This is a genomic window from Pseudomonas sp. BF-RE-25, from assembly GCF_019956105.1.
Classification (GTDB): Bacteria; Pseudomonadota; Gammaproteobacteria; order Pseudomonadales; family Pseudomonadaceae; genus Aquipseudomonas; species Aquipseudomonas migulae.
Window position 1 is genome coordinate 56936 of record NZ_JAHBDB010000008.1, and the last position, 57671, is coordinate 114606.

Below are 57671 nucleotides of genomic sequence, written 5' to 3' on the forward strand. Positions count from 1 at the left end.
TCAGATGCCCCTCGCGCCCACCGGCGCGGATGTCTTCCTCGAACCGCGCCCCGGCATGCAGCGAGCCGCGCGGACCATCGACCTTGAGCGACGACGGGTGCCATTCGGGCCAACGGGTCACGGTGCTGGCGTAGGCGAGCACGTCAATCGGGTTGCCGGCAATGTTGATCTGATGCTGCATGCTGGTCATGGGCGCTCTCGTCAGGTAGGTCGGCTCGGGCTCCCAATAGAGCGTGCCGAACAGGTAGTCCATCAGCGGAAAAACGATGTTGAAGTTGCGTTCCTGCATCAACTCGCGACGGTGATGCAGCTCGTGCAGACGGCGCATCTGGCGGATCCACGGCAAGCGTGTGACCGGGTTCTCGGGCGGCAGGTGCTCGCAGGCATGAAACACTTCATAAGTCAGGTAGCCAAGGACCAGGCAGCCACCGAAAAGCCCGGCGACGTTGGCATCGAACTGCTCAAGCAGCCACCAGACGGGCAGGGTAATGACGAGTGTGTGGACCACGATCAGCCATGCGGGAAACAGGATTACCCGCCAGTCACGGGCGCTGTCGTAGGTCATGTGCCCGGGCGCAAAGAAGCTGTGATGGTCACCGGCGTGACGGGCATAGAACATCCGCGCGAAACTCTTTTTGTGATGCCCCAGGTGGCGATGCACCATGTACACGCCAAAGTTGAAGAACAATAACGTCAGCGGCACCGCCAGCCATTCCAGCGGTTGCACCTGGTGCACGGTGCTCCAGAACAACCCGATGGCCAGCAAACCGAACAGCAGCACAAAGGCACCGTGCAACCAGGGGTTGTAGAGGGGATGAATGTCAGCGCGATAGCGGTTGCGAAAAGCCTCGGTGGTCTGCCTCACTGCGGTCACCTGTGGTTATTGTTGTCCCAGCAGATTAGACGATCCCGTCGTGCAAGGCGGGCCGAAGCTTGAGGACACAAACGCCATGATCCGGTGTAAAGCAGACTCAGGTCAGCGGGTTCCAGCGTTGCGACCAGTCTTCATCGGACTGGATGACTTGACGCAGCAGGTCGAAGGCCCGTTGCAGGGTCGCCGAGTCGCGGTCGCGGGAATAGACCAGATACGTCGGGTAGCTGAATTCCGGGGCCTTGGGCACCTGTTCCAGTACGCCGCTTTCCAGATAGCTCTGCACCACGCGGGTACGGAAATAGCCACTGCCGCCGTTTTCAAGGATGTATTGCAAGCCCAGCGGGCCGAGGTTGAAGCTCAGGGCAGCCTTGGCTTTTTCCGGTAGGGCCGCATCGTGCTGGCGACGGAAATCCGGGCCCCAGTCGATGTAGACATAGGGATCGGGTTTACCGGGAAACCGCACGAGGACCAGTTTTTCCTCCAGCACCTGTTCGACTTGCAGGCGCGGCCAATACTCCGGTTGGTAGACCAGCGCCGCGTCCAACACCCCCAGTTCCAGTTGGCGCAGCAGGTTTTCGCCGTCGCGGATCTCCATGCGCAGCGCGTGGCTGGGAATCTTCTCCCGCAGCTCGCCGGCCCAGCTGAGCATCAGCGGGTTGCACAGGCTGACTTCGCCACCGATATGCAATACGTCGTGGTAACCCTCAGGCAACGGCAAGTCCCGGCGCGCGGCGTCCCAGGTTTCGACCAGTTGATTGGCGTACACCACAAATGCTTCGCCGTTCGGGGTCAGACGGGCACCGGCGCGGTTGCGCACGAACAGTGTGCTGCCCAGTTGGCTTTCGAGTTTCTGCACGCGTGCGGTGATCGCGGTCTGGGTGACGTGGAGTTTTTCCGCAGCCGCGGCGAGGCTGCCGTGGCGGACGATTTCCAGAAAGGTGCGGGCGAGGTCGATGTCCATGGGGCGGCCGGTGCGGGAGGTGTGGGCATTGTAAACGGATACTGTGGGGCTCTCATTTTTTGATTGGGTGCATATCCGTTGTTGGGGTAACGGCGGCTATTGGTTTCGCCCTTACGGCGAGTCACTTTGGAAAAGCCCCAAAGTAACCAAAGGGCTCTTGCCCCTTTCGTTCGGTGCCTCGCCTAGGCTCGGCATGCCCTCGCTCCGGTCCTGCTCCGTGGGCCCGCCGCGATCGGCCATCCCTGGCCGTGCGCGGCTAACCCGGCATCCATGCCGGGTTGCCCACTGCGCAGAACCTCCACTCGGCCTCTCGAGGGGGCGCTCAGATCAAAAGCTGAAGGCGAGCTAACGCTCGGCCTGATGAGTGGTGAAAATCAAAAGCATACGCCGATCCCTGTAGGAGCCGGCTTGCCGGCGAAAAACGTCTAGGCGACGCGTTCATTCAGACAGCCCGCGTTATCGTTGACGTCCATCGCCAGCAAGCTGGCTCCTACAAGGGAAATGCATATGCATTTGGATAAATACGATCAACTGTAGGAGCCGGCTTGCTGGCGATAGCGGTGGGTCATCCAACATATTTATTGACTGAACGGACGCTATCGCCAGCAAGCCGGCTCCTACAGGGGGATGCGTACGAGCAAAGAACCAGGTCGGCTGGCAGGCCGCCTCGCTTTTGCTTTTGCTTTTGCTTGGCTTTTGATCTTGATCTGCCCCGTCGGAAGGCCGAGCGGAGGTTCTGCGCAGTGGGCAACCCGGCATGGATGCCGGGTTAGCCGCCCCCGGCCATGGATGGCCGATGGCGGCGGGCCCACGGAGCAGGACCGGAGCGAGGGCATGGCGAGCATTAGCGAGCCACCGTACGTCAGGGGCGCGAGCGTTTGGTTACTTGGCGCTCTTCCAAGTGACCCGCCGTAAGGGCGGAACCAATAGCCGCCGTCACCCCAGTAATGGATATGTACACCATCAAAAAACTCGTCGCCTGATACGCAGCCATCGCTGGCAAGCCAGCTCCTACAGGATCCAAAGTTAACCCTGTGAGAGCAACGTCAATCTCAGTCCAGGCATTCAAAACGCAAAACACGAACAACCAAACGCCCCCCAAAATCCCTGAAAATCACTCACCGGCGCCGAAGACAAACGCGCCCGCTCATGACTATGGGCATGCACAGCGCAAGCCCCGACACACTGATGAACCTGCGCCGTCATCGGCGCCAACGGTTTCCAATGGCCCGGCACGTTCACCACCGGTGACCATTCCGGCACCACCGGCACAGGCGGCGGCCCGAGTTTCTCGAACTCGGCGGTGCCATAGACAATCTTGCCGTCGACAATCGTCAGCACCGACTCGATCCACTTGACCGCTTCGTCCTCGATGTGGAAATAGTCCGCCGACAGCGCAATCAGGTCCGCCAGTTGCCCGACCTTGATCTGGCCTTTCTTGCCCTGCTCGGAAGAAAACCAGGCGCTGCCGTGGGTGAACAACTCCAGCGCCGTGTCGCGGCTCAAGCCTTGCGGATACAACTCCAGACCACCGACGGTGCGGCCGCTGACCAGCCAATACATCGAAGTCCAGGGGTTGTAGCTCGACACCCGCGTGGCGTCGGTGCCGGCACCGACCGGTACACCTTCGGCGAGCATGCGCGCGATAGGTGGTGTGTGTTCGGCAGCCTTGGCGCCGTAGCGATCGACGAAGTACTCGCCTTGAAAGGCCATGCGGTCCTGAATCGCAATGCCGCCGCCCAAGGCTTTGACGCGCTCGATGTTCTGTGGGGTGATGGTTTCGGCGTGGTCGAAAAACCATGGCAAACCGTCGAACGGGATGTCGCGATTGACCTTCTCGAACACATCGAGCATGCGGCTGATGGATTCGTTGTACGTGGCGTGCAGGCGGAATGGCCAACGCTGCTCCACCAGATGCCGGACCACTGGCTCCAGTTCCTGCTCCATGGTTTGCGGCAGGTCCGGGCGTGGTTCCAGGAAGTCTTCGAAATCCGCCGCCGAAAACACCAGCATTTCCCCGGCACCGTTGTGCCGCAGGAAATCGTCGCCCTGACCGTAATGCGACGTGCCGGTCCAGTTTTTGAAGTCAGTCAGCTCTTCCTTGGGTTTCTGCGTAAACAGGTTATAGGCGATCCGCACCGTCAGCTGTTGGTCTTTGGCCAGTTGCTGGATCACCTGATAGTCGTCCGGATAATTCTGATAACCACCGCCGGCGTCGATGGCGCTGGTGACGCCGAGGCGATTGAGCTCGCGCATGAACTGCCGGGTCGAGTTGACCTGGTACTCCAGCGGCAGTTTCGGGCCCTTGGCCAGGGTCGAATACAGAATCATCGCGTTAGGGCGCGCGATCAGCATGCCGGTCGGGTCGCCGTTGGCATCTCGCTGGATTTCACCGCCCGGCGGGTTCGGCGTGTCGCGGGTGTAGCCGACCACTTTCAACGCGGCGCGGTTGAGCAGGGCGCGGTCGTAGAGGTGCAGCACGAACACCGGCGTATCCGGCGCGGCTTTGTTCAGTTCATCAATCGTTGGCAGGCGCTTTTCGGCGAACTGGAATTCGTTCCAGCCTCCGACCACCCGTACCCATTGCGGCGTGGGTGTGCGGTCGGCCTGATCCTTGAGCATCCGCAAGGCATCGACCAAGGACGGCACGCCTTCCCAGCGCAATTCAAGGTTGTAATTCAAGCCGCCACGGATCAAGTGCAGGTGCGAGTCATTGAGGCCGGGAATCACCGTGCGACCGTGCAGATCAATAATTTGCGTGCCGGGACCTTGCAGGGCCATGGCCTGAGCGTCACTGCCGACCACCACGAAGCGTCCGTCCCTGATCGCGACGGCGCTGGCCTGGGGTTTCTTGCGATCGACGGTGTGCAGGCGTCCGTTGTACAGAATGAGGTCGGCCGGGGCATCTGGCATGGTTTTACTCCCTGCGATTAGCGGGCTGATCCAGGCGCCGACGGCACCTGCCGTAAGGCCTTGCAGTACACGTCGACGGTTGAAACCGTCGTGCTCGTCAGGTGGGCTCATGCAGTGTTCTCCGCTCGGTTCTTTCATAGAAGAAAAAGGGGATAGAACAGCCGATGTCTGACGCATGCGGCCAGAAGGAATATAGACCGCAAATTCACCGACAGCCGTTTTCCAAAGGTGAAAAACGACGAATCCCGCCACAAGGGGCGGGATTCGTATGCAGCCAGAGAGGCTCCCGAGCGCGGGAGCCGCCGTCTTAGCTTGGGAACAGCTCGGACAGTTTCATGGCCAGCATCATGTCGCCTTCAGCGCGCAGTTTGCCGCCCATGAACGCTTGCATGCCGTCGGTCGAACCGTCAACGATGCCTTCCAGGGTTTCGCCGTCCATCACCAGAGTGACCTGGGCGTCCGGGTTTTCGCCTTCTTGCAGTTCGCAGGTGCTGTTCTTGACGATCAGCGAGAAGTTCTTGGTGTCGTCGATGCGGAAACCGAAAACCAGGTCCAGGCCGGCAGCAGCGGCTGGGTTGAACTTGGCTTTCATTGCTTGTACGGCATCAGCTACGGAGGTCATGGTTCGATCCTTTCTTGGGTAATTAGAGCTGGGTGATTACAGCCAGGGTCACAATAGTCCGGACTCAGCGAAACGTGATGAGTTCCGGTGCTTTCAACAGTTGCAGGTGCGCATGACTGTTGAAAGAAGCCAGTGCCACCTCGCGACCACGGAATTTCAGTTGGTTGAGCGAGGTGTTGACGATTTGCCAGTTCAGTTCAAAGGCCTGCCTGGCGGGCATTTGCGTAATGAGGTGGAGCAGGGCAGTGATGGTGCCGCCGGAGGTGAACACGGCGATTTTCTGGGTGTTGTCGGCGCTTTCGAGAATGCGATGCAGGCCGGCCTGCACCCGCTCGACAAAGCCCAGCCAGCTTTCCAGGCCCGGCGTGTCATACGTACCGGCCAGCCAGCGCTCGATGATCAGCGCGAAAATACGTTGGAACTCGGCACGGTTTTGCGCGGCGTTGCGCAGGATGTCCAGCGCTTCGGGCTCATCGTCGAGCATGGCCGGCAACAGCGCGCGGATGACCGCGTCGGCGTCGAATTCGTTGAACGCGGAATCGATTTCCACGGTCGGCACCGGCAGGCCCACGGCCGCGAACTGTTCCAGCGCGCTGTTGGCCGTATGCTGCTGTCGGCGCAGGTCGCCCGACAGGCAGCGGTCGAAGCTGATACCCAGTTCGGCGAGGTGCCGGCCGAGGACTTCTGCCTGGCGAATACCGGTCGGCGACAGGACGTCATAGTCGTCTGCACCAAAGGAGGCCTGGCCATGTCGAATCAAATAGATAGTGCCCACGTCCGCGTCATCCCGGTACGTTGAAGGTTCGGCGAGGTTATGAGGATGGCGGTGAGCTGTCAATGAAAAAACATACGCTTGTTTGAAATGCCCGTTACAGGCCTGTTGCCAGAGGTTTCACGGCTGGTCGCCAAGCCGGCGCATGGGTATGCTGATGGTATCCCGCGCGTGTTTATGCAGCGCATTGTACTGAAGGAGTCACTGTGGAGTTTTTGTCCGAGTACGCCAGTTTTCTGGCCAAAACCGTGACATTGGTGATCGCCATTCTGGTGGTCCTGGCCAGTTTCGCGGCATTGCGCAGCAAAGGTCGACGCAAGTCGGCCGGCCAGTTGCAAGTCAGCAAACTCAATGATTTCTACAAAGGGCTGCGCGAGCGCCTGGAGCAGACCTTGCTCGACAAGGACCAGCTCAAGGCCTTGCGCAAGGTCGAGGCTAAATCCGAGAAAAAGCAAAAGAAGAAACCCGAAGCAAAACCTCGGGTGTTCGTGCTGGATTTCGACGGTGACATCAAGGCATCGGCCACTGAAAGCCTGCGTCACGAGATCACCGCGCTGCTGACCCTGGCCACGCCAAAGGACGAAGTGGTGCTGCGTCTGGAAAGCGGTGGCGGCATGGTTCACAGCTACGGCCTGGCATCCTCGCAACTGGCGCGCATCCGTGATGCGGGTGTGCCTTTGACCGTGTGTATCGACAAGGTCGCGGCCAGTGGCGGTTACATGATGGCGTGCATCGGCGAGAAGATCATCAGCGCGCCGTTCGCGATTCTCGGCTCGATCGGCGTGGTGGCGCAGTTGCCCAACGTCAATCGCTTGCTGAAAAAACACGACATCGACTTCGAAGTCCTGACCGCCGGCGAGTACAAACGCACCCTCACCGTGTTTGGCGAAAATACCGAGAAGGGCCGTGAGAAGTTCCAGGAAGACCTGGACATCACTCACCAGCTGTTCAAGAACTTCGTTTCCCGCTATCGCCCGCAATTGGCCATCGACGAAGTGGCAACCGGCGAAATCTGGCTCGGCATTGCGGCGCTGGACAAGCAACTGGTGGACGAGCTCAAGACCAGCGATGAATACCTCGCCGAGCGCGCGAAGAAATCGGAGCTTTATCACCTGCACTACGCCGAACGCAAAAGCTTGCAAGAGCGCATCGGCATGGCGGCCAGCGGCTCGGTCGATCGCGTATTGCTGAGCTGGTGGAGTCGGCTGACCCAGCAACGCTTCTGGTGATTTTTCAAAACACCGTCGCCTGAAAAATGAAACCGTGGATAGCCTCCACGGTTTTTTTTTGCCTCTCGCAAGGCCGCGCTTTCCGTGCGCATGCAGCGAAATTTCCTATCGTCACTGTCAATCGGTCCGGCTTTTTCGGCAGCCTGGGTTGGGTAGGGTGGTGTTCCTGAAATGATTGCAATGGAATGCACCATGAAAGAGCTCCCACATAACAACGCTGCCGGCCCGCATCCTGCGCCCTCTGCACGAATGCGAGACGAACTGAAAGCCGCGCTGGATATCGCGTTGCCCCAAACACCCGACCAGTTCGGCGAACACCTGATCAAGGAAAAATGGGGCCAGGGGATTGAGCCGCAGACAGCCTTGCTGGTTACGCTTGATTACAACTACAAGGGCCATCCAGCAGAAAACGGTATCGAGCAGGGGAAAATGACGAGTTCCCGTTCGCTGCTGCAAACGCTGCTGACCAACTACCAGACCGTGGGTGACGGGCGTTTCGCTGAAACGGCATTCGGTCTGTACACGCCACCCGACGTTGGCCCCATGGTCCGGATGGTCGAGCGCGTCGATGAGTTCGCCGATCACGGCAGTGGCAATCACCAGACGTATGAAGGCATCTATCGCCAAACCACACCGCAAGTTTACGGGCCTTCAACCCAGATCAACCTGAGACCTGCCGATTACAAGAAATGGGTCTGGGAACTGGAACTGAAGGACTTGTACGAAGCGTATCTCGGTCAAGCCTGGCCAGCCGATGACGTACTTGTTGCAGCCGAACCTTACGCGCTGAGGACGTCGGTCAAAGCGGCGTTCGTCATGGCCGCCTGGTTGCAGTTTCACGAACAACGCCTGTCGCCAAAAGGCCTGGAACTGGCGATGCAAGCGGCGGGTTTGCCAGCGGATCAGCCATGGGAAACACTCACCACCGGGCAACTGCAAGCACCGACTCACGCGCCTTCCTCGGTCAGGATCGGCCGGTTAAAGCTCTACCGTTATACCGCGACCGATATCTGGGCCTTTCGCGACACAGCAAGCCCCAGAGTGCTGTTGTACATTCCCGGCAACTCTTCTCCGCTGCACGAATTCGCCGATGCCGTTCAACTGCACCAATGGATTGTCGCTCAAGGCCGGGTGAGTGAGACCAGGCAGGCATTGGCCGCCCACTTTGCTGAAGATGACCGCGAAGACGGTACGTTTCATGCCGGTGTTCTGACGGCGCTGGATGGCATGGCGTTGTATCCGGCAAAACACTGGCTGACGAACAATGCCGGTTTTTTCAACAACGACGGCTACTGGGACCCGGACGAGTACATTGGCTACGACGATCCGGCATCTGACACCGATCCGTTTGCCCAGTGCGTGCTGACGATGAAGCAGGCCGCCCGGGCCAGCATCAAAAGCATCCGGGACGATGCCCAGGTCAATCGTGACAATTTAAGCGCGGTCGTTGAGCCGCTTGTGCAGTGGGTGAACCGGTTCGGGCCCTTGGCGTTGTTCGTTCCGGGAGGCGAGGGAATCTTGGCGCTGGCCGGGCTTATCGATGCGGGCTACGGCATTGATCAGGTGGTCAACGGCAAGACATCCAGCGAACGCTCAGAGGGCGTGACGCGCACGGTTTTTGGCTTGCTCAATGCCTTGCCGATCGTCGCGGAGGTGGCGACGAAAGGTGACGCAGCCATCGTCGATTCAGCAGAGGAAGGCGCAAGGCCCGTGCCGGAAGTGGCCGTTGCCCCAACGCCAGGCCCTTCGAACGTGGTGCCGGCGACCCGCGTCGAACTCATGCGCGCAATTGGCCCCTCTGTTGCGTCCTTCAGCGATGAAGTGCTGACGCAGATCGGCAAGGTCAGCACGATTGACGACGACATGCTGCGGTTGATCCAGACTGGCCGCTCGCCGACGCCCTTGTTGGCTGACACCATCAATCGCTTCAGGATCGATCAGGATCTAGGGCCGGCCGGGGACCCAGTGCTATTCGGCCAACGTTACGCTGAACTTCAACGTTCAGAGCTTGAATGGGTCCGGTTGTTCCAGGAGCAATACCCGGACCTGCCAACAAGCGCTATCGAGCAAATGCTCGACCGCTATGGCGTGGATATCCAAAGAGCGCCCGAGATGGCCGAGGCCAGGCAGGTTTTCGCACGTCTGGACAGCAAGGCACGGCAATACCAACAGCATGTGCGGCTCAATCGTGCCTATGAAGGCTTTTATCTGCGCTCGGTGGTGAACGCCGAGACGGACAGGCTGGCATTGCACTCCCTGAAAAACCTGCTCGGCTGGCCCCAGGACTTGCGGATCGAGGTCCTCGACGGTTCGTCCACTGGCCGGGTTCTTGACCGTTGCGGACCACTTGATACCCCGAACTTCCGATACCTCATCAAGGTGGGAAACCGTTACCTGCGGCAAGGCCGGCAAACGGATTTCTACGACGCGATCCTCGGCGTGCTGTCGGAGGAAGAGCGCTCAGTGTTGCATCTCACGTCGCTGGATCCAGCCAGCGAGTTGCGGCTCAGCCTCAGCGATCACGCATTGTCCCGAACCGAAACCCTGCTTGGCTTGCAAAGGCTCGACTCAGGGCTGACCTTCGAACGGCAGGGGTTGCGCGGTGGAGGCTACCCGACGACGCCGCAGGGTGACGCCATGAAACTGCAAGCGACCCGATTACAGATCAAGGACATTTACCCGGACTTCACCGACGCGGACGCGGATCAGGTCATACAGCGCGCGGGTGTATCCGTGCAGGCGCACATCGACGGGCTGAATCTGCAGTTGCACCAGCTCAACACCGATTTGATTGACTGGGTCGATCAAGCCGCGCTAGACATTGCCGACATCGAACTTCCCTTGCTGGCCATGGGCGACGAAGCCGCTGCGGGTATGAGCCATGCACAAATCGCCGTGCACAATGCGCATGTCCTGCAAACGGGCTTGAATGAGGAGCGAGCGATCAGGACTGAGCTTGCCGTAGAGCTTGTCGCTATCTGGCAAAAACGCGGGCCACCGCTAAATCGCCTGTACTCAGGCGAGCAACTGCGCGGTGTCAGGCTCGATCTTAACTTCGAGAATTATCACCGATTGCCTGCCCTGAATGTCCGGCTGGACGATGTGATCGAATTGTCGATGCAAGGCTTCCATCTGACCGAGGAGGGCAGTTTGAACGGCTTTCTCGAAAGCTTCCCGAATCTTGAAACGTTGAATCTGGAAAACGTCGACTTGCGTCATTTCTCCGAGGACGGCCACGAGGGGTGTGCCTTGCCGCCTTCCCTCTGCGGGTTGAGACACCTGTCCTCAATCAATCTGCGTGCCACCCAACTGGTATTCAGTGAGCGCGCCGCTTCACAACTGACCGATCTGACCAGTCTGCAAAGCCTCGACCTGAGCGACAACCCGTTGGGCGTACCGCCGATGGTGCTCGGCTTGAACAACCTGCGCCGGCTCAACCTGAGGAATACCGGAATAAGTCGATGCCCGGTCGGGATCAAGCATGAGCCGTACCTGACCTCCCTTGATTTGCGCGATAACCAGATCACGCGGGTTCCCCAGGCAGTGCTAAACCAGGCTATTGCAAGGGATCGGGTGCTGCTGTGGAACAATCCGTTGACCGACGAAGACACGTTGCGGCGGCTGATTACGCATCGAGAACAAACGGGGATCAACTTATGGTTGAGTGCGGCGGGGGCTGACTATGGGAATCCGGCGGCCTGGCTGAACGGGACTGAAGCAGGGCTGCGCGATGCCCGGCTGCAAATCTGGCAGCGACTGGCGCTCAAGCCAAGAGGAGGCCGGTTTTTAGGGACCATGAACACATTGACGCTCACCCCGGATTTCCAGGTCAATTATCTGGACCTTCAGGCACGGGTATGGCGGATGTTGACGGAAGCAGACGCTTCGGAAGAATTGTGGGGGCGGTTGGCGCGAGATGTATCGATGCCGGAGGGCGCTTTCGATAACCCTCTTGCGGTTTTCGCGGCACTGGAAAACCGTGCGCAGCTATACCGGGACTGGGTGGCCTTGGGGCAACCGATTCCGATCGAGCGATAGCAGATTGGTGGAGCTGATAAAGCCCTGACCCCATGGGGTCAGGGCTTTATGTGGTCAGCGGCGACGGAACAGCGGCAGCGGTTCGTCGGTGGCGGCCTGATAGGTCACCGAGAAGTCCTTGAGACCTTCCAGGGCTTCGTACGGGTCTTTATCGGCGCGCACTGCAAAGGCGTCGAAACCGCAGCGATGCATGTAGAACAACTGGTCGCGCAGCACATCGCCGATCGCCCGCAGTTCGCCTTTGAAACCGTAACGGTCACGCAGGAGGCGGGCGTTGGAGTAGTTGCGGCCATCGGTGAAGGCCGGGAAGTTCAAGGCGATGACCTGGAAACTCGCCACGTCCTCACCGATTTCTTCGGCTTCTTCATCGGCATCCAGCCACACGCCCAGGCCGCCGTCGCGGGCCAGGAGCATGCGGCTGTGTTCGCGCCACAGCTGCAACGGGACGATGTAGTCGTCGCAGTTGGTGATCTCGTCGATGTTGAAATCCTTGGGCAGCAAGTGCCAGGTTTCATCGACGACTTCGTTGTTCTTAATTATTCGCTGCATAGACGCGTTCCTTGAAGAGGTCGATGCCAATACGCTGATAGGTGTCGATGAAACGCTCGTCTTCGGTACGTTGTTCGATGTACACGTCGATCAGTTTCTCGATCACGTCTGGCATGGCGTCCTGGGCAAAGGACGGGCCGAGGATCTTGCCCAGGCTCGCATCACGGCTGGCGCTGCCGCCGAGGGATACCTGGTAGAACTCTTCGCCTTTCTTGTCCACCCCGAGAATACCGATGTGGCCGACGTGGTGGTGACCACAGGCGTTCATGCAACCGGAGATGTTCAGGTCCAGTTCACCGATGTCGAACAGGTAATCCAGGTCGTCGAAACGGCGCTGGATCGATTCGGCGATCGGGATCGACTTGGCGTTGGCCAACGAGCAGAAATCGCCGCCAGGGCAGCAGATGATGTCGGTCAGCAAACCGATGTTCGGCGTGGCGAAACCTTGCTCGCGCAATTCGCCCCACATGGCGAACAGTTGGGACTGTTCGACGTCGGCCAGAATGATGTTCTGCTCGTGGGACGTACGCAGTTGACCGAAGCTGTAGCGATCGGCCAGGTCGGCCACGGCGTCGAGCTGCTTGTCGGTGATGTCGCCCGGCGCAACGCCGGTCGGCTTCAGGGACAGGGTCACGGCAACATAGCCCGGCTTTTTGTGCGCCAAGGTGTTGCGGGTACGCCAGCGGGCGAAGCCCGGGTGTTGCTTGTCGAGTTCGGCCAGTTCGGCGGTCTGGTTGTCCAGCGCCTTGTAGTCCGGGTCGACGAAGTGTTTGGCGACGCGATGCACTTCGGCTTCGGTCAGCGTGGTCTGGCCACCGCGAAGGTGTTCCATTTCCGCGTCGACTTTCTGCGCGAAGACTTCAGGCGTCAGGGCCTTGACCAGAATCTTGATCCGCGCCTTGTACTTGTTGTCACGACGGCCATAGCGGTTGTACACGCGCAGGATGGCGTCGAGGTAGCTCAACAGGTCTTGCCACGGCAGGAATTCATTGATGAACGCCCCGACCACCGGCGTACGACCGAGGCCGCCACCGACCAGCACACGGAAACCCAGTTCGCCAGCGGCGTTGTGCACCGGCTCAAGGCCGATGTCGTGGACTTCGATGGCCGCACGGTCGGAAGTCGAACCGTTGATGGCGATCTTGAACTTGCGCGGCAGGTAAGCGAATTCCGGGTGGAACGTGGTCCACTGGCGGACGATCTCGCACCATGGGCGCGGATCGATCAACTCGTCGGCAGCGACACCGGCGAACTGGTCGGTGGTGACGTTGCGCAGGCAGTTGCCGCTGGTCTGGATTGCGTGCATCTGCACGGTCGCCAGCTCGGCAAGGATGTCCGGGATGTCTTCCAGCGCCGGCCAGTTGAACTGCACGTTCTGGCGGGTGCTGATGTGGGCGTAGCCCTTGTCATAGTCGCGGGCAATCTTCGCCATCATTCGCGTCTGGCGCGAAGTCAGCTGGCCGTAAGGCACCGCCACTCGCAACATCGGCGCGAAGCGTTGGATGTAAAGCCCGTTTTGCAGACGCAGAGGGCGGAATTCTTCTTCGCTCAGCTCGCCTGCCAGATAGCGTCGGGTCTGATCACGGAACTGCTTGACGCGGTCCTCGATGATCCGCTGATCGTACTCGTCGTATACGTACATATAAGTCCTGTTCTCAGGCTTGGGCCGGTCGGATCCAGTTGCGTTTTTCGCCTGGAAAGTCTCCGATACTGCCTCGGCAATTCTGCGCGCACGGCCGCGCACTCCCAACGGAGCCGGGGCAAGATACCAGTTTGGAGTTATGCGCAAAAGTGATGTTTGAGTATATGTAAAGAACCAAATCGACTAACGAGAATCGTTATTACTAAACCCGTATTTGTGGTGTGGGCAATCATCGTCTTAACTGTGGTCGAGTCTTTATGCAATCACCGATAAAACCGACAAGAGGCGATGCAATGAGCAACCCTACCAAAGCTTCAAAGCCTGACAGTACGGCCGATGCTTGGGCCATTCTGTTTCTGATCATTCTGGTCGTGGGGACAGCGGTATTCTGGGTCAGCCATCAATAACCGACCCCGTCCGGGCCCGGTCCCGACAATTGTCGGACAAAAACTGCAATAAACGCCGTTTTACGGGTGTTCGCTGGCTATAATGCGCGGCGAATTTCCGGGGGCTCGGACGATCAATGTCGAAGTTTTTCTACACCTTCCTGTTGCTGCTCGGCACGGTTTACGGCCCTGCTGCGCGTGCGGAATCGGTGTTGTTCCTGAATCCCGGGGAAACTGACGAAGCCTTCTGGGTCAGCTATTCGCAATTCATGCAAGCGGCCGCCACGGACCTGGGTATCGACCTGCGGATTCTCTATTCCCGACGCATGCCGGAACTCACGCTGGCGCAAGCGCGCCGTGCACTGCAAGGTCCCGATCGTCCGGACTATCTGATTTTCGCCAACGAACAGTACATTGCCCCGCAAGTGTTGCGCCTGGCGCAAGGCAGCGGCGTGAAACTGTTTATGGTCAACGCGTCGCTGACGGCCAACCAAATGAGCCTGCTGGGTGAACGCCCTGATCGACTGGGCAGCCTGGTGCCCAACGACGAGGAGGGCGGCTACCTGATGGCCAAGGAGCTGATTCGCCAGCACCCGCCCGTGGCGCCTGGTCAGGTGATCGAGTTGCTGGCGTTCTCCGGCCTGAAGATCACGCCGTCGGCGCAACTGCGTGAGCAAGGCATGATGCGAGCGCTGGCCGAGCACCCGCAAGTGCGTTTGCGGCAATTGGTTTACAGCGGTTGGACCCGTAATCGCGCTTATGAACAGGCAAAGTTGCTGTTCCGGCGCTACCCGAAAGTCTCGCTGGTGTGGTCAGCCAATGACGAAATGGCGTTTGGCGCCATGCAGGCGTACACGGAGGCGGGCGGTGTGCCCGGAAAGGACGCATTGTTCAGCGCGGTCAATACTTCGACGGCCGCGTTGCAGGCGAAGGTCGATGGAAAGTTGAGCGTATTGTTGGGCGGGCATTTCACTTTGGGCGGTTGGGCGCTGGTGCAGGTGCATGACCTTGATCGGGGCGTGGACATCAGCCGGTACGGCGGCCGTGACCGCCAGATCCCGCTGCTGCAACTGGTCGACAGGGCAACCGCCAGGCGAATGCTGGCCATGGGTGAATCGCCGGACTACGGCGTGAACTTCCGCCGAATGTCGGCCAAGGGCCGGCCTGTGTCCTATCGCTATCCGTTCAGCCTGCAAACCCTTATGCGCTAAACCCCGGCCAGCATGATCACCAGTTGCACGATGCCGTAGAGCGTCAACGCAAACACTGCCGTGAACAGAATCCCCAGAATCACGAAATGACTCGGCTTGCCGTGGGTGAAATCCCGCGCGCGGTTCTTTCCGCTTTGCACACCAAAAGCTGCCGCCATCACGCTGTGCAGCATTTGCCAGAAAGTAGGCGGCTTGTTGTCGACTGGATCGTCCATAAACCCCTCGTCACTAATATGTGAAAAGTAAGCATAGCCAATCCCGTGGCCCAAACCCGGAGTCGAACACAATTCTGTAGGAGCCGGCTTGCCGGCGATGAGGCCCTTTGGACTTGTGTTGAACTCAAGGCCGTCATCGCTGGCAAGCCAGCTCCTACAGGTGGGGTGTGTGTATCCTTGGGCTTAGTTGTCGTAACCCAGGTTCGGCGCCAACCAGCGTTCGGTCACGCTCAACTCCTGACCTTTACGCGAGGTGTAGCTCTGCACCTGATCCTTGTCGATCTTGCCCACTGCGAAGTACTGCGCCTGCGGGTGAGCGAAGTACCAGCCGCTGACCGCCGCCGCCGGGAACATCGCGTAGTGTTCGGTGAGGAACACGCCGCTGCGGCCGGCACGCATTTCGGCGGCTTCGGGGTCGAGCAGCGCAAACAGCGCGGCCTTCTCGGTGTGATCGGGGCACGCCGGGTAGCCCGGAGCAGGGCGGATGCCGGTGTATTGCTCTTTGATCAGCGCCTCGTTGTCCAGCGTCTCGTCCTTGGCATAACCCCAGTAATCCTTACGAACCTGCTGGTGCAGCCACTCGGCGCAGGCCTCGGCCAGACGGTCGGCCAGGGCCTTGACCATGATCGAGTTGTAGTCGTCGCCGGCGTCCTGATACGCCTTGGCCACTTCCTCGGCACCGATGCCGGCGGTGGTGATGAAACCGCCCACGTAGTCGGTGATTTCGCTGTCCTTCGGTGCAACGAAGTCGGCCAGGGAGAAGTTCGGCTTGCCGTCGGTCTTGATGATCTGCTGACGCAGGTGATGCAGCTTGGCCAATGGCTTGCCGTCATCGCCGTAGACTTCGATGTCGTCGTCACGCACCTGGTTGGCTGGCCAGAAGCCGAACACTGCGCGGGCGCTGATCAGTTTCTCGTCGATCAGTTTGGCGAGCATTTCCTGGGCATCGGCGTACAGCGCGGTGGCGGCTTCACCGACCACTTCATCCGTGAGGATGCGCGGGAACTTGCCGGCCAGGTCCCAGGAGATGAAGAACGGCGTCCAGTCGATGTATTCGGCCAGGACTTTCAGGTCGATGTTGTCCAGCACTTTGGAACCGGTGAAAGTTGGTTTGACCGGCGCGTAGGTGCTCCAGTCGAACTGCGGCTTCTTGGCGATGGCTGCCGGGTAGCTCAGGCGTTCGGTGCGGGCGCTGCGGTTGGCAGTGCGTTCGCGAACGTCGATGTATTCCAGACGGGTCTTCTCAACGAAACCGGCTTTCAATTCCTTGGACAGCAACTGCGTCGCCACGCCCACGGCGCGGGAGGCGTCGGTCACGTAGATCACCGCGTCGTTGCTGTACTTGGGCTCGATCTTCACCGCCGTGTGTGCCTTGGAGGTGGTCGCGCCGCCGATCATCAACGGCAGGTGGAAGTCCTGGCGCTGCATTTCGCGGGCCACGTGGACCATTTCATCCAGCGACGGCGTGATCAGGCCGGACAGGCCGATGATGTCGCACTTCTGCTCCTTGGCCACTTGCAGGATCTTCTCGGCCGGCACCATCACGCCGAGGTCGACGATGTCGTAGCCGTTGCAGCCGAGCACCACGCCGACGATGTTCTTGCCGATGTCGTGCACGTCGCCTTTCACCGTTGCCATCAGGATCTTGCCCTTGGCTTCCGGCTTGTCGCCTTTTTCCAGTTCGATGAACGGGATCAAGTGGGCCACGGCCTGCTTCATCACGCGAGCGGATTTCACCACCTGCGGCAGGAACATTTTACCGGCGCCGAACAGGTCGCCGACGATGTTCATGCCGGACATCAGCGGGCCTTCGATCACTTCGATCGGGCGGGCGAACGATTGGCGCGATTCTTCGGTGTCTTCGACGATGTGCGTGGTGATGCCTTTGACCAGTGCATGCTCCAGGCGCTTGTTGACCTCCCAGCCGCGCCATTCTTCGGTCTCGGCTTCCTTGACGCTGCCGTCGCCCTTGTACTTGTCGGCGATGGCGAGGAGGGCGTCGGTGCCTTCCGGGGTGCGGTTGAGGATCACGTCTTCGACGGCGTCGCGCAATTCTTGCGGAATCTGGTCGTAGATCTCCAGCTGGCCGGCGTTGACGATACCCATGGTCAGGCCGTTGCGGATCGCGTACAGCAGGAATACCGAGTGAATCGCCTCGCGCACCGGGTTGTTGCCGCGGAACGAGAACGACACGTTCGATACGCCGCCCGAGGTCAGCGCGTACGGCAGTTCGTCGCGGATGTAGGCGCAGGCGTTGATGAAGTCCACAGCGTAGTTGTTGTGTTCTTCGATACCGGTGGCCACGGCAAAGATGTTCGGGTCGAAGATGATGTCTTCCGGCGGGAAGCCGACTTCGTTGACCAGAATGTCGTAGGAGCGTTTGCAGATCTCTTTCTTGCGCGCTTCGGTGTCGGCCTGGCCGGCTTCGTCGAAGGCCATCACGACGACTGCAGCGCCGTAGCGTTTGCACAGCTTGGCGTGATGGATGAACTGCTCGACGCCTTCTTTCATGCTGATCGAGTTGACGATGCCCTTGCCCTGGATGCATTTCAGGCCGGCTTCGATCACTTCCCATTTCGAGGAGTCGATCATGATCGGTACGCGGGAGATGTCCGGTTCGCCGGCAATCAGATTGAGGAAGGTCACCATGGCCTTCTTCGAATCGAGCATCCCTTCGTCCATGTTGATGTCGATCACCTGGGCGCCGGCTTCGACCTGCTGCAGGGCGACTTCCAGGGCTTCGGTGTAGTTGTCTTCACGGATCAGGCGGGCGAATTTGGCCGAGCCGGTGATGTTGGTGCGCTCGCCGACGTTGACGAACAACGAGCTGCGATCGATGGTGAACGGCTCCAGGCCGGAGAGGCGGCAAGCCTTCGCAATGTCCGGGATTTCACGCGGTGCATAACCGGCCACGGCTTTGGCGATGGCTTCGATATGACCCGGCGTGGTGCCGCAGCAGCCGCCGACAATGTTGAGGAAGCCGCTTTGGGCGAATTCTTCGATGACCTTGGCGGTTTGCGACGGCAGTTCGTCGTACTCGCCGAATTCGTTCGGCAGGCCGGCGTTCGGGTGCGCCGAAACGTGGGTGCCGGCCTTGTTCGACAGCTCTTCCAGGTACGGGCGCAGTTCGCTGGCGCCGAGGGCGCAGTTCAGGCCGACCGAAATCGGTTTGGCGTGGGCCACGGAGTTCCAGAACGCTTCGGTAGTCTGGCCGGAAAGGGTACGGCCGGAGGCGTCGGTGATGGTGCCGGAAATCATGATCGGCAGCTCGATGCCCAACTCTTCGAACACCCCTTGTACGGCGAAGATCGCGGCTTTGGCGTTCAGGGTGTCGAAAATGGTTTCGATCAGGATCAGGTCGGCGCCGCCTTCGATCAGGCCTTTGGTGGCCTCGGTGTAGTTTTCCACCAGTTCATCGAAGGTCACGTTGCGATAGCCGGGGTTGTTCACGTCCGGGGACAGCGAGCAGGTGCGGCTGGTCGGGCCGAGCACGCCGGCGACGAAGCGCGGCTTGTCCGGGTTCTCGAGGGTCTTCGCATCGGCGATCTTGCGGGCCAGGCGAGCGCCTTCTACGTTCAGTTCGTAGGCCAGTTCTTCCATGCCGTAGTCGGCCATGGAAATCCGCGTGGCGTTGAAGGTGTTGGTTTCCAGGATGTCAGCGCCGGCATCCAGGTAGGCTTTTTCGATGCCACCGATCACGTCCGGGCGCGTCAGCACCAACAGGTCGTTGTTGCCTTTGACATCGCTTGGCCAGTCGGCAAAGCGTTTGCCACGGTAATCCTGTTCCTCGAGCTTGTAGCTCTGGATCATCGTGCCCATGCCGCCATCGAGAATCAGAATGCGCTCTTTGAGGGCGTGCTTGAGGGCTTGAAGGCGAACACTGCGATCGGACATTGGGACTACTCGGAAAGACCATGACGAAGGGGCGGAATCATAGCAAACCTGTGCGGTTTTAGAGCATGTCGGGGAATTGCATGAATATCGCTCATGTTGGTCGGCGCGCTGTCCCGGTAGAATCGCTGCGTTTTTTCAAGGATCGGGAACAGGGACATGTCGTATCGCGTCGTCATCAGCAGCGTACTGCTGTTTTTAAGCTGGGGCGCCGTGGCGCAGGGCCTGGCGCCTTCCGCTGGCATTTCCTACACCCGCGACATCCAACCGATCTTCACCGAAAAGTGCGTGGCCTGCCATGCCTGCAATGACGCCGCCTGTCAGCTCAACCTGGGCAGCGGCGAAGGCGCGGCGCGCGGTGCGTCGAAAGTCCCGGTTTACGACGGCGACCGCAGCCAGGCGGCCGCGCCGACCCGGTTGTTTTATGACGCCTTCGGCAAGCACGCCTGGCAGCAAAAAGGCTTCTACCCCGTACTTGACGCCCAGGGCAGCCAGGCCGCGTTGATGGCGCGGATGCTGGAACTGGGGCACAAAACGCCGCTGACGCCCAATGCCAAATTGCCGGAAGACATCGTCCTGGGCCTCAATCGTGAAAATATGTGCGCGATGCCGGCCGAGTTCGACGGTTACGCGGGCGCTCATCCGAAGGAAGGCATGCCGCTGGCGGTCACCGGCCTGACCGAACAGCAGTACCAGACGCTGCAACGCTGGCTGGCCTCGGGTGCGCCGATCGATGAACAAGGCCTGGTGCCTTCGGCGAAAGAAGCCTTGCAGGTGGTGCAGTGGGAAAACCTGCTCAACTCGCCGGGCGCCCGGCAGAGTCTGGTGGGGCGCTGGTTGTTCGAGCACTGGTTCCTTGCCCACATTTACTTCAAGGACGGTGAACCGGGGCATTTCTTCCAGTGGGTGCGTTCGCGCACGCCGACCGGCCAGCCGATTGACCTGATCAACACCCGCCGCCCGAATGACGATCCGGGCACGCAGGTGTATTACCGCTTGTGGCCGGTGCAGGGCGTGATCGTGCAGAAGACCCACATCACCTACCCGCTGAGCGCGGCGAAGATGGCGCGGGTCAAAAGCCTGTTCTACAACGGCAACTGGCAGGCCAATGCCTTGCCGGGCTACGGTCCGGAGCGCCGGGCCAATCCGTTTGCCACGTTCGAGGCGATTCCGGCGCAGGCGCGCTATCAGTTCATGCTCGATAACGCCGAATACTTCGTGCGCACGTTTATCCGCGGGCCGGTGTGCCGTGGGCAGATCGCCACGGATGTGATTCGCGATAACTTCTGGGCGCTGTTCCAGGCGCCGGAACACGATCTCTACATCATCGACCCGATCTACCGCGGCCAGGCCACGCCGTTGCTGGCCATGCCGGGGCAGAACGACGATGTCGGCAGCGTGCTGAGCCTGTGGCATGACTATCGCGACAAACGTAACGAGTATGAAGTGCTGCGCCGCGACAACTACGCAGACGCGCCCGCGCCGAGCTGGTCGACTTTGTGGGCCGGCAACGACAACGCGCTGCTGACTATCTTCCGGCATTTCGACAGCGCCTCGGTGAACAAGGGCCTGATCGGCGACGTGCCGCAAACGATGTGGCTGTTCGATTTCCCGTTGCTGGAGCGCACGTATTATCAGTTGGCGGTCAACTTCGACGTGTACGGCAACGTTTCCCATCAAGCGCAAACACGCCTGTATTTCGACCTGATCCGTAATGGCGCCGAGCAGAATTTCCTGCGCCTGATGCCCGCCGATTCACGCGACGACTATCTGGACGACTGGTACCAGAGCAGCGGCAAATTCAAGATGTGGCTGGATTACGAGGCCATCGACAACGACAAGCCGACGGCACTGAACCTCGACGAAAAAGACCCGAAACGCGACTTTTCCATGCAATTGCTGGCCCGTTACGGTGAGCTCAATGCCAAGCCCGATCCGATCAACCGCTGCGACGGGGCCTATTGCTCGCGGCCGAACATCGACCCGGATTTGCAGAGCGCCGAGCAGGCCTTGAGTCGCCTGACCTCACGGCCCGCCGCCGGGCTGAAGGTTATTGATCAACTGCCGGAAGCGACGATGCTGCGTATCGAAGCCGCGAGCGGCAAACGCGAGGTTTATAGCCTGTTGCGCAACCGCGCACACAGCAACGTCGCATTCCTGCTCGGTGAGTCGCTGCGTTATCAGCCGGGGCTCGACACGCTGACCATTTTCCCGGGTGTGCTCAGCACCTATCCGAACTTCATGTTCAACATTCCCGCCGATCAGGTGCCAGCCTTTGTCGAGGAGATGGAAAACGCCAAGGATGCCAATCGCTTCGAGAAAATCGTCGAACGCTGGGGGATTCGCCGCAGTCATCCGCAATTCTGGTTCTACTTCCATGACCTGAGCCGGTACGTCCACGAAACCGACCCGGTGGAAGAGGGCGTGCTGGACATGAACCGCTACGAGAATCTTTGAATCCCCCCTATCTAATGTAGGAGCGAAGCTTGCTCGCGAAGGTGTATCAGCTACATACCTGTCGCCTGACACACCTTCGCGAGCAAGCTTCGCTCCTACATTAGGCAGAGGTATTGTCGTAATCTTTCCCGACAAAAATACTAGGACTTTGTGCGGCGCGATGATTGGCGTAAACTGCGCCCAAGCCTGCGAGGAGTTTCCATGACCGCTATTACCATTACCGACGCCGCCCACGATTACCTGGCTGATCTGCTCTCCAAGCAGAACACCCCGGGCATCGGCATCCGCGTCTTCATCACCCAGCCTGGCACCCAGTACGCCGAAACCTGCATTGCTTATTGCAAGCCGGGCGAAGAAAAACCCGAAGACACCGCGCTGGGGCTGAAAAGCTTCACTGCTTACATCGACTCGTTCAGCGAAGCTTTCCTGGACGATGCGGTTGTCGACTACGCCACCGACCGCATGGGCGGCCAGCTGACCATCAAGGCGCCAAACGCCAAAGTCCCGATGGTCAACGCCGACAGCCCGATCAACGAGCGCATCAACTACTACCTGCAAACCGAGATCAACCCGGGGCTCGCGAGCCACGGCGGTCAGGTCAGCCTGATCGATGTGGTCGATGACGGCATCGCCGTTCTGAAGTTCGGCGGCGGTTGCCAGGGCTGCGGCCAGGCAGACGTCACCCTGCGTGAAGGCATCGAGCGCACCTTGCTCGAGCGCATTCCCGAGCTCAAGGGTGTTCGTGACGTGACTGACCACACGCAGAAAGAAAACGCCTACTACTAAGTAAGGTGTTCGCTGCGACATGAAAAACGGCGCCCCGTGAGCGCCGTTTTTTTATGGGTGAAATTCATTGGCCCTATCGCGAGCAGGCTCACTCCCACATTAGATCTGCGGCGGACACAAATCCCCTGTAGGAGTGAGCCTGCTCGCGATGGGACCTTATGGGCGATACAAATGCGCATGCCCGGCGCGATACAGCGACGACTCACTGAACTGATCGCTGCCCAACACCCGACCCACCAGAATCAACGCCGTGCGCCGAAACCCCTTCGCCTCAACCTTCCCGGCAATATCCGCAATCGTCCCCACCACCCAATCCTGATCCGGCCAGGTCGCCCGGTGAATCACCGCAATCGGACAATCCGCGCCGTAATGCGGCAGCAATTCAACCAGGATTTTCTCCAGGTGATTCACCCCCAAATGAATGGCCATGGTCGCCCCATGCTGCGCCAGGCTGCCCAGCTCTTCACCGGCAGGCATCGCGGTCTTGTCGGCGTAGCGGGTCAGGATCACGCTCTGTGACACGTCCGGCAGCGTCAGCTCCGCACCCAACAGCGCCGCACACGCCGCCGTCGCGGTAACACCGGGAATGATTTCAAACGCAATATCGAGTTCGCGCAGGTAACGAATCTGCTCGCCAATCGCGCCATACAGGCTCGGATCGCCGGAATGCACCCGCGCCACATCCTGGCCGTTGGCATGGGCGGTTTTGATCAGCTCGATGATCTGTTCCAGGTGCAGTTCGGCGCTGTTGACCACCTGTTCGGCGTTGTGGCCTTCCAGTACGGCGGCGGGCACCAGTGAGCCGGCGTAGATGATCACCGGGCAGCTGCGAATCAGCCGCTGGCCTTTGACGGTGATCAGTTCCGGGTCGCCGGGACCTGCGCCAATGAAATAGACGGTCATCGTCGTTTCCTGTCAGAAAAAGGGGCTGGGCAAGGCTTCAGATGAAGATTGCTCATGATCGAAGGCGAGGATTATCGGGGATTTTGCGCAGCGCAGGCCAATGCCAGGGTCGCCTGGGCATATTTTTGTCGGGAAATCAGCAGTTTTGCCGGCGCCTGGGTCAGTTGTTCGGCAAGGGCGAGGGCGGCGCTTTCTGCTACGCCGTAGCAGCCGGTGCGCTCAAAAGCGATGTCCGAATGGTGGCTGAGTCGCGGTTTGTAATCTTTCAGTTGTTCACTGCTGAAGTACGTCAGCGGCAATTCGAGTTGTGCGGCAAGCTCGATCAAGCCAGGTTCATCACGTTTCAGGTCGATGCTGGCCAACGCCGTAATCTGCTGAAGTCCGATTTGATGCGCCTGTAGTGCCAGATCGAGTAACGCCCGAAGCGTGCTGACGGGGCAGCCGCGCTGGCAGCCCAGGCCGACCACTAACGTCGGCGCTGTGCTGGTGTCGCTCATGCGTGGTATTGACCATCGCTTTTGCGGCGGAACAACCAGGCGCTGATCAGGCCCAGGGCCAGCCAGAATCCGAGGTTGGTCAGCTGCGAAGCGATTTTGAATTGCGTTTCCAGGGCTTGCGGCGCGAGCATCGAGTGCACTTCCGGTTGTGGTGCACCGATCACGTGAGGGACGGCGAGAATCGCCACGCCCAGGAGCTTCATCAGCCAGTGGCGGCTGAAAGCGATCAGCGCGATGCCGACGGCGGTGGACGCTGCAGTGCCGATCCACCAGATTTGCCGTTGTGCCAGGTCAGCCGCAGCCGTGCCCGGCAGTTCCGGCGGCAGGCCGAGGGTCGGTGCCAGTACAAACGTCGCGTAACCGGCCAGGCCCCAGAGCAGGCCCTGCGAGGTTTTGGTCGGCGAGCGCAGCGTGTAGAGCCCCGCGAGCATCAGGGCGAAACCGACAGCCACTACCAGGTTGCCGCCAGTTGTCGACAGCACGCGCTGCCAGCCGTCTTCCGGCTCCCAGGCTTCTGCATCGTGGGTGTGAGCGGCGGCACCGGCGGCGTGTTCATGTACTTCAACAGCGGCCGGTTCGGATTTTTCGTAAGTCTCGGCCTGCAGAATCAGCGGAGCGACCCAGAAGCTTTGCAGCAGGGTCAGCAACAGGGCGGCCAGCAGCCCTGTGAAACCTGCGGTTTGCGCAATACGCTTGATCATGTCGACAGGTCTCAATGGCACGGGAAGGCGGAGCTGTGACGGGTATCGTGCGCAGCGTTGTGCACCGCTTCGATGTGCGAGAAACCGGCGAAATACACCAGGCACGCGCCAAGGATCGACGCGCAGACGGCGGCGGTCAGGCGTTGAGCCAGGGTGGTCGTGGTGGTGCTGGCGGATGTGTGGCCGGTGCTGCTGATGATCGACATGGCGCTTCCCTCTGGTCTGTCAGCGGGTGAATAGAGCGCATGGAAGACCCCTGCGAATCGGGCTCGCAGAGATTCAAACAGCGCCCGCCCACCGCGGGTTTGTTATTCAGTGAACGTAATCGTCACTTTGTGTTGCGGGCCGGTCTCCGGGCTCACGAGGGGCTTTGGCGTCAGCCGAAACCTGCAAGCGTCACCTTCCCATGCCGAACTGCTGGCACAGTGGATCTGACGCTTCGCTCGCTTACCGTTGCGGGGGCAGCACCGGACTGACATGGCTTTGAGTAAAGCACATGAATCACCGGTTTCCCGTTTCACCCTGTGAAGGGCACCCGTAACAAGGTGTGTAGGAGAGCATGGGCGGGGGTTGGGCGTCAATTGGCAAGGGTTCTCAACTCGAAACCGAGTCGCCCCTTTCGCGGGCAAGCCTCGCTCCTACAGGGGATCGCATTTCTCTGTAGGAGCGAGGCTTGCCCGCGAAGGGGCCGGTACGGACGCCACAAGACATTGACCCGCCCCCACACCATGCGTAGCCTTGCGCATTCGAGGTTCTTCGGCGTTTGCCGGAGCTAAGAAGGGAACGCGGTCGATGCCGCGGCTGCCCCCGCAACTGTGAACGGTGATGTTCGCTGCCACGCCACTGCAAACCTGTCCAACGGGTTCGCGGGAAGGCGCAGCCAACGCCAGTCTCGCGACAGGCACACCGTCAGCCAGGAGACCTGCCTCGACACGAATTCTCACTACAACCGGGCGGGGTGATCCGGTGGCGAACTCTTCCGCGCGCCTGTCGCTGCGGTCGTCGTCCCGCATGCCCGCCACCTTGCCAAAGGGCATCCGATGAAAACACTGGCCAAACTCCCCGTCACCATCGTTACCGGCTTCCTCGGCTCGGGCAAAACCACCTTGCTGCGGCACATGCTCGATAACGCGCAGGGCCGCCGCATCGCGGTGATCGTCAACGAGTTCGGCGAGCTGGGCATCGACGGCGAAATCCTCAAGCAGTGCTCCATCGGTTGCACCGAAGAAGAAGCCAACGGCCGCGTCTACGAACTGGCCAACGGCTGCCTGTGCTGCACCGTCCAGGAAGAATTCTTCCCGGTGATGCGTGAACTGGTCGCCCGTCGCGGCGACCTCGATCACATCCTGATCGAAACTTCGGGCCTGGCCCTGCCAAAACCTTTGGTCCAGGCCTTCCAGTGGCCGGAAATCCGCAGCGCCTGCACCGTTGACGCGGTGATCACCGTGGTCGACAGCCCGGCCGTGGCGGCCGGCACGTTCGCCGCGTTCCCGGACCAAGTGGATGCCCAGCGCAAACTCGACCCGAACCTGGACCACGAATCGCCGCTGCACGAGCTGTTCGCCGACCAACTGGCCAGCGCCGACCTGGTGATTCTCAACAAGGCCGACCTGATCAGCGCCGAAGACCTGGCCCGCGTACGCCTGGAAGTCGCCGAAGAACTGCCGCCCGCCGTCAAAGTCATCGAAGCCAGCAGCGGTCGCCTGCCACTGGACGTGCTGATCGGTCTCGGCGCGGGCTCCGAAGAACACATCGACAGCCGTCATAGCCACCACGATCATCACCACGACGGTGATGACCATGACGACCACGATCACGACGCGTTCGACTCCATTTCCATCGAACTGCCACAAGCCGACGAAAGCCTGCTGATGGACGCGCTGACGCAATTGGTGGTCAAGCACGGCATCCTGCGGGTCAAGGGCTTCGCGGCGATCCCGAACAAGCCGATGCGCCTGTTGATCCAGGGCGTGGGCACGCGTTTCGACAAGCATTTCGACCGTCAGTGGGGCACCGACGAAGCACGCACCACGCGTCTGGTGCTGATCGGCCAGGCGCTCGACGCCGCGCAACTCGAAGCGCAACTGCGCGCCGCGCTCAGCGTTTAACCCATGCATCTGCTCAGGACCCAGCCCGGCGGTTTCGTCTCGGATGACAACATTGCCGACCTTGGACAAACCCCTGCCGAGCTGGTGATCCTGTGCAGCGGCGATTCCAGCCTTGCGCTGCTCGCCGAAGCCGCGCAACAGCTGCCGGACGATTACCCGAGCGTGCGTCTGGCCAACCCGATGCAGGTGCAGAACCACGCCTCGGTCGATTTGTATGTCGACGAAGTGCTGCGCCACGCCAAGGTGATTCTGATCTCGCTGCACGGCGGCATTGCGTATTGGCGTTACGGCGTCGAGCGGTTGGTCGAGCTCTCTCAGCGCGGCGTGCAGTTGATTCTGGTGCCCGGCGATGATCGCCCGGACCCGGAACTCAGCGACCTGAGCACGGTGGTTGCCGAAGACCGCGACCGGCTTTGGCATTACTTGCGTCAGGGCGGCATGGCCAACGCACTCGATCTGTTTCGCTGCCTGGCCACTCGCTGGCTGGAGCGCGATTACACGTGGGCCGAACCGCAAACCCTGCCACGCACAGCGATTTACCACCCACAAAAAAGTCCCGCCGCACTGCAGGATTGGCAAGCCGACTGGCGGGCCGATCAACCGGTGGCGGCGGTGCTGTTTTACCGCTCGCATTTGCAGGCGGCGAACACCGCGTTCATTGATGTTTTCTGCCAGCGTTTGCAAGCGGCGGGGTTGAATCCCTTGCCGATTGCCGTGGCCAGTCTCAAAGAGCCCGGCTGCCTTTCGGTGGTCGAGGACTGGCTGGATGACGTCGAAGCCTCGGTGATTCTCAACACCACTGGCTTCGCCCAATCCAGCCCCGAAGCGCCGCACTTGCGACCGTTTCGACGCAATATCCCGGTGATCCAGGCCATCTGCGCCCAGGACAACGAACCCGGTTGGCGTGCCAGCGAGCAAGGCCTTGGCCCGCGTGATCTGGCGATGCACATCGCGTTGCCGGAGCTGGACGGGCGGATCATCAGTCGCCCGATCAGCTTCAAGGACCTGGCGTGGCGTAGCGAGCGCAGTCAGTCCGACGTGGTGTGCTATCGACCACAACCGGAACGCATGGATTTTGTCGCCGAACTGGCGCGACGCTGGATCGATCTGGCGCGGGTGCCGAACAGCGAAAAACGCATCGCCCTGATCCTCGCCAACTACCCGACCCGCGACGGGCGCATCGGCAACGGCGTGGGCCTCGACACACCGGCCGCCGCACTGAATATTCTGCGTGCGCTGCATCAAGAAGGTTACCCGCTGCCGGCCGAACTGCCGGGCAGCGGCACCGAACTGATCCAGCAATTGCTCGGCGGCGTCAGCAACGATCTCGACACCCTCGATCAGCGCCCGTGCCAGCAAAGCCTCGCGCTGGATGATTACAACCTGATGTTCAACTCCTTGCCCGAGACTAATCGCCAGGCAGTGCTGGAACGTTGGGGTACCGCGCAAAACGATCCGATGTTCCGTGACGGGCGAATGATGATCGCCGGCCTGCGTTTCGGCCTGACCTTCGTCGGCATTCAACCGGCGCGCGGTTATCAGGTGGACCCGAGCGCGGTCTATCACGACCCGGACCTGGTGCCGCCCCACGGTTATCTGGCGTTCTATTTCTGGTTGCGCAACACCTACGGCGCCCACGGTGTGATCCACGTCGGCAAGCACGGCAACCTCGAATGGCTGCCGGGCAAAGGCGTCGGACTGTCCGAGCATTGCTGGCCGGACGCATTGCTCGGGCCGCTGCCGAACATCTATCCGTTCATCGTCAACGATCCGGGTGAGGGCGCCCAGGCCAAGCGCCGCACGCAAGCGGTGATCATCGATCACCTGATGCCGCCGCTGACCCGCGCCGAAACCTACGGCCCGCTGCGCAACCTCGAACTGCTCGCCGACGAGTATTACGAAGCGCAATTGCTTGACCCGCGCCGCGCCCGTGAATTGCAGCGCGACATTCTGCAATTGGTGCGCGACACGCACATCGACCGTGAGCTGCAACTGGACGAGAAGCTCGACAGCGACGCCGATGCAGCGATCTGGCTGCCGCGTCTGGACACGTATTTGTGCGATCTGAAGGAGTCGCAGATCCGCGATGGGTTGCACATCTTTGGTGAGTCGCCGAGCGGGCGTTTGCGCATCGACACGTTGTTGGCTTTGTTGCGGATTCCACGGGGCGATGGCCGTGGCGCGCAGTCAAGTTTGCTGCGGGCGTTGGCCAAGGCGTTTGGGTTGGGCTTTGATCCGCTGGATTGCGCGTTGGCTGAGCCTTGGGTTGGGCCACGACCTACTGAACTGCAATCGGTCAACGATGAAGTCTGGCGCACGGCAGGCGATACCCGCGAACGCCTGGAATTGTTCGCCGCGCAACTGATCTCGCAAGTTCTCGATACCTGTAGGAGCGAGCCTGCTCGCGATGGGGTGTCAGCCACATTGGTGTCGACTGACACACCATCGCGAGCAGGCTCGCTCCCACAGGGTCCGGGGTGGTCAGAGGTGCAGGCCATCCTCGACAACCTGCGCGAAGTGGTTGCGCCAAGGCTCGACGCCTGCGGCCCGGCGGAAATGCGCGGCCTGCTCGACGCTCTCAGCGGTCGTTTCGTCCCTGCCGGCCCCAGCGGCGCGCCGAGTCGCGGGCGGCTGGACGTGCTGCCGACCGGACGCAATTTCTATTCGGTGGACGTGCGCAACCTGCCGACCACCACCGCGTGGCGCATCGGTTTTCAATCGGCGAACCTGATTCTCGAGCGGCACTTGCAGGACCACGGCGATCACCTGCGTCAGCTCGGCCTCTCGGTCTGGGGCACTGCGACCATGCGCACCGGCGGCGACGACATCGCGCAAGCCATGGCGCTGATGGGCGTGCGCCCGGTCTGGGCAACGGGCAGTCAGCGGGTCGATGACTTCGAAATTCTACCGCTGAGCCTGCTCGACCGCCCACGCGTGGACGTGACCTTGCGCGTGTCCGGGTTCTTCCGTGATGCCTTTGCCAATCTGATCCGCCTGTTCGATGCGGCAGTGCAGGCAGTCGCTGCGCTGGATGAACCGGACGATCTCAATCCATTGGCGGCCAAGGTCCGCGCCGAACGCGAGGCGCTGCTGCAATCGGGCCTTGATGAAGAAGCGGCCAAACGACAGGCCGGTTGGCGCATCTTCGGCGCCAAACCCGGTGCTTACGGTGCTGGCGTGCAAGGGGCAATCGATGGTCGTTTGTGGCAGAGCCGCGAAGACCTGGCCGAGGTTTACCTGAACTGGGGCGGCTACGCTTACGGCGGTTCCGACGAAGGCACGGCGGCCCGCGAGCAGTTCGCCCAGCGCCTGAGCCAGGTTCAGGCCGTGCTGCAAAACCAGGACAACCGCGAGCATGATTTGCTCGACTCCAACGACTATTACCAGTTCCAGGGCGGTATGCTCGCGGCCGTGGAAAGCCTCAGAGGTGCTGCGGCGGCCAGTTACCATGGCGACCACAGCCAACCGGACTTGCCGAAAATCCGTACGTTGAAGGAAGAACTGAACCGGGTGATCCGCTCGCGGGCGGCCAATCCGAAGTGGATCGACGGCGTGAAGCGCCACGGCTACAAAGGTGCGTTTGAACTGGCGGCGACGGTCGATAACCTGTTCGCCTTCGACGCGACGACGCAGTTGATCGACGATCACCAATACGCGTTGCTGGCCGATGCCTATTTGCTGGACCCGGCGACCCGGGATTTTGTCCGCGAGCACAATCCCCATGCGTTGCGCGACATGACCGAACGGATGCTGGAAGCGCAGCAGCGGGGGATGTGGCAGGAACCCGGCGCCTATAAAGAAGCACTGGAAAACCTGCTGCTGGACATAGAAGAAGACACCTGACACACCGTAGATCCCCTGTAGGAGTGAGCCTGCTCGCGATAGCGTTGGGTCAGTCAATATTGATTTGCCTGACACACCGTTATCGCCGGCAAGCCGGTCTCGCTCCCACAGTTAGAAGCATTTCACCGACCATGACCGAGATTTGATAATGACCGACACCCCGCATTTCCCCTTATCCGCCGTGGTCGGCGCCGACGATCTCAAGCTCGCTTTGTACCTCACCGCCATAGACCCGAAAATCGGCGGCGTGCTGATCGAAGGTCCACGCGGCATGGCCAAGTCCACCCTGGCCCGAGGCCTCGCGGACCTGCTCGCCAGCGGTCAGTTCGTCACCTTGCCGCTGGGTGCCACTGAAGAACGCCTGGTCGGCACCCTCGACCTTGACGCCGCCCTGAGCGAAGGTCGTGCGCAGTTTTCGCCCGGCGTACTGGCCAAGGCTGACGGCGGCGTGCTCTACGTCGATGAAGTCAATCTGCTGCCCGATCACCTGGTGGACTTGCTGCTCGACGTCGCCGCCAGCGGCACCAACCTGATCGAGCGTGACGGCATTTCCCATCGGCATTCGGCAAAGTTCGTGTTGATCGGCACCATGAATCCGGAAGAGGGCGAGTTGCGTCCGCAACTGCTCGACCGCTTTGGCCTGAACGTCGCCCTCAGCGGTCATACCGCACCCGCCCAGCGTGGGCAGATCATCCGTCGGCGGCTGGATTTCGACAGCGATCCGCAACGCTTCTGCGCCGAGTGGGAAAGCCAGCAGCAGTCTTTGCGTGAGCGTTGCCAGACAGCGCGCAGCACACTGGCGAGCATCCCCCTGGACGATGAGGCGCTGGCACAGATTACCGAGCGCTGTTTCGCCGCCGGTGTCGATGGCCTGCGCGCCGATCTGGTCTGGTTGCGTGCCGCCCGTGCCCATGCGGCATGGCGGGGGGCTAGCGCCATTGCCGAGGAAGATATCGATGCCGTTGCCGAGTTCGCCTTGCGCCATCGTCGTCGCGAGCAGTCGCCACCGGCGCCGCAACAGGCCCGGCAACCCGCGCCGCAACCATCCAGCCCGAGCGAAGGCCAGGGTCAATGGGGCGAAATGCCGGCGCAGGCGCTGCCGGTCGGCGCTCGATGTGAAGTGCCGAGCTGGCCAAAAAAGCCCTAGGCATTCGCCCTCGATCTGACGCGGGGGCGAATGCCAGGCCCCGCGCCGGACGGCTGGACCACGGCAAACAGGGTAAGCGTCATGCCGCCCGCAACGGCTCGATCAATTGGCCCGGCACCTTGCTCAACGGCCGCCCGCGCCAACGCCAGGATGTGCTGTTTCAATTGCGCACCCGTTCGCCCCATGAGCTGTGGCTGGTGATCGTCGACGCCTCGGCCTCGACGCGCCGGCACCAGGCCTTGAGCGACGCCAAGGGGCTGTTGGCGCAGTTGTTCGACGACGCTTACCGTCAGCGTGCGCACCTGGCGTTGCTGACGGCCAGCGGCCATGCGCCGAAGTGGCAAGTGCAAGGATTGAAAGCTTCCAGCGGGTTGCGCCACTGGCTCGATGGCCTTGGCGCGGGCGGCGGTACGCCGTTGCTGGCGGCACTGGGCGAAGCGGGGCGATGGCTCGCGGTCCGGCAAAAACGCTTTCCGGCGGAGCAGCAACGGTTGTTGCTGGTGACCGATGGGCGGTTGAAGGAGTGGTCGGGGTTGCCAGCGCTGGCGTGTCCGGGGCTGCTGATCGACATCGAGCGTGGACCAATCCGGCTGGGGCGGGCGCGGCAGTTGGCAGCAGAGCTGCAAACGGATTATCGGCATATTGATGAGCTGGTTTCAGGCTGAGTTATTTGGGTGTTTACTCTGGCCCCATCGCGAGCAGGCTCGCTCCCACAGGGGGGCTATGTCGTTCGCAAATAATGTGTTCACTGTAGATCTAATGTGGGAGCGAGCCTGCTCGCGATGGCATCCATTTGGTTTTGGATAATCACGGCTTACCGGCATCCCTGCCCTATGCTCTGAAAGCAGCCATTCACAGGAGTGAAGCATGCGTGTTCTAGCCACAAACAGTCAGGACGATTTCCGCGTCAAAGCCTACGCCGGCACCAACGGCGTGCTGCTGGCCATGGACCTGGCCGAATCCCGCCGCAAGGGCCTGTTGGGTTTCGCCATCGAAAAACAGCAAGGCAGCAAGCCCTGGTTGTTCCTGTTCAATAGCCTGACGTTCCCCGGCAAGGCTCATACGTTCCCGCAGTTTCACGCCACCCCGAGCAACCTCGCGCCGTTGCAGAAATTTCGCTGGGCCGATTACGCGGTCAATCCGGGGATGACGATCCATTACCGAATCCACCTCGCCTATGGCAGCGCAGATGCACCGCAGCTGGGCGAATTTCTCGAAGTGACCGTCACGTCCGACAACGGCCTGCCGCACAATCAGAGTGTGATTTTCAACCGCGCGGTGGCTGCCAGCCAGGCATTCCAGCGCAAGTTTCCCGACCTCGACGCGTTGATCAGCGCAAACAAGAACCTGCCCATCGAAGCCTGGCCCGATGCGCCGCGCCAGTGGCTGGAAAACGGTTTGCTCGGGCGCTTGCTGGGGTTTATCGAACGGGCGCTGGATGGTCAGTGGGCGCTGGACATTGCCATTTACGAGTACGAGTTGCAGGTGATCGTCGATGCCGTCAACGCGGCGTTCGAACGGGGTGTGAAGGTTCGTGTGCTGTATCACGCACAACCGGACGATGACGACACGATCATCAACCAGGCCAGCCTGGAAAAGATCCCGGCGGCGAACAAGCGCGGGCGTGTCACCCATAACATCTTCCACAACAAATACATGGTGCTGAGCCGGGTCGATGCCGCCGGGCAGCTTCAGCCAGAAGCGGTGCTGTGCGGCAGCACCAATTTCACGCCCAATGGCGTTTATCGCCAGGCCAACGTGGTGCATGTGCTGGACGACGCGCGCATCAGCGCCAGCTATCTGCAGACCTTCGAGCAAGTCTGGGCGACACCGGACGACGTCGGCGCCACCCGGCAATGGATCACGCAACACAACCCGATGGACCCGCAGCAACCGTTGTTCGCCGGGTTCTCACCGCGTTCGGGGCAGGGTGATTTGCGGGCGTTTGTCGAGATCATCAACGCCGCGAAAAAGGACGTGCTGTTTGTCACGGCGTTCGCCTTGCCCGATGACATTCTCAACGCGCTGCTCGGCCAGCCCCACGACGACATTTTGCGTTACGGCCTGCAAAACACCGCTAGCCGCATCACCGGTTTTCACGCTGATCGCAGCGCCGAATTTGCCGCGACTGCGCTGCTCAACACCGGGCTGGAAGGTTGGCTTCGAGAGAACATGAAGGGCCAGAAGGGCAATTTGCTGGTGCACACCAAAGCCGTGGTCACCGACTTCACCAGCGACGCGCCGACGATCATCAGCGGCAGCCACAACCTCAGCGCTGCGGCCAGCAACGGCAACGACGAGAACTACCTGATCGTGCGCGGCGATACCGATCTGGCTGATCGTTATGGTTTGGAGTTGCTGCGGTTCTACGAGCATTACCGCTTTCGCTACTTCGCGAAGAAACTTGCGCTCAAACAGGTGCAGCCGTTGAAGGTGGATGACAGCTGGACTGATGATTATTACCTGGCGGGGGATTTGCGGCAGCTGTCGCGACTGCGTTTCTCCGGACGGTAGTTTGGTGGATTCAATGCCCCCATCGCCTGTCGGTACTGCCGCGTACGCCGCCCAATGTACAAACGGTCAAGGATCAGCGCCCAGACTGCCGACACCTCAGGCCGGGGCTTGCGGCCACGGCTCAGGCGCTGGAGCTGGAATTTCACCACAGCCATGCTCGCCAATGCCGCCAGCGGTTTGCGTTTCCACTGGATCGGCGGCAGTTGCGGATGGCTGTTCCGGCCTTCGCGCCAGTGTTTGACCAACTGCGGTTCGAGGGCCAACGCCGTGCCGATGCCGGCCATGGCGATGCCGCTGTCGAGCACCTGTTCGACGATCGCCAAACGCCGAATCCCGCCGGTCACCATCACCGGCATACGCGCCACGCTCGCCAGTTCGCCGGCCATTTCCAGAAAGTACGCTTCCCGCGCCAGGGTCCGGCCATCGCGTGCCTCGCCCTGCATGGCCGGTGCTTCGTAGCTGCCGCCCGACAACTCAAGCAAATCGATCGGTTGCTCGTTGAGCCACTGGATCACTTGGCGGGCATCGTCGGCGTCGAAGCCACCGCGCTGGAAGTCGGCCGAGTTGAGTTTTACCGAGACGCAGAATTTCGGTGATACGGCCTGGCGAACGGCGCTGATCACGTCGAGCAACAAGCGTGCGCGATTCTCCAGGGATCCGCCCCAGCGGTCGGTGCGGCGATTGGTCAATGGCGACAGGAACTGGCTGATCAGGTAACCGTGTGCCGCATGAATCTGCACGCCGGTGAAGCCGGCCTTTTCGGCGAGGGCAGCGCTGGTGGCGAAGCGCGTGATCACCTCGGCGATATCGTCTTCGGACATCGGTTTGGGTTCGGCAAACATCTTGGAAAATGAACCGAGATCCAGTGCCACCGCCGAGGGCGCCCACGCTTGCTGGCCGAGGTTGGCCATGGTCTGGCGCCCCGGATGATTGAGCTGCATCCAGAATTGCGCGCCACCGGAGCGGCCAATCGTTGCCCATTGGCGAAAGCGTTCCATGTCGCGTTCATCTTCCAGCACCACGCCACCGGGGCCGGTCATGGCGCGGCGGTCGATCATCACATTGCCCGTCAGCAACAACCCGGCTTCGCCCCCGGCCCAGGCCTGGTACAAGCGAAACAGTGCATCGGACGGCGCCTGCCCGGTGTCGGCAAGGTTCTCTTCCATCGCCGCTTTGGCAATGCGATTGCCGATTGTCTGGCCGTTGGGCAAATTCAACGCTTGGAAGGGCGACATGCTTGACTCCTCATCAGTGGAGAACAGAGGCTAAGCTTAAAGCTCACTTTAATGTCAAGCAGGAAAACGAGACCGGGATGAAATTTGGTGAATCGGCTCTGGCGTCGATCAAGCCTTCGCGCTGATGGCGGCAGCCGATGGGGCGGGGATCGGATTGCGCATCAGCGTGCCCACCACCAATGCCCCCAGCAATGCGAGTAATCCGGCGACCAACAACAAGAGACTGAAGCCGCCGACGAACGCCTGTCGGGCCAACGGTTCGACCACGTTGCGCGCGGCTTCCGGCAACAGGTCCAGCGCTGCCGGCATGTCACCGGCCACCACCCGCGACGCGATGCCCTGGGTCTGGGCGAGCCATTGCGAGCCTTGTGCCGACAAATCTGCGCGCAACAACTGTTCGGCATGGCTGGACAGCAACGCGCCGTACACGCCGATGGCCAGCACGATCGCACTGAAACGCATGGTGGTGCTCATGCCCGAGGCCATCCCGGTACGTTCCCTGGGCACGCAGGCCATGATGTTTTTCTGCGTGTCGCCGTTGAGCAGCCCGGCCCCCGCGCCGGTGACGGCAATCGCCAGGGCAAAAGGCAGGTAACCGCCGCTGCTGACCGCCCAGGCACTGAGCAGATTGCCGCTGCCGACCAGGGTCAAACCGGCCGCCATCAACGTGGCCGGGGCAAACCGACTGGCCAGGCGCACGCCGATACGCGGGCAAATCAACATGGTCAGGGCAAACGGCAACATGCCCAGTCCCGAGGCGATGGCCGAGAAACCCAGGCCGTTTTGCAGATAAAACGGCAGCAACGTCATCATCACTTGCGCGCAACCGGCGTAGGCAAACATCCCCAGCAGCGCGCCAATGAAGCGCGGGTGTTTGAACAATTGCAGGTCGACCATCGGCCGCCGCTGCATCCGCTCGATCACGACGAACAACCCCAGTAACAGCGCACCGCCGATCAGTCGGGCGTAAGTGATCGGGTTGTTCCAGCCGATCCGGTTGGCCTCGATCAGGCCCCAGATCAGGCACAGCAAACTGCCACTGAACGCCAGGCTGCCCCACGGATCGAGGCGCGCGGATTGAGGGTCGCGGGATTCCGGCACCGCACGCCAGACCATGACCATCAGGAACAGGCCCACCGGCAAATTGAGGTAGAAGATCCAGCGCCAGCCAATGAATTCAGTGATCAACCCGCCGACGGTCGGCGCGGCGGTCATCGCCACGCCCATGCACGCGCCCCAGAACGCCCAGGCCTTGGCTCGTTCCGCTTCATCGTGAAACGTATGGCCGATAGAGGCCAGGGCCGAGGTCAGCAGCAACGCCGCGCCGACCCCCTTGATCGCCCGTGCGATGTCGAGGAACAACGCGTTGGGCGCAGCGCCGCAACCGATGGACGCCAGAATGAAAATGCCCAGGCCACAGAGCAAGGTTTTCTGCCGGCCGAAGCGGTCGGCGATGCTGCCCGCCGGCAGCAACAGGGCGGCGAAGGCGAGCATGTAGGCGCTGACCACCCATTCGATGTCGGCAAAATTGGCACCCAGGTCCCGGGCAATCGTCGGCAGGGTGACGGCGACGATGTTGGTGTCGAGGACGATCAACGAACACACGCCAGAGGCGGTCAGCAATGTGAGGCGCGGATTGACGCGGCTCATGAGCGGATTGCCTTTTGCACAAGGTTGCTTTCTGTAACGGCGAAAAGGGGTTTGACGTACATGCTGTGGGCTCTCTACTGTGATTGCCGAATGAGCTTATCGCGACCGCTTGTGCGCTTCGTTAGCCGAAAATCGGCACTTCATTACCTTTGAGCTAATACGCCCATGGACATACGGCATTTCCGCTACTTTCTGGCCGTTGCCCGGCAAGGCAACTTCACGCGTGCTGCCGAACAACTCGGTATCGCACCGCCGACCTTGACTCGACAGATCCAGGACATGGAGAACGAACTCGGCACGCGACTGTTCGTGCGCCAGACCCGTGAAGTCAGCCTGACCGAAGCCGGTGCCGCACTGCTGATCGAAGCCGAGGCAACAGTGCGGCAATTCGAGTACGCCCAACGCAACGCCCAGCGCGCCGGGCGAGGGGATATCGGTCATATCGAGCTGGGTTACGTGGCCTCTGCGGTGTACTCGGGCCTGCTGCAAAAGCAGGTGCAAGCGTTCAGCCGCGAATGCCCGGACGTCAGCCTCAACGTGCGCGAAAGCCCGATGGCGAGCTTGCCGGCGATGGTGCTCGAAGGCCGGTTCGATATCGGTTATGTGCGTTCACCCATGACGTTGCCCGAGGGGCTGGAAGCCATTCGCCTCGACGCGGAAGGTTTTGTGCTGGGGCTGTCGAGCGAGTCGTGGCTGTGCCGTTTGACCGAGATCGGCCCGGAGCATTTGCAGGGCGAGACGTTCATCCTGCCGGAGCAGATCAGCGGCACCTTGCAAGTCGCCGCCGAGGGCGGGTTTGCGCCGAAACTCGGGGCGCAACCCGGCGGGCTGGTGGCGGTGCTGGCGCTGGTGTCGCTGGGGCAGGGCGTGGCGGTGGTGCCGGAGTCGGTGGTCGGGCACGTCGGGTTGCCCGGTGTGGTTTACCGGTCGATCAACGGGTGTGAGGTGAGCTCGTGGTTGTCGTTGGTTTATCGGCGGTTTGAGAAGTCAGCGGCGGTGGTGCGGTATATCGAGCGGGTAAAAAACCGTTAAAAGATCGCAGCCTACGGCAGCTCCTACAGTCGTTCGACGATGTTCTGTAGGAGCTGCCGAAGGCTGCGATCTTTTGACCTTCTACAGATTTTGTAATGATTTCTGGCTGTAGGAAAAGTCGCTTTCACCTGTACGCTCCAAGGCCTTTTTCCTTTCAGGACTTGCATGAACACCCTCTCGGAGCCCCCCGGTTATCCTTCCTCTCGGCGCCATCGTGCGCGCCTGATACACGCGAAACACCCGGTCTTTCGCCTTCCGAACACCCTTGTCATTGCAGCTCCACGGCCTCTGCGCCGCGCCTTGCCGTGCCCGGCATTCTGAATTCACTGAAGAGATCGAGACGTTTTTATGGAATGGATAGCTGACCCCACCGCGTGGCTGGGCCTGTTGACGTTGATCGTGCTGGAGCTGGTGCTCGGTATCGACAACCTGGTGTTTATCGCGATCCTGGCGGACAAACTGCCGCCCGAGCAGCGTGACCGTGCGCGAATCATCGGTTTGTCCCTGGCCTTGCTGATGCGCCTGGGCCTGCTGGCGAGTATTTCCTGGTTGGTGACCCTGACCCAGCCGCTGTTCGAGGTGTTCGAGCACAGTTTCTCCGGCCGTGACCTGATCATGTTGTTCGGTGGTGTGTTCCTGTTGTTCAAGGCGACGATGGAATTGCACGAGCGACTTGAAGGCCATGTCGGCCAGCGCTCGTCCAACACGGCTTACGCGCTGTTCTGGCCGATCGTCGCGCAGATCGTGGTGCTTGACGCGGTGTTCTCCCTCGACGCGGTGATTACCGCCGTGGGCATGGTCGATGAGCTGGCGGTCATGATGATCGCGGTGATCATCTCCATCGGCCTGATGATTGTCGCCAGCAAGCCGCTGACCCGGTTCGTCAACGCACACCCTACGGTGATCATGCTGTGCCTGGGCTTCCTGATGATGATCGGCTTCGCGCTGACCGCTGAAGGCCTGGGCTTCCATATTCCGAAGGGCTACCTGTACGCGGCCATTGGTTTTTCGATCCTGATCGAGCTGTTCAACCAGATCGCCCGGGCGCGCCGCAAAAAGTCCATGCAGGGCCTGCGGCCGATGCGCGAGCGCACGGCCCACGCGGTCTTGCGTTTGCTGGGTGGTCGCAAACTGGCGGTGGAAGAGGTTGGCGAAGAGATTGCCGACATGCTCGACAACGGCGAGGCGCCGAGCGAAGAGCTGTTCGACCGTCGTGAACGGGTGATGATCAGCGGCGTGCTGCAACTGGCCGAGCGGCCGATTCGCACCTTGATGACGGTCCGCGCCGACGTCGATCACATCGACCTGTCCGACGACGCAGAAGCCATTCGTACACGGCTGATGCATTCGTCCTACTCGCGCCTGCCGTTGATACGCGACGGTGCGGTGGATGAGCCGCTGGGCTTCGTGCACAAGAAGGAATTACTCAAGGAATACCTGGCCGGCAACGAGCCGGACCTTGAGCATCTGGCGCGCAAGACCATCAACTTGCTGGACAGTTATTCGATTCTCAATGCCCTGGAACAGATGCGCCAGGCCTCGACGCACATCGCCTTTGTGGTCAATGAGTTCGGTGACTTCGTGGGCGTGCTGACCATGACCGACATTCTCGAATCGATTGCCGGTGAGTTGCCCGACGCCAGCGAAATCGAGGGGCCGGACGTGGTGGAAGAGCCGGGCGGGTTCAGGGTCAATGGTGCGTTGAACCTGATGCGGGTTCGCCAGCGTACCGGGTTCGCCGTAGAACCGACCGAGGACTATCAGACCTTGGCGGGGTTGGTGATGAGCATGCTGGATAGACTGCCGATGATTGGCGACAGCCATGAGTGGGAAGGCTGGCGCATGACGGTGATGGCGGTTGAGGAGCGGCGGGTGACGCGGGTGTTTCTGACGCGGATTGGCGGGTGATTATTCGCTGACCTGATGCTTGCGTTGGTTGTCGAGAATTACCTTGCCCCACGGTCGATAACGCAGGGAAAACACCGCCGTCGGATGGCAACCTGCCGACGTGGCGTCGGGGGTGGCCGGCTCCCCGCGAAACGGTTGGCCCTCGACGCTGACTTGTCGGAACGCTTCGCGCACGATACCGACCGGGCAGGGCAGTGCGCTGGCGTAGCCGTTGCGCACCAGTGGCGGCAATCGCCCGGTGCCCGTGCCGTCCTGCCACCACACGTTAACCCCCGCGCTCGCCAGTCCACCCAGCCACTGGCCGTTTACCTGTGGCGCAAGTTTGCCGGCAGTGAAGGCGCTGACGTGCAACGGTGCGTCCAGTTTGCCGGCGAAATCCTTGAGTTGGCGCTGCAGGGTTTGCCGTCGCTCCACCGCCAGGAAGTGAAAGTCGTCGAGTTCCATCGGCAGGTACCAACCGCTCACCGGCAGTTTCCAGTCCTGGCGCAGCCGGTGTTGCTGAGCCAGCGACTGTCCGAGTTGCGCCTGCCAATAAACCGCGAGCCCGGCGCTGTCCAGCTCATCGATGCGCTGATAATAGGCCGGGTCCATGCTCAGGCCCAGCACCAGTTTCAGGCCCTGTTCATGGGCCAGATTCAAACTGCTGGCGAGCCAGCCCTCGGCGCCGCCGAAGTTGGAATCACCGTACGCCGTCCATTGCACGATGACGGTGTGTACGCCGTTTTTGGCGGTGTCCTGCCAGATCCGTTGCCATTGCGCCTGGCTCAAACCGGCGTCGACGTTCAGGGGTTGGTAAAAAATCCGCTCATCGGCGCGGGCCATTGTGCTGCTCATTAACAGGCAAAGAACCAGGAGAAAACGCGTCATCAGAAATTCAACTCCACACCCAGCAACACACCGTTGCCGCCTTCATACAGGTTGCCGCTCAGGGATTGCTGATACTCGGTACGAACCGTCAGGTGCGCACGGTAAGCGTTGTAGATGTCGTCGTCGAACCACCATTGCCAGCGCAGGCCGATACCGGTGCGCAGGTCCTGGCGCCAGTCATTGTTCGGGTCCTGGTTGGCGAACTCGAGAAAGCCGTATGGCATGACGGTTTGTGCGCCGTTGAACGGCAGTTTCCAGGTGTGACCTTGCTGGAAACGCGACAGCCATTGGTGATCACCGGCCTTGGTCCACCACGCGGCGTCGAGGTAGAGGAAGCGTTCTTCCCAATCATTTTCATCGATGCGCCAATCGTTGCGGAACCGTCCCTGATCAAGAAACGAGGCTGTGGCGCGCAGCAGGTAATCGGTGCTGGTGTGACCGTCCTGGCGGTGATCGTTGAACTGATCGGCGAGTTTTTCAGGAATCAGCAATTGACCCAGGCTAATGTGCTGATTGTCGTTGCCATCGAACGAGCTCTGCTTGTAGAGCTCGCCGTAGAAGTTGATGTTCGCCGTTCCCCAGGGCTTGTAACGCAGACCCACGCCGGTGCCGAGGGATTCGCCGTAACTCGACCGGCCCCGACCGCCAAGCAGTACGCGACCATAAACCGACAACGTGCTGCCAGCGCGACTCGGCTCTTCACCGAGCGCATGGTCCCAGATCGCCACTTGCACGTTCTGTGAGGTGGCGCGTCGTGAGGTATCGCGCAGGGTGCCGTTGGGGCGGAAGCTGTCGTTGGTCGAGACGCCGGCCGGTGACCAGGTGCTGGCCAGCGTGCGGCTGTCGCGACGGGACAGCGTTTCATGAGCGCGGCGTTGGCGATAACGCCTGGCTTCCATGCTGGCCTTCTCATCGTCGTCGGCCACCGGGTGCTGTTCCAGATCAATGATCCGACGCAACTCCTTGCGCGCTGCCGCGCTGTTTTCGACTTCGTCATAACGCAGCGCCAGGGTTTCACCGAGGCGATAGTCTTCCGGAAAATCCCGGGTGGCACTTTGCAGATAAGGGATGGCGTGGACGCGCTGTTCCCGGGTGTCGGCCCCCGCCAGACGCATGCCGTAATCGGCGCGATAGCGCGGGTTGTCCGGTTCGCGACGCACGGCTTCGGCGAGCCACGCAGTGCTTTGCGCCAGCTCGCCGGCCTTTTGCGCGGTGACCGACGCTGCGTAAAAATGCCCGGCATCCGGCGCCTGTTGCAAGGCTGAGCGCTGACGTTGCAATGCTTCGAGATGATCGCCGCGCGCGTCGGCAATCGCCGCGCCCAGCGCCCATTCATTGGCCCCCCGGGCGCGACTGTGTTGCCAGTAACGTTCTGCGAGCTGCGTGTCGCCTGCGGTGAGGGCGCTGCGGCTGGCCGTCAGTTTGGCGTTATCGCTCAACTCAGCCTCCGGCAGGCTGCGCCAGATGGCCAGGGCGCCCGCCGAATCCCCGGACGCTTCCAGCGCATACGCCAGTGGCAGACGACTGCCACGGTCGCCGAGTTTTTCCGCGGTCTGGTAGTAGAAGACGGCTTCACCCGGCCGGCCCGGCATCGCGCAACGGCCCAGGGCTCGATAGTCGCCTGCGACCCGCGGGTGGTCGCCAATGGCTTGTTGCACCGCATCGCACTGACCTTTCTCGGCCAGTTGCGCCAGCAGTTGGCCGCGTGTGGCGGGATCGACGCGATTGAGCAGCGACACCATGCGTTTCTGCTGCGCCGGGGTCGGCGTCGACGAGGCATAGAGCCCCGCCAGCCGTTGCAGCAGGGCAACGGGCAACTTGCCGGCATGACGGTCATACGCGTTTTCGAGCACTTGTTGCGCGTGTTCGCGTTGACCGGCGTTCAGCGCCAGATACGTGGCCTGATTGAGCGAACCAAGGTTGCCGGTCTGTTGGTAGTGCCGCTCCCAGAGCGTTACAGCTTCCGTATTGCGACCCAGGGCTTGCGCCAGTTCGGCCCGGCGTTTGATCACATCAGCCGTCTGTGGCTGGCCGGCGAGCCAGGCCATGACTTTGTCGCTCTCACCCTGGTCCTGCCAGATGTCCAGCAGCCGTGCCTGGCGTTGACTGTCCCACGGTTCGGGCAGGCGCGTGCCTTGCAGCAGCTCGGTGTCTTGCAGACGCTGGGCCAGGATCAACCAGGTTTGCGGGTCATCGTTTGGCTGGCACCCACGCAGTTGCGTGCGTGCGACTTGCGGATCGCGGCTGGACAACCATTCGGCCGTCTCCATGCACGGGCGCTGCAATTCGCCACTCAAGCGTTGCACGGTCGGTACATCGCCGCTTTGTCGCGCCAGTTCCCACAGGCGCTGGCGTTGCGCCGGATCCGTCAGGTCACTGGCGGGCAATGTTTGCATCCAGCGTTGAGCCTGTTGCACTTGGCCCATGGCGATCGCCCGATCGATCATCGCGAGGCGGGCCTTGCGCGCGGCTTCGGGTGACGGGGCTTGCTGCAACAATTGCAGCAAGGGCTGTTCGTCGAGCCGCTGCACATAGGCATTGGCCAGTCGCTGCCAACCTTCGGCGTCCAGTTGCTTGCTGGCGGCCAGTGGCGCCAGTTGTTCGATGGTACCGTCCCAGTCGCGCAGTTGCTCGGACCAATTGGAGCGGGCCATGCGCAGAATGTCGTCGTCACCCTTGGGCGCCAGCTGCGCCAGCCAGTCGTGAGCTTTGCCGGCGCCGCCAAATTTCGCGAGGCTCAGGCTATAGGCCTGCCACAGGCGTACTCGCTGACTGAGGTTGCTGCTGGCGATCCATTGTTCTACCTGCTCGCTGCCCGGAGGATCCTGTTCGATCCAGGTCAGGCGCAGGTTGAGCAAGGCGTCGTTGTTGTCCGGGTTGTCCGGCAGCGACTGCACGGCGTCCTTGTACCGTCGCTGCCTGGCCAGCGCTTCGACCAGCAGGGCGCGGGCTTCATCGTTTTTCGGCACCTTGGTCAACAGGTGGCGCATCAGCCGTTCGACTTCGGCCCAGTTGCCCTTTTTCGCTTCGCGGTAGCTGCGATCCATGTAGGGGAAACTGCGAAACTGTTCGAATTCGGTCAGCGGTTCAGCCTGTACCCACGAGCTAGCCGCCAGGCCCAGCAACAGACTGCCGACGAGGAGGGTATGACGATCAGGCTTCATGCGACCTCCCGGACAATGCGGTAGGCAGCTTGCTGTTCACTGGCCTGATCTTCCAGGGCCTGTTCGAGCACTTCCTGAGTGATCATGCCGCGCGAGATGAGGTGTTCACCCAAGGACATGTGCTCGGCATCGAAGTCGATCAACGCTTGATTGAACAGGCTCGGCGGGACCATGCCGCGCACTTGCAGCAGATTGCCCAGCAGCACCTGGTGATGGCTGACGCGTTCGAGCAAGGCTTCATCGTCCTGATGACGCTCAAGCACTTCGAGCATGTGGTGCACTTCCTGATTCTGACGAGGGCTGGCGTACCAGTAGCGGATACCCAACGTGACCCGGCCCTGCGGCGCGAGTCGGCAGCGCACCGGGCGTTTCAATTGACGGCTGATGGCGCCGAGCGAGACCTGGCTCACCGGGCCTTCGGAAGCCAGCACCAGGGTGTTGCCTTCCTCCGCCACGGGCAACACGCCGTAGTGGGAGGCAATCTTGCGCGGCACGGCGTCGATCAGGTGCTTGTCGAGTTTGAACGGGTTCAGTGGCGCCCACTCAAGGTTCAACTGCTCGGCGAGGGTTTCTACCAGTTGCGTGCTGTTGATGTGTTCACGCAGCAGCAGTTCGTGGCCCAGACGTCGGCGTATCGGGCTGGTGATGGCCGCTTCCAGTTCTTCTTCGGTGAGCAGACCTTTTTCCACCAGGCGATGACCCAGCGGCGTGCGCTGGGTCTTGGTCAGGGCCGGGAATTCGTGGGTGGTCTTGTCCCACGCCACGCGCCGCGAATCACCCATTTCCATGACCTGACGCAGCGCCCGCACGTTGGCGAAGAAGTTGATGAAATTGCTCCATATCGTGCGCGGTGTCGACAGCAGGCCTTCCACCAGTCCGTAGTAACGGGTGACGAACCAGCCGCGCTGGAACAGCCGATTGATCAGCATAAACCCGTTGAGCCACAAGAGCATCGCGAGTACCGGGCTGGTGGACAGGATCGACGGATAGTGCCAGGCGGTCGGTGCAATCACCGTCATCAGCCACATCGCCAACAGCACAATGCACAGCAAGCTGACCAGGAACGTCAGCAGGTAGGCGATCATTCCGCGACGGTCACGCCAGAGGAAATAGTTGAGCACGCCCGTGGGGCTCCAGCCGAGGTTCTTGGTGCCTTGAAAGACGATGCCGACGATCCAGCGGGATTTCTGGCGGATGGCCTGCTGAAAGTCCCGGGGGAAATGCTCGCGAACGCAGATCACCTGGGAAAACACACGGTCCATGCCGAATGCCCAGGGGTGTTCGAGCGCCAGTTTCGGGTCGGTCACCGAGTAACGGGCAAAGATGCATTTCATGCCTTTTTGCTTTAGGCGAAAACCGATGTCGTAGTCTTCGGTCAGGCTCTGCACGTCGAAGGCAATGCCGTCGCCGTCTTCAAGCAGGGCGCTGATGGCTTTACGGCTGAAGCAGGTGCCGACTCCGGCGCTGGGCACTTGGCCGGTCATGGCTTCGCGGACGATCACGTCCTTGCCGTGGTTCTCGGCGAATTCATCAACGTAATGCCCGGCGGTGAAGCCTCGCCACTCCGGCGCATAGGGGTAGACGGGAATCTGGATCAGGTCCTTGGCCGGTAGCAGGTAGTTGAAGAGGCGCAATTCCATCGGCGAAATCACGTCTTCGGCATCGTGCAGAATGAACCCGGAAAACTGGATTTTCGCCTCGCTTTCAAAGCGCAGGATCGCGTCGATGATGTTGTTCAGGCAGTCGGCTTTACTGGTGGGGCCGGGGCGGGCGCAGACCACTTTGTGCACGTTGGGATAGTGCTGACAGACCGCATCGACGTCGGCCTGCGTCTCGGCATCATTGGGGTACGTACCGACGAAAATCTGATAGTTCTCGTAATCGAGGGTCGTCGCCGCAAGGCGCGCCATCTCACCGACCACGCCGACTTCGTTCCACGCCGGGACCATGATTGCCAGGGGTTTTTCGGCAATGGCGTACAGGCGTTCTTCGTCCGCGCGCTTGAATTTTTCGTAGATCCGCCAGCGCCGGACCAGCTTGCGGCCCCAGTACACGAGGTCGATGAACAGGTCATCGAGCCCGAGGATGAACATCAAAAACGCCAGGATGATCGCGAGGTATTTGAGACCGAACAGGACGTAGGCAAAAAAATCGACAAAACCGAAACTCATCGTGCTTTGACCGCCGCCGAGCGCTCACCTAGCCACTCACACAATCGAGTGGCGATGCGCTCGCTGGCGTGGCCGTCACCGTAGGGGCTGTGAACGCGGCTCATGCGTTCGAAGTGAACCTCGTCATCCAGCAAACGACTGGCTTCCTTGACGATGCGGTCGGTGTCGGTGCCCACCAGCAACACGGTCCCGCCTTCGAGCACGGACGGCCGTTCGGTGACATCTCGCAGCACCAGCAGCGGCTTGCCGATAGCGGGTGCTTCCTCCTGAATGCCCCCCGAATCGGTGAGGATGAAATGCGCACGCCCCATCAGCCAGACAAAATGCTGGTAGTCCTGCGGCGCCACCAGATAAATGTTCGGCTTGTCCGACAGCACGCCATACACCGCTTTCTGCACCTGCGGGTTCAGGTGCACCGGGTAGACGAACTGCACATCCGGGTAGCGCACGGCGAGGTCGGCGAGCGCCTGGCAGATATTGCGGAAACCATCGCCAAAATTCTCCCGGCGGTGGCCGGTGATCAGTACCAGACGTCGATGGTCTTCAAGCATTGCCAGCGACGAATCGGCGGCAGGATGCCAGTTGATTTCCTGCTGATGGGTGCGCATCCACAACAGTGCGTCGATCACCGTATTGCCGGTGACTTCAATGCTGGCTTTGGGCACGCCTTCACGCAGCAGATTGTTTTCGCCCTTGATGGTCGGTGTGAAATGCAGGTCGGCGATGACGCCCGTCAGGCGGCGGTTGGCTTCTTCCGGCCAGGGTGCGCGCAAGTTACCGGTACGCAACCCGGCCTCGACGTGGCCAATTGGCAACTGGCGATTAAAGGCGGCGAGGGCGGCGATGAAGCTGGTGGTGGTATCACCGTGTACCAGCACGATGTCGGGTTTCGCCCGCTCGTAAGCCTGATCGAGGTTGATCAGCAGTTGTTGTGACAAGCCGTTGAGGGTCTGCCCCTTGGTCATGACTTGCAGGTCTTCGTCGACTGTCAATTCGAAGGAATCGAGTACTTGCTTGAGCATCTCACGGTGCTGGCCGGTGGAGCAGATGTTCAGTTCGACCCCGGGCCATTGACGCAACACTCTGGCGAGTGGCGCCATCTTGATGGCCTCCGGGCGTGTGCCGAAAACCATCATGATGTTGAAAGACATTGATCCCTCCCGGGAATGTGACAAGGCTCTGGCCCAAGGCCGGCAGCGCTATACCGCTTACTGAGATGTAAATGAAAGCAGCCGCATCGGAGCTTGTCCAATGCGGTTCGACGCTTGATTGATGTCAATCAATTACAGCGAATGCTCGGTCGATAGTGGCTCTTGGATGGCAGTTTTCCAAAACGTTAAGTCCGGCGCAATGAAGGGCCCAGCGAGCCGGTTTTGGTCTCGCGTCTTTACGATCAGCTTGGCAGACTCGGATTGAAAGCCATTTCCGGGTGTCGAGTATACGCGATGCGTTCTCCACATCGGTATTGCACATAGTCTTGCCGCTCAGCACCAACGAGGATGCCCGTGCGCAGACGTCGCCACCTGTCAGTATTGACAGTAGACAAGGGTGTCGCTCCGGGGGCTTGATTGCACTCGGTTGATTGTTGGAGTCCAGGCCGTGCCGACAGTTTTCAGCCAGTTTGATGAATTCATCTCTGGATATGGAAGGGTGGCCGGCATGATCTCGACAGCAGTGGACAGCGGTTTTTTCGATAGGCAATCACGATACTCCCTCTCTTTACTCACGGCACCGACGGTGTGGTTTTCCGCGTACGAAGTCGTGCGAGTGTTTCTTCCGCTGCTGGTCGACTACCGCCCCGGCGTGGTGACCACGCATATCTCTGATCCCGCGCTGGCGCCAGGCGATTGCGTGTACATCACGTTGCTTAGCGATAGAGGGAAATATGAGGCCGAACCTCATCCCGTTGTTTCTACCGGTCTGCAACAGGTCGCTATTCCCGACGCCGCCGTATTAATGCACTCGGGGGGCACGGTTGACGTCAGCTATACCGTCAGCCACCCGGATGGCACGCAGTCGAGCTCCCATGCCTTCTCCTTCGTGGTGGCCACTGGCGAACTGGACATCGACCACCTGCCGGATGTCGAGATTGTCGAGGCACGGGACGGCGTCCTCAAACTTGCAGATGTTCCGAATGGCGCCACATTCCGTATTCCCCCGATTCGCGGTCTGCACCGGGGAATGTTCCTGGGTTTGAGGATTTACTCCACGACAGGTGGCATCCCGTGCGGTCCCGACGTTCCTCCACCTTGTGGTCCAGGCGTCGAATACTTGTTGGAGTGGCAGCAGATTCGCACGACCGCGGATGGTTTTCTGAGCTTTCAAGTGGATCCGGCCGTGCTGCGGACACTCATCGGCAAGGAGTCCAGGGCCGGGTATGCAATCGAACTGCTCGATGGCTTGTTCTATAACAAAGGAGGGTTAAGCGGTTTGTTCCGGGTTGAGATGTAGGTGTGAGCCGGGCGCAGGCAAGGCGGCGCACCCGATCGGGTCAGCCTTCGCCCAATTGAGATGCTTTTACCCGCCCGTTGTGGCGAACGGTAGCGCCCAGTCGGTTGCACGAGCGCTACCGTTTTTTCGTGTTGCAGCGCATCCCGTTGATTTCCCTCGATTTGTAATTTTCCGAGAAATGGCCCCACAACCTGTGGCACACTTTCTGCTGTCTATTCCGTTGTTACATACTCGATTCCGGTATAGCGGAATACACATCATCCTGGAGTGCTTGCCATGCATCGTCGACCTTCCTTGTTTAAAGCGTGTGTTTTTCTCTTTGCAGCTTCGGCTGCTGCCATGGGCGTTGCCCAGGCGGCGGACAGCAAGCTCGATAGCGTGCTGGCCCGTGGGAAACTGATCGTGGGCACGGGCAGTACCAATGCGCCGTGGCATTTCCAGGGAGCGGACGGCAAGTTGCAGGGGTTCGATATCGATATCGCGCGAATGGTCGCCAAAGGGTTGTTCAACGACCCGAGCAAGGTCGAGTTCGTGGTGCAGTCGTCCGATGCTCGGATTCCCAACCTGCTGACCGACAAGGTCGACATGAGTTGCCAGTTCATTACCGTGACCGCCAGCCGTGCGCAGCAAGTGGCGTTCACGCTGCCGTACTATCGCGAAGGTGTCGGCCTGCTGTTGCCGGCAAACAGCAAGTACAAGGAAATCGAAGACCTCAAGGCGGCCAATGACAGCGTGACCGTGGCGGTGCTGCAGAACGTTTACGCCGAAGAACTGGTGCACCAGGCGCTGCCCAAGGCCAAGGTCGATCAGTACGACAGCGTGGATTTGATGTACCAGGCCGTGAACTCCGGCCGTGCCGACGCCGCTGCCACCGACCAGTCTTCGGTCAAGTACCTGATGGTGCAGAACCCGGGCCGCTATCGCAGCCCGACCTACGCCTGGAGCCCGCAAACGTACGCGTGCGCAGTTAAACGCGGCGATCAGGACTGGCTGAACTTCGTCAACACCACGTTGCATGAAGCCATGACCGGCGTTGAATTCCCGACGTACGCGGCGTCCTTCAAGCAGTGGTTCGGTGTGGATCTGCCTACCCCGGCCATCGGTTTTCCCGTCGAATTCAAATGACCCCGTGAGAGTGGGGCGCGCATAACGCGCCCCGTTCAAGGTACTGCTGACCATGAACTATCAGTTGAACTTTGCCGCCGTGTGGCGCGATTTCGACACCTTGCTGGCGGGGCTTGGCCTGGGCCTGGAGCTGGCGCTGGTGTCGATCGCCATCGGTTGCGTGATCGGCCTGATGATGGCGTTTGCTTTGCTCTCAAAGCACCGCGCATTGCGGGTGATGGCGTCGGTGTATGTGACGGTAATCCGTAATACACCGATTCTGGTGTTGATTCTGTTGATCTACTTCGCGTTGCCGAGCCTGGGGATCCGTCTGGACAAGATCCCGTCGTTCATCATCACCCTGTCGCTGTATGCCGGGGCGTACCTGACCGAAGTGTTCCGCGGCGGGTTGTTGAGCATTCCCAAGGGGCAGCGCGAAGCCGGGTTGGCCATCGGCCTGGGCGAGTGGCAGGTCAAGGCCTACGTCACTGTGCCGGTGATGTTGCGCAACGTGCTGCCGGCCTTGTCGAACAACTTCATTTCGCTGTTCAAGGACACCTCGCTGGCGGCGGCGATAGCCGTGCCCGAGCTGACCTATTACGCGCGCAAGATCAATGTCGAGAGCTACCGGGTGATTGAAACCTGGCTGGTGACCACAGCGCTCTATGTTGCGGCCTGTTACCTCATTGCCATGATGCTGCGTTACCTCGAGCAGCGTCTGGCGATCCGCCGATAGGAGGTCCTCATGTACGAATCACCCAGTTGGTTGCATGAGTTATGGGTTGCCCGCGAAGTGTTGTGGCAAGGCTTCCTGACCAGTGTGCAGGTCTCGGCGCTGGCGATTTTGCTGGGCACGATGGTCGGCATTGTCGCCGGTCTGGTGCTGACTTACGGCAAGTTCTGGATGCGCGCGCCGTTCCGTTTTTACGTGGACATTATTCGCGGCACACCGGTGTTTGTGTTGGTACTCGCTTGCTTCTACATGGCGCCCGCATTGGGCTGGCAGATCAGTGCATTCCAGGCCGGAGCCTTGGGGCTGACGCTGTTCTGCGGTTCCCACGTCGCCGAGATTGTGCGCGGCGCGTTGCAAGCGTTGCCGAGCGGGCAGATGGAAGCGAGCAAGGCGATTGGCCTGACGTTTTATCAAGCCCTCGGTTACGTGCTGTTGCCTCAGGCGCTGCGGCAGATCCTGCCGACCTGGGTCAATTCGTCCACCGAGATCGTCAAGGCTTCGACGCTGCTGTCGGTGATCGGCGTGGCCGAGTTGCTGCTCAGCACCCAGCAGATCATCGCCCGGACGTTCATGACGCTGGAGTTTTACCTGTTCGCCGGATTTCTGTTTTTCGTCATCAACTACGCCATCGAATTACTCGGCCGGCACATTGAAAAGCGGGTGGCCTTGCCATGACTCAACCTCAAGTTTCGAACGTTCCAAATGAGCAGCCCCTGCTGGACATTCGCGGGCTGCACAAAAAATATGGCCAGCTCGAAGTGCTCAAGGGCGTCGACTTGACCATGCAGCGCGGCAACGTGGTCACGCTGATCGGCTCCAGCGGTTCGGGCAAGACCACGCTGCTGCGTTGCGTGAACATGCTCGAAGAATTCCAGGGTGGACAGATCATGCTCGATGGCGAATCCATCGGCTATGACGAGGTCAACGGCAAACGCATACGCCACCCGGAAAAAGTCATCGCCCGTCATCGCGCCATGACCGGCATGGCGTTCCAGCAGTTCAACCTGTTCCCGCACCTGACCGCATTGCAGAACGTCACCCTGGGTTTGCTCAAGGTCAAAAAGCTGCACAAGGACGAGGCTGTCGCGCTCGCCGAAAAATGGCTCGAGCGGGTCGGTTTGCTGGAGCGCCGTGATCACTATCCGGGGCAATTGTCGGGTGGTCAGCAACAGCGCGTGGCGATTGCCCGGGCGATTGCAATGAACCCGAGCCTGATGCTGTTCGACGAAGTCACCTCGGCCCTCGACCCGGAACTGGTGGGCGAAGTGCTGAGCGTGATCAAAGGCCTGGCCGAGGATGGCATGACCATGCTGTTGGTGACCCACGAAATGCGCTTCGCTTTCGAGGTCTCGGACAAGATCGTTTTCATGAATCAGGGGCGTATCGAAGAGCAGGGGCCTCCCAAGGAGCTGTTCGAACGCCCGCAATCACCGCGTCTGGCTGAGTTCCTCAAAAACACGCGGTTTTAACTTCTAGCTTTTCAATCAGGAGAAACACTCATGAGCATTACTCGTTACGGCACCGGCAGCAGCGCCGCTGGCGGTACGCCTCGTCCTTTCGCCCGCGCCGTTGAAGCCGACGGCTGGCTGCACGTTTCTGGCCAGGTGCCGGCGTTGGATGGCGAGATCATTGTTGGCGGCATCGTCGAGCAGACCCACCAGACCATGAAGAACCTGATCGCGATTCTCGAAGAGGCCGGTTATGGCCTCGAAGACGTGGTGCGTGCCGGGGTGTGGCTGGAAGATCCGCGGGATTTCACCAGTTTCAACAAGGTCTTCTCCGAGTACTTCAAACCCGAACACGCACCGGCCCGGGCCTGCGTGCAGGCGAACATGATGGTTGATTGCAAGGTTGAGATCGACTGCATCGCGTACAAGAAAAAGGCCTGAGATTTGCGGTGAATTCTTCGCGGGCAAGCCTCGCTCCTACATGAGCTCATCGTCTGTAGGAGCGAGGCTTGCCCGCGAAGGCGGCCTAACGGTCAGCACAGCACTCTAGGTAAACTCCCGGCACTTTGAATGGGAATTTGAAACATGACCGAAGACACCATCAAGCGCCGGGCTCGCGGTCTGGACCGGGCGTTCGATATCCTCGATTTCCTCAAGGAAATCGGCCAGCCCCTGCGTCCGAATGAAATTGCCAGTGGCATCGGCAGCCCGAAATCCACGGTCTACGAACTGGTGGCGTCCTTGCTCGAACGGCGGATTCTGGAGCCCGTGGGCAAGGACGGTCACGTTTACCTCGGCCGTCAGCTGTACTTCCTCGGGCAGGCGCATTTGCGTCATTTCGACTTGACCCGCGAGGCCGATCACGCCCTGCAGGAGATTGTCAGCCAGACCCATGAAACCGCGCAGATGTGCCTGCTCAACGGGCGCAAATACACGGTGGCATTGATGAAAGAGGGCGAGCGGCATTTCCGCATTTCCTCGGACATCGGCGAGAACGCGCCGATCCCCTGGACCGCGTCCGGGCGCCTGTTGCTGGCGCACCTGAGCGACCAGGAAATCATCGACCTGATCGATCACGACGACTTCATCCTGCCCAACGGTGAACGTCTGCCGCTGGAGCAGTTTCTCGGTGAAATCCGTCAGGCCGGCATCGACGGTTTTTTCTCCTTCGACAGTGTCGCCGACACCTTTACCCATTGCTTCGCCGCCCCGGTCAAAGACCCGAACGGCGTGGCCATTGCAACCCTGTGCATCGTTGCCCCACGGGCCGATGCCAAGACGCATTACAACGACTATCGCCGGGTGTTGATCGACAACGCCAACCGCCTGGCCCGTCGCATTAACGAATAACAGCGGCTGTTCGCGGCCGCGAAAATGTGAGGAGTTCGACCATGTCTTCTGCCCAAAATACTGCTGCCGTGGAAAAGGGCTTTGCCCAGACCGGTGCCCATCTGGTGCGCGACGTCAGCCTGCCGGCGCTGGTGCTGCATCGCGAGGCGCTGGAACACAACATTCGCTGGATGCAGGCGTTCGTCAGCAACAGCGGCGCCGAACTCGCGCCTCACGGCAAAACCAGCATGACCCCGGCCTTGTTTCGCCGCCAACTGGACGCCGGCGCCTGGGGCATCACCCTGGCCAGCGCCACGCAAACCCGCGCTGCGTACGCGCATGGTGTGCGTCGGGTGCTGATGGCCAACCAATTGGTGGGGACGCCGAACATGGCGCTGATCGCCGATTTGTTGGCGGACCCGACGTTCGATTTCCATTGCATGGTCGATCACCCCGACAACGTCGCTGACCTCGGCGCGTATTTCGCCTCGCGCGGTGTGCGCCTGAACGTGATGATCGAGTACGGTGTGGTGGGTGGTCGTTGCGGTTGCCGGACCGAAGAGGAAGTGATCGCCCTGGCCAAGGCCATCAGCGCACAACCCGCGTTGGCACTGACCGGTATCGAAGGTTATGAAGGCGTGATTCACGGTGATCATGCGGTCACCGGCATTCGTGCGTTCGCCGCGTCGCTGGTGCGTCTGGCGGTGCAGTTGCAGGACAGCGGCGCGTTCGCCATTGCCAAGCCGATCATCACCGCGTCGGGTTCGGCCTGGTACGACCTGATCGCCGAGTCCTTCGAAGCGCAGAACGCTGGCGGACGTTTCCTCAGCGTATTGCGCCCTGGCAGCTACGTGGCCCACGACCATGGCATCTATAAAGAAGCGCAATGCTGCGTGCTCGACCGTCGTAGCGATCTGCACGAAGGCCTGCGCCCGGCGCTGGAAGTCTGGGCCCATGTGCAATCGTTGCCGGAACCGGGTTTTGCAGTGATCGCCCTGGGCAAACGCGACGTGGCCTACGACGCCGGGCTGCCGGTGCCATTGCTGCGTTACAAGGCTGGTGTGGTGCCGGCAAAGGGTGACGATGTCAGTGCCTGCAAGGTAACGGCGGTGATGGATCAGCACGCGTTCATGACCGTGGCGCCGGGGATTGAGCTGCGGGTGGGCGATATCATTTCGTTCGGCACTTCGCACCCGTGCCTGACGTTCGACAAGTGGCGCACGGGGTGTCTGGTGGATGAGCAGTTGAGTGTCATCGAAACCATGGAAACCTGTTTCTAAGGTTCCAGACCGAGGTGCGGCCTTCGCGGGCAAGCCTCGCTCCTACAGGTTTTGTGTCATTCGCAAATGATGATTACGGCACAAATCCTGTAGGAGCGAGGCTTGCCCGCGAATGCGCCCGACCAGACACCACCGAACCACCAGAGACACCACAACAATGAACACCATCAACACACTCGGCCCCAACATCCCGCGCATCGCCCTGATCGGCGAATGCATGATCGAATTGCAACACCGCGCCGACGGCAGTCTGCAACAGAGCTTCGGCGGCGATACCTTGAACACGGCGGTCTACCTGTCCCGGGAATTGGGCGAAGGCGGCAGCGTTGATTACGTCACCGCCCTGGGCGATGACAGTTTCAGCGATGCCATGTGCCGAAGCTGGGCCGCCGAAAACATTGGCCTAGACATGGTCCAGCGCCTGCCCGGTCGCTTGCCCGGCTTGTACTGCATCCAGACCGACGCCGCCGGTGAGCGGCGTTTTCTCTACTGGCGCAACGAAGCCGCCGTCCGCGATTGCTTTACCACGCCAGCCGCCGCGCCGATTCTCGCGGCGCTGCCGGATTACGACGTGTTGTATTTCAGCGGCATCACCCTGGCGGTGCTCGGTGTACAAGGTCGGGAGAAGTTGCTGGAAACCCTGATCGAAGCTCGCCAGCGGGATGCGCGGATTGTGTTCGATAACAATTACCGGCCACGTTTGTGGGCGTCGATCGAGGACGCTCGGGCGGCGTATCGCAGCGTGTTGCCGTATGTGGATCTGGCGTTGCTGACTGTCGACGACGAACAGGCGCTGTTTCATTTTTCCGATTGCGAGGCGGTGTTCGCCGCTTACGAGCAGGTGGGTACGCCGGAAGTGGTGCTCAAGCGCGGTGCCGAAGCGTGCCTGATTCGCTGTGAGGGCGAGTCGTTCGAGGTGCCGGCACAGAAGGTCGAACGCGTGGTGGACACGACGGCGGCGGGGGATTCGTTCAGTGCGGCGTACCTGGCCAGTCGGCTCAAGGGGGGGAGTCCGGTGGAGGCGGCCGAGGCGGGGCATCGGTTGGCGAGTCGGGTGATTCAGGTGCCTGGGGCACTGATCCCAAGGTAGTCGGTGAATGGCCGGTTGGCTGCGCCACCGGATCGCTGGCAAGCCAGCTCCTACAGGTTTTTCGCGGTCCTTGTAGGAGCTGGCTTGCCAGCGATGGGGCCCTCAAGCCAACCCATCAATCCCGATAAAACACCTGCACCAGGTGATAGCCAAACTTGCTCTTGATCGGCCCATGCACCACCCGCAACGGCTTCTTGAAAATCACCGCATCAATCACACCGACCATCTGCCCTGGCCGTACTTCACCGAGATCACCGCCGCGCTTGCCGGACGGGCAGGTGGAATACTTCTTGGCCAGCACATCGAAGGCTTCGCCCTTGGCTATGCGTTGTTTGAGCTGCTCGGCTTCTTCCGAGGTTTTCACCAGAATGTGGCGGGCTTGAGCTTTCATGGGGCGAGTACCTTGCAACGGTAGTGGCTATGTGGGTGGATCGGGGCGCGCGATTATGCCTCAACTCACTCGGGTTGGCCGATCATCGTGCGAATCTTGTTGGCCAGCAGGTCAACCGAAAACGGTTTGGCCACCATGTCCATGCCTTCCTCAAGGAAGCTCTGACGCTCGGCGGCCATTTCCGCGTAACCGGTCATGAACAGCACTTTGAGCTCCGGACGGTGCTGACGGGCGATTTCTGCCAATTGCCGACCGTTCATGCCCGGCAGCCCGACATCGGTCACCAGCAGATCGACCCGCAAATCGGATTCGAGCAGGGGCAGGGCGGTCTTCGCATCTTCGGCCTCGTGGGCGCGATAACCCAGCTCCTTGAGCAGATCGAACACCAGCATGCGCACCGCCGGATCATCTTCCACCAACACCACGGTTTCCCCGGCTATCGCCGAGGGGGCCTCGCCGATGACCGGCGTCAGCACATCTTGCGGCTCCATCTCGTGCAAACGCGGCAAGAACAGGCGCACGCTGGTGCCCTGGCCCGGCAGGCTGAACAGGCTCACGTGGCCGCCCGACTGCTGGGCAAAACCGTAGATCATCGACAAACCCAGCCCCGTGCCCTGGCCGATAGGTTTGGTGGTGAAAAATGGATCGAACGCCTTGGCCAACACTTTCGGGGTCATGCCGGTGCCGTTGTCACTGACGGCGATCATCAGGTAATCCCCGGCCTTGACGGGTTCCAGGATGTTGATGTCACTGCTGTCCAGATAGACATTGGCGGTTTCGATACGCAACTCGCCGCCATCGGGCATGGCATCACGCGCATTGATCACCAGATTGAGCAGGGCGTTTTCCAGTTGGCTGACGTCGGTGCTGACCGGCCAGGCTTCATCGGCCAGTTGCAGTTTCAGCTCGATGTGGTCGCCCTTGGTGCGGCTGAGCAAGTCTTCCAGAGAATGAATCAGTTCGTTGGCGTTCAGCGGCTTGCGGTCCAGCGACTGGCGCCGGGAGAAAGCGAGCAGGCGATGGGTCAGGGCGGCTGCGCGGTTGGCTGACGACACCGCCGCTTCGGTGAAACGGCCGATCTCGGCGGTACGCCCATCGGCGATGTAGCGCTGCATCAGGTCGAGGCTGCCGATGATCCCGGTGAGCATGTTGTTGAAGTCATGGGCGATGCCGCCGGTGAGCTGGCCGACCGCTTCCATTTTTTGCGCATGGCGCAGGGCATCTTCGGCGCGCTCGCGTTCGAACATTTCGTTTTGCAGGCGCTGGTTCGCTTCGGCCAATTGCTGGGTACGGGCGGCGACACGTTCCTCAAGGGTTTCGTTGAGGTTGCGCAAGGCTTCTTCGGTCTGTTTGCGCTCGGTTTCGTCGATCACAAAAATGTAGAAACCGTTCACCGCGCCATCCGGCCCGTGGCGGGGCAGGTAATTCATCAAGGCTTGTCGAGTGCTGCCATCACGATGCGGCGTGCTGATGCTGAAACAGCAGGTCCTGCCAGCCAATGCTTCGGCGATGTATTCGGCACGCAAGGCGTAGGCTTCTTCACCCAGCACCTCACGAAT

The 57671-nt window shown here is 60.8% G+C and carries 42 protein-coding genes and 2 riboswitches (2 of these 44 running past the window's edge); of the genes, 21 read left to right on the top strand and 21 right to left on the bottom strand.

The genetic code is table 11. The features are described 5' to 3' along the window. The 5 genes from KGB24_RS04490 to KGB24_RS04510 all read right to left on the bottom strand — a co-directional run. Window positions 1-865, bottom strand: partial view of a sterol desaturase/SRPBCC family protein gene (locus tag KGB24_RS04490; RefSeq protein WP_223414193.1) — the 5' portion only. Its footprint begins 275 nt before the window's first position; only the first 865 of its 1140 coding nucleotides appear in the window; it begins with the start codon at window positions 863-865; its stop codon lies beyond the left edge, outside the window. A 106-nt stretch (window positions 866-971) separates the two neighbouring features. Next, window positions 972-1835 carry a LysR family transcriptional regulator gene (locus KGB24_RS04495; protein WP_008031541.1) on the bottom strand — a complete coding sequence of 288 codons (864 nt, stop codon included), beginning with the start codon at window positions 1833-1835 and terminating at the stop codon, window positions 972-974. Window positions 1836-2900: 1065 nt separating this feature from the next. Continuing rightward, complete coding sequence (locus KGB24_RS04500; RefSeq protein ID WP_223413535.1) at window positions 2901-4748, bottom strand: amidohydrolase; 1848 nt, start codon at window positions 4746-4748, stop codon at window positions 2901-2903. Between the two features lie 307 nt (window positions 4749-5055). Next, complete coding sequence (locus KGB24_RS04505) at window positions 5056-5370, bottom strand: SCP2 sterol-binding domain-containing protein (protein WP_007976511.1); 315 nt, start codon at window positions 5368-5370, stop codon at window positions 5056-5058. A 64-nt stretch (window positions 5371-5434) separates the two neighbouring features. Beyond that, a complete protein-coding gene (locus tag KGB24_RS04510) occupies window positions 5435-6145 on the bottom strand; it encodes a histidine phosphatase family protein (RefSeq protein WP_008035704.1) in 711 nt (236 codons plus the stop codon). A 203-nt stretch (window positions 6146-6348) separates the two neighbouring features. Here KGB24_RS04510 and sohB point away from each other — a divergent pair, with 203 nt between their 5' ends. Then, window positions 6349-7371: a protease SohB gene (sohB, locus tag KGB24_RS04515; protein WP_192416602.1), complete on the top strand. Its 1023-nt coding sequence runs from the start codon at window positions 6349-6351 to the stop codon at window positions 7369-7371. Between the two features lie 192 nt (window positions 7372-7563). Further along, window positions 7564-11409 (top strand): dermonecrotic toxin domain-containing protein, encoded by a 3846-nt coding sequence (locus KGB24_RS04520; protein ID WP_223413536.1) that lies wholly within the window; start codon window positions 7564-7566, stop codon window positions 11407-11409. Between the two features lie 54 nt (window positions 11410-11463). Here KGB24_RS04520 and KGB24_RS04525 read toward each other — a convergent pair whose 3' ends face one another. Both KGB24_RS04525 and KGB24_RS04530 read right to left on the bottom strand, forming a co-directional pair. After that, window positions 11464-11958 carry a DUF934 domain-containing protein gene (locus KGB24_RS04525; protein WP_008035700.1) on the bottom strand — a complete coding sequence of 165 codons (495 nt, stop codon included), beginning with the start codon at window positions 11956-11958 and terminating at the stop codon, window positions 11464-11466. Next, window positions 11942-13600, bottom strand: coding sequence for a nitrite/sulfite reductase (locus tag KGB24_RS04530; protein ID WP_008035698.1), 1659 nt, complete (start codon window positions 13598-13600; stop codon window positions 11942-11944). The genes KGB24_RS04525 and KGB24_RS04530 overlap by 17 nt, the downstream gene beginning before the upstream one ends. Before the next feature lie 523 nt (window positions 13601-14123). Between KGB24_RS04530 and KGB24_RS04535 the strand changes: the two genes are divergently transcribed. Further along, the gene (locus tag KGB24_RS04535; protein WP_223413532.1) at window positions 14124-15197 is read left to right on the top strand and encodes an ABC transporter substrate-binding protein; all 1074 of its coding nucleotides are present in this window, start codon (window positions 14124-14126) and stop codon (window positions 15195-15197) included. Here KGB24_RS04535 and KGB24_RS04540 read toward each other — a convergent pair. Continuing rightward, a complete protein-coding gene (locus tag KGB24_RS04540; protein ID WP_008035799.1) occupies window positions 15194-15412 on the bottom strand; it encodes a DUF2970 domain-containing protein in 219 nt (72 codons plus the stop codon). The genes KGB24_RS04535 and KGB24_RS04540 overlap by 4 nt on opposite strands. 183 nt (window positions 15413-15595) lie before the next feature. Beyond that, window positions 15596-19306, bottom strand: a complete 3711-nt coding sequence (gene metH / locus KGB24_RS04545; protein WP_223413533.1) for a methionine synthase — start codon at window positions 19304-19306, stop codon at window positions 15596-15598. A gap of 156 nt (window positions 19307-19462) precedes the next feature. Between metH and KGB24_RS04550 the strand changes: the two genes are divergently transcribed. Both KGB24_RS04550 and nfuA read left to right on the top strand, forming a co-directional pair. Further along, window positions 19463-21760 carry a fatty acid cis/trans isomerase gene (locus KGB24_RS04550; RefSeq protein ID WP_223413534.1) on the top strand — a complete coding sequence of 766 codons (2298 nt, stop codon included), beginning with the start codon at window positions 19463-19465 and terminating at the stop codon, window positions 21758-21760. A gap of 201 nt (window positions 21761-21961) precedes the next feature. Then, a complete protein-coding gene (nfuA, locus tag KGB24_RS04555) occupies window positions 21962-22546 on the top strand; it encodes a Fe-S biogenesis protein NfuA (protein ID WP_008035804.1) in 585 nt (194 codons plus the stop codon). 156 nt (window positions 22547-22702) lie between these two features. Here the strand turns inward: nfuA and cobM are convergent, their stop codons facing one another. The 4 genes from cobM to KGB24_RS04575 all read right to left on the bottom strand — a co-directional run bounded on the left by cobM (window position 22703) and on the right by KGB24_RS04575 (window position 24853). Beyond that, window positions 22703-23449, bottom strand: coding sequence for a precorrin-4 C(11)-methyltransferase (cobM, locus tag KGB24_RS04560; RefSeq protein ID WP_207285613.1), 747 nt, complete (start codon window positions 23447-23449; stop codon window positions 22703-22705). Window positions 23450-23520: 71 nt separating this feature from the next. Beyond that, window positions 23521-23946, bottom strand: coding sequence for a cobalamin biosynthesis protein (locus KGB24_RS04565; RefSeq protein WP_008035810.1), 426 nt, complete (start codon window positions 23944-23946; stop codon window positions 23521-23523). After that, window positions 23943-24647, bottom strand: coding sequence for a CbtA family protein (locus KGB24_RS04570; protein WP_008035813.1), 705 nt, complete (start codon window positions 24645-24647; stop codon window positions 23943-23945). The genes KGB24_RS04565 and KGB24_RS04570 overlap by 4 nt, the downstream gene beginning before the upstream one ends. Before the next feature lie 11 nt (window positions 24648-24658). After that, window positions 24659-24853, bottom strand: a complete 195-nt coding sequence (locus KGB24_RS04575; protein ID WP_192416590.1) for a CbtB domain-containing protein — start codon at window positions 24851-24853, stop codon at window positions 24659-24661. A 119-nt stretch (window positions 24854-24972) separates the two neighbouring features. Next, a riboswitch (cobalamin riboswitch) is annotated at window positions 24973-25201 on the bottom strand. A gap of 178 nt (window positions 25202-25379) precedes the next feature. Beyond that, a riboswitch (cobalamin riboswitch) is annotated at window positions 25380-25592 on the top strand. A 95-nt stretch (window positions 25593-25687) separates the two neighbouring features. Between KGB24_RS04575 and cobW the strand changes: the two genes are divergently transcribed. From cobW to KGB24_RS04600, 5 genes are all read left to right on the top strand, one after another. After that, on the top strand, window positions 25688-26755 hold the full coding sequence (cobW, locus tag KGB24_RS04580) for a cobalamin biosynthesis protein CobW (RefSeq protein ID WP_317846477.1): 1068 nt from the start codon (window positions 25688-25690) through the stop codon (window positions 26753-26755). A 3-nt stretch (window positions 26756-26758) separates the two neighbouring features. Further along, complete coding sequence (gene cobN, locus KGB24_RS04585; RefSeq protein ID WP_223415958.1) at window positions 26759-30598, top strand: cobaltochelatase subunit CobN; 3840 nt, start codon at window positions 26759-26761, stop codon at window positions 30596-30598. Between the two features lie 148 nt (window positions 30599-30746). Beyond that, window positions 30747-31745, top strand: coding sequence for an ATP-binding protein (locus KGB24_RS04590; RefSeq protein WP_223415959.1), 999 nt, complete (start codon window positions 30747-30749; stop codon window positions 31743-31745). A gap of 53 nt (window positions 31746-31798) precedes the next feature. After that, window positions 31799-32410 carry a vWA domain-containing protein gene (locus KGB24_RS04595; protein ID WP_081500207.1) on the top strand — a complete coding sequence of 204 codons (612 nt, stop codon included), beginning with the start codon at window positions 31799-31801 and terminating at the stop codon, window positions 32408-32410. A 202-nt stretch (window positions 32411-32612) separates the two neighbouring features. Then, entirely contained in the window at window positions 32613-34259 is a 1647-nt protein-coding gene (locus tag KGB24_RS04600) for a phospholipase D-like domain-containing protein (RefSeq protein WP_223415960.1), read from the top strand. On the opposite strand, the gene KGB24_RS04605 is transcribed toward KGB24_RS04600, so the two are convergent. Continuing rightward, entirely contained in the window at window positions 34205-35494 is a 1290-nt protein-coding gene (locus KGB24_RS04605) for an NADH:flavin oxidoreductase/NADH oxidase family protein (protein ID WP_411736636.1), read from the bottom strand. The genes KGB24_RS04600 and KGB24_RS04605 overlap by 55 nt on opposite strands. Before the next feature lie 108 nt (window positions 35495-35602). Next, window positions 35603-37144 (bottom strand): MFS transporter, encoded by a 1542-nt coding sequence (locus KGB24_RS04610; RefSeq protein WP_223415961.1) that lies wholly within the window; start codon window positions 37142-37144, stop codon window positions 35603-35605. A 165-nt stretch (window positions 37145-37309) separates the two neighbouring features. On the opposite strand from KGB24_RS04610, the gene KGB24_RS04615 reads away from it, so the two are divergent. Together KGB24_RS04615 and KGB24_RS04620 are read left to right on the top strand one after the other, a co-directional pair. Then, window positions 37310-38176, top strand: a complete 867-nt coding sequence (locus KGB24_RS04615) for a LysR family transcriptional regulator (protein ID WP_223415962.1) — start codon at window positions 37310-37312, stop codon at window positions 38174-38176. Between the two features lie 348 nt (window positions 38177-38524). Then, a complete protein-coding gene (locus KGB24_RS04620; protein ID WP_223415963.1) occupies window positions 38525-40084 on the top strand; it encodes a TerC family protein in 1560 nt (519 codons plus the stop codon). Here the strand turns inward: KGB24_RS04620 and KGB24_RS04625 are convergent, their stop codons facing one another. The 4 genes from KGB24_RS04625 to wecB are packed head-to-tail and all read right to left on the bottom strand — an operon-like array spanning window position 40085 to window position 47437. Then, window positions 40085-40951, bottom strand: a complete 867-nt coding sequence (locus tag KGB24_RS04625) for a DUF4434 family protein (protein ID WP_223415964.1) — start codon at window positions 40949-40951, stop codon at window positions 40085-40087. After that, window positions 40951-44115 (bottom strand): NfrA family protein, encoded by a 3165-nt coding sequence (locus KGB24_RS04630; protein ID WP_223415965.1) that lies wholly within the window; start codon window positions 44113-44115, stop codon window positions 40951-40953. Before KGB24_RS04630 ends, KGB24_RS04625 begins: the two co-directional genes overlap by 1 nt. Next, window positions 44112-46286: a cyclic di-3',5'-guanylate-activated glycosyltransferase NrfB gene (nrfB, locus tag KGB24_RS04635; protein ID WP_223415966.1), complete on the bottom strand. Its 2175-nt coding sequence runs from the start codon at window positions 46284-46286 to the stop codon at window positions 44112-44114. Before nrfB ends, KGB24_RS04630 begins: the two co-directional genes overlap by 4 nt. Then, a complete protein-coding gene (gene wecB, locus KGB24_RS04640; protein ID WP_008033034.1) occupies window positions 46283-47437 on the bottom strand; it encodes a non-hydrolyzing UDP-N-acetylglucosamine 2-epimerase in 1155 nt (384 codons plus the stop codon). The genes nrfB and wecB overlap by 4 nt, the downstream gene beginning before the upstream one ends. 448 nt (window positions 47438-47885) lie before the next feature. Between wecB and KGB24_RS04645 the strand changes: the two genes are divergently transcribed. The 9 genes from KGB24_RS04645 (at window position 47886) to KGB24_RS04685 (ending at window position 55721) form a co-directional block, all read left to right on the top strand. Next, on the top strand, window positions 47886-48737 hold the full coding sequence (locus tag KGB24_RS04645) for a hypothetical protein (protein ID WP_223415967.1): 852 nt from the start codon (window positions 47886-47888) through the stop codon (window positions 48735-48737). Window positions 48738-49013: 276 nt separating this feature from the next. Further along, entirely contained in the window at window positions 49014-49862 is an 849-nt protein-coding gene (locus KGB24_RS04650; protein WP_008033036.1) for a transporter substrate-binding domain-containing protein, read from the top strand. A gap of 52 nt (window positions 49863-49914) precedes the next feature. After that, a complete protein-coding gene (locus KGB24_RS04655) occupies window positions 49915-50577 on the top strand; it encodes an amino acid ABC transporter permease (protein WP_008033038.1) in 663 nt (220 codons plus the stop codon). Window positions 50578-50586: 9 nt separating this feature from the next. Continuing rightward, the gene (locus KGB24_RS04660; protein ID WP_008033040.1) at window positions 50587-51249 is read left to right on the top strand and encodes an amino acid ABC transporter permease; all 663 of its coding nucleotides are present in this window, start codon (window positions 50587-50589) and stop codon (window positions 51247-51249) included. Continuing rightward, complete coding sequence (locus KGB24_RS04665; protein ID WP_008033043.1) at window positions 51246-52043, top strand: amino acid ABC transporter ATP-binding protein; 798 nt, start codon at window positions 51246-51248, stop codon at window positions 52041-52043. Before KGB24_RS04660 ends, KGB24_RS04665 begins: the two co-directional genes overlap by 4 nt. 30 nt (window positions 52044-52073) lie before the next feature. Then, window positions 52074-52463: a RidA family protein gene (locus KGB24_RS04670; protein ID WP_008033044.1), complete on the top strand. Its 390-nt coding sequence runs from the start codon at window positions 52074-52076 to the stop codon at window positions 52461-52463. A gap of 144 nt (window positions 52464-52607) precedes the next feature. Next, entirely contained in the window at window positions 52608-53372 is a 765-nt protein-coding gene (locus KGB24_RS04675) for an IclR family transcriptional regulator (RefSeq protein WP_008033782.1), read from the top strand. 41 nt (window positions 53373-53413) lie between these two features. Beyond that, the gene (locus tag KGB24_RS04680; RefSeq protein WP_223415968.1) at window positions 53414-54631 is read left to right on the top strand and encodes an amino acid deaminase; all 1218 of its coding nucleotides are present in this window, start codon (window positions 53414-53416) and stop codon (window positions 54629-54631) included. Window positions 54632-54788: 157 nt separating this feature from the next. Further along, the gene (locus KGB24_RS04685) at window positions 54789-55721 is read left to right on the top strand and encodes a sugar kinase (RefSeq protein ID WP_223415969.1); all 933 of its coding nucleotides are present in this window, start codon (window positions 54789-54791) and stop codon (window positions 55719-55721) included. 115 nt (window positions 55722-55836) lie between these two features. Here the strand turns inward: KGB24_RS04685 and KGB24_RS04690 are convergent, their stop codons facing one another. Then, window positions 55837-56112, bottom strand: a complete 276-nt coding sequence (locus tag KGB24_RS04690; RefSeq protein ID WP_007898282.1) for a peptidylprolyl isomerase — start codon at window positions 56110-56112, stop codon at window positions 55837-55839. A 65-nt stretch (window positions 56113-56177) separates the two neighbouring features. Next, window positions 56178-57671, bottom strand: partial view of a PAS domain-containing protein gene (locus KGB24_RS04695; RefSeq protein WP_223415970.1) — the 3' portion only. Its footprint extends 1044 nt past the window's final position; only the last 1494 of its 2538 coding nucleotides appear in the window; the start codon falls outside the window, past its right edge; it ends in the stop codon at window positions 56178-56180.

Bases quoted from the DNA above. Each gene is read 5' to 3' on its own strand.
- KGB24_RS04660 (WP_008033040.1), top strand. From the start codon at position 50,587: ATGTACGAATCACCCAGTTGGTTGCATGAGTTATGGGTTGCCCGCGAA.
- KGB24_RS04690 (WP_007898282.1), bottom strand. From the start codon at position 56,112: ATGAAAGCTCAAGCCCGCCACATTCTGGTGAAAACCTCGGAAGAAGCC.
- KGB24_RS04535 (WP_223413532.1), top strand. From the start codon at position 14,124: ATGTCGAAGTTTTTCTACACCTTCCTGTTGCTGCTCGGCACGGTTTAC.
- KGB24_RS04665 (WP_008033043.1), top strand. From the start codon at position 51,246: ATGACTCAACCTCAAGTTTCGAACGTTCCAAATGAGCAGCCCCTGCTG.
- cobM (WP_207285613.1), bottom strand. From the start codon at position 23,449: ATGACCGTCTATTTCATTGGCGCAGGTCCCGGCGACCCGGAACTGATC.
- KGB24_RS04600 (WP_223415960.1), top strand. From the start codon at position 32,613: ATGCGTGTTCTAGCCACAAACAGTCAGGACGATTTCCGCGTCAAAGCC.
- cobW (WP_317846477.1), top strand. From the start codon at position 25,688: ATGAAAACACTGGCCAAACTCCCCGTCACCATCGTTACCGGCTTCCTC.
- KGB24_RS04550 (WP_223413534.1), top strand. From the start codon at position 19,463: ATGTCGTATCGCGTCGTCATCAGCAGCGTACTGCTGTTTTTAAGCTGG.
- KGB24_RS04525 (WP_008035700.1), bottom strand. From the start codon at position 11,958: ATGCAGCGAATAATTAAGAACAACGAAGTCGTCGATGAAACCTGGCAC.
- KGB24_RS04570 (WP_008035813.1), bottom strand. From the start codon at position 24,647: ATGATCAAGCGTATTGCGCAAACCGCAGGTTTCACAGGGCTGCTGGCC.
- KGB24_RS04505 (WP_007976511.1), bottom strand. From the start codon at position 5,370: ATGACCTCCGTAGCTGATGCCGTACAAGCAATGAAAGCCAAGTTCAAC.
- KGB24_RS04655 (WP_008033038.1), top strand. From the start codon at position 49,915: ATGAACTATCAGTTGAACTTTGCCGCCGTGTGGCGCGATTTCGACACC.
- KGB24_RS04575 (WP_192416590.1), bottom strand. From the start codon at position 24,853: ATGTCGATCATCAGCAGCACCGGCCACACATCCGCCAGCACCACCACG.
- nrfB (WP_223415966.1), bottom strand. From the start codon at position 46,286: ATGAGTTTCGGTTTTGTCGATTTTTTTGCCTACGTCCTGTTCGGTCTC.
- KGB24_RS04615 (WP_223415962.1), top strand. From the start codon at position 37,310: ATGGACATACGGCATTTCCGCTACTTTCTGGCCGTTGCCCGGCAAGGC.
- KGB24_RS04675 (WP_008033782.1), top strand. From the start codon at position 52,608: ATGACCGAAGACACCATCAAGCGCCGGGCTCGCGGTCTGGACCGGGCG.
- KGB24_RS04670 (WP_008033044.1), top strand. From the start codon at position 52,074: ATGAGCATTACTCGTTACGGCACCGGCAGCAGCGCCGCTGGCGGTACG.
- wecB (WP_008033034.1), bottom strand. From the start codon at position 47,437: ATGTCTTTCAACATCATGATGGTTTTCGGCACACGCCCGGAGGCCATC.
- nfuA (WP_008035804.1), top strand. From the start codon at position 21,962: ATGACCGCTATTACCATTACCGACGCCGCCCACGATTACCTGGCTGAT.
- KGB24_RS04500 (WP_223413535.1), bottom strand. From the start codon at position 4,748: ATGCCAGATGCCCCGGCCGACCTCATTCTGTACAACGGACGCCTGCAC.
- KGB24_RS04590 (WP_223415959.1), top strand. From the start codon at position 30,747: ATGACCGACACCCCGCATTTCCCCTTATCCGCCGTGGTCGGCGCCGAC.
- KGB24_RS04620 (WP_223415963.1), top strand. From the start codon at position 38,525: ATGGAATGGATAGCTGACCCCACCGCGTGGCTGGGCCTGTTGACGTTG.
- KGB24_RS04650 (WP_008033036.1), top strand. From the start codon at position 49,014: ATGCATCGTCGACCTTCCTTGTTTAAAGCGTGTGTTTTTCTCTTTGCA.
- metH (WP_223413533.1), bottom strand. From the start codon at position 19,306: ATGTCCGATCGCAGTGTTCGCCTTCAAGCCCTCAAGCACGCCCTCAAA.
- KGB24_RS04520 (WP_223413536.1), top strand. From the start codon at position 7,564: ATGAAAGAGCTCCCACATAACAACGCTGCCGGCCCGCATCCTGCGCCC.
- KGB24_RS04630 (WP_223415965.1), bottom strand. From the start codon at position 44,115: ATGAAGCCTGATCGTCATACCCTCCTCGTCGGCAGTCTGTTGCTGGGC.
- KGB24_RS04625 (WP_223415964.1), bottom strand. From the start codon at position 40,951: ATGACGCGTTTTCTCCTGGTTCTTTGCCTGTTAATGAGCAGCACAATG.
- KGB24_RS04540 (WP_008035799.1), bottom strand. From the start codon at position 15,412: ATGGACGATCCAGTCGACAACAAGCCGCCTACTTTCTGGCAAATGCTG.
- KGB24_RS04685 (WP_223415969.1), top strand. From the start codon at position 54,789: ATGAACACCATCAACACACTCGGCCCCAACATCCCGCGCATCGCCCTG.
- KGB24_RS04495 (WP_008031541.1), bottom strand. From the start codon at position 1,835: ATGGACATCGACCTCGCCCGCACCTTTCTGGAAATCGTCCGCCACGGC.
- KGB24_RS04610 (WP_223415961.1), bottom strand. From the start codon at position 37,144: ATGAGCCGCGTCAATCCGCGCCTCACATTGCTGACCGCCTCTGGCGTG.
- KGB24_RS04565 (WP_008035810.1), bottom strand. From the start codon at position 23,946: ATGAGCGACACCAGCACAGCGCCGACGTTAGTGGTCGGCCTGGGCTGC.
- KGB24_RS04605 (WP_411736636.1), bottom strand. From the start codon at position 35,494: ATGTCGCCCTTCCAAGCGTTGAATTTGCCCAACGGCCAGACAATCGGC.
- cobN (WP_223415958.1), top strand. From the start codon at position 26,759: ATGCATCTGCTCAGGACCCAGCCCGGCGGTTTCGTCTCGGATGACAAC.
- KGB24_RS04680 (WP_223415968.1), top strand. From the start codon at position 53,414: ATGTCTTCTGCCCAAAATACTGCTGCCGTGGAAAAGGGCTTTGCCCAG.
- KGB24_RS04530 (WP_008035698.1), bottom strand. From the start codon at position 13,600: ATGTACGTATACGACGAGTACGATCAGCGGATCATCGAGGACCGCGTC.